A 57671-nucleotide genomic window follows, 5' to 3' on the forward strand; every position below is an offset into this window, starting at 1 on the left:
GAATTAAATACAAGAGTAAATCTAATGGCCCTTCGAACGCTTCTAAAATAAGCTCTAGTGCATCAGGCGGAATATACAAATCTTCAGGCTTTTCAACCATCGCCTCGCCATTGACAAAGGCCAAGGGCAGAGGTTGCTGCACAGGGTCATTGTGGCTTGTGCCACTTTTCCCGGCTGAAACCTCAGCTGAAAAGTTCTCTCCCATGTCAGAAGCGTTATCAGAGGACATCGTTTATTAACAACGACTAAACAAAAGGAGTCAAATCACCGCTACCTTCACGGATAATGGTATTGTCACCATCCGACATATCAATCACGGTCGTAGGCTGCTCACCTAAAAATCCACCATGGATAATTAATCCGACTTGTTTTTCGAGCTTATCGCGAATTTCATCAGGATCAGATTCAGCGACAATTGCATCAGGCAAAATTAACGTGGTCGACATCAATGGCTCGCCTAACTCTTCAAGTAAATCCAAGGCTATTTTATTATCCGGAACACGAATACCTATGGTACGACGCTTAGGGTTTTGCAATCGTTTAGGTACTTCTTTGGTGGCCTTTAAAATAAAGGTATAGGGTCCAGGCGTATTATTTTTGATCATCCTAAATGCAGTATTATCGACTCTGGCATATTCAGATAACTCTGACATATCCTTACACATTAAAGTAAAGTTATGGTCTTTGCCTATCTGTCTAATGCGACAAATCTGCTCTAAGGCCTTCTTATCATTCATGTGGCAACCAATTGAATAGCCCGAATCTGTAGGGTAAACAATCACTTCGCCTTGATGAATAAGTTCACATGCTTGCTTAATCAAACGAGCTTGGGGGTTATCTGGATGTATATAAAAAAACTGACTCATAATTTAACACCTATTCTACTATCCCAGCAGTACATTGAGTGGGGATGATTATTCGGGAAAACTTGCTTTATTACCAGTTAACGTCCAGTCATGCCATATTGGCACAAGTTGCTCTGGAAGCGAAAGGTTTCTGCCTAATTCAGTCCACCGGTTCGGATAATGAAAATCTGAACCACTAGACGCTTGTAACTCGTGTTCGGCCGCTAGACCAGCTAATAATTTTTTACGTTCAGGAGTTAAATGGGAATGGACCACTTCCATGCCATCGCCACCCGCCTGAGCAAACTCAGCCACCAAGCGTCTTAGCCACTTTGTGGTCATATCATAATGCCCTGGATGGGCCAACACGGCTTTTCCGCCTGCGTCATGTATCCAGTTAACTGCTTCTTCAATTGATATCCATTTAGGTTTTACATGGGCTTTTTTGCCTTTACCTAAATACTTTTTGAATACAGTATCAAAATCTTTAACCACATTACGTTGCACCAATACTCGAGCAAAGTGAGCTCGAGTCAGTTGTCCCACACCGGCTATCGTTTTAGCATCAGATAACACATTGTCAATGCCAACCTTGGCCAGTTTGTCTGACATCAATTGTGCCCGTCTATCACGCTCTTGGCTTTGTTGATCTAAACGTTGTAAAAATACTGGGTCATTGTGAGCCACATTCAGGCCTAGAATATGGATATCAAAATTATGCCAAGAAGTGGAAATTTCTACCCCAGGTAATATTTGCATGTCTCGCTTTTGCAAAGTTTGATACTGCAATGCTTCGTCAATGCCAAGTACTGTGTCATGGTCGGTAATAGCCAATACATTGACTTGCATGTTGTGCGCACGGTCAATTAACTCCTTAGGAGACAGCTTTCCATCGGAGTAATGTGTGTGGCTATGTAAGTCTATTTTCATGTATTGAGTAACTTTTATTTATAGTTAAGGCTAATTTGACTATTGACATAGAAGTGTTTTTGTTTTCTTCTATATGCACAGTAACGTTGTGAATACGCGCATTATACGCTGTCACAGCCTTATTTCATAAATAAAGTCATATTTAAAGAGCAATTAACATGAAAAATACACAAACACAGATTACTTGGTGGTGGCACAACCTGAACTAAACGGGCTGTGAGTGTTTGTATTTTTACAAATAAATTTTATAAAAAGCCCGTATAATGCGGGCTTTTTTACGTATAGCCAAAAGTAAATTACGTCCGCAAAGTACTCAACCATAAAAATAGTTAATGAGAAAAAAATGAGTTTAGCCCAACTAACAGAGCAAGTCGGTAAAGTAGAAACCTTAATCGTTCCGGCAAATTACGTCGCTGATCCTTTGCATGCTTATCAATATCTTTGTCAACAAAGTAGCCACAACTTACTGCTTGAATCTGCTGAGATAGATAGTAAAGACAATTTAAAAAGTTTGTTATTGGTGGACGCAGCAGTCAAGTTAGAATGTAACGGCCAGCAAGTAACCTGTCGTGCTTTGACGGGTAATGGCCATGCAGTCTTACCGTTATTTATTGAACATTGCCCTGCCGGAGTCGAGCACAGCTATGACCAAGCGATAGGCATGGTCACCCTGGTGTTTCCAGAAGCAGATAGTGCGTTAGACGAAGACAGTCGATTAAAAGCCCCCGCAGTATTTGATGCATTGCGACTGGTCACACAGAAAATAGCCACTATTCGCCAGCACCCTAACGCGGTATTTTTAGGCGGCGCTTTGGCTTACGATTTGTTAGCCAGTTTTGAAAAATTACCTGCGGTAGCCGACAGCGAAAACAGCTGCCCAGACTTTGTTTTCTATCTGGCCGAAACCTTAGTGGTCATAGACCATCAAACTCAAGAAACCGAGTTAATTGGTAGTGTATTTAGCGGTAAAGGAGTACGCGACAATTATTTTGAAGTAAGCCAACGCTTAGAACAAATTAAACATAAACTGCAAACCATCAAACCTCTGGCTGAACAGCCAAAAACCCCGATAAACGCCAGTAGTTTATCGGTAAATAAGTCTGATGAAGAATTTAAGCAAGATGTGATTGATCTGAAAGAACACATTTTAGCAGGCGACATTTTCCAGGTTGTGCCCTCACGCACCTTCAGCTTGCCTTGTCCTCATCCACACGATGCGTATCGCGCGTTAAAACAACAGAACCCCAGTCCTTATATGTTTTTTTTACAGGACGAGCATTTTTGTATGTTTGGCGCCTCGCCAGAGTCGGCTTTAAAATATACCAAACAAACCAATCAGGTAGAGATATACCCAATAGCAGGCACCCGACCTCGCGGTAAGCGAGCCGACGGCTCTATAGATGTCGATTTGGACAGTCGTTTAGAATTAAACCTACAAGAAGACAAAAAAGAACGCTCCGAACATATCATGCTAGTTGACTTAGCCCGTAACGATGTGGCGAAAGTGTCGCAATCCTAGCACGCGCTATGTCACAGACTTGCTTAAAGTGGACAGGTATTCACATGTGATGCATTTAGTATCTCGGGTGGTGGGCCAACTACGGGAAGATTTAGATGCACTCAATGCTTATCAAGCCTGCATGAACATGGGCACCTTAGTAGGCGCGCCTAAAGTCAGCGCTGCCACATTGATCCGAAACGTCGAACAACAACGTAGGGGAAGTTATGGAGGTGCGGTAGGTTATATCAATAATCAGGGTGACATGGACACCTGTATTGTTATTCGTTCTGCCTTTGTAAAAAATGGTACTGCCTATATACAAGCGGGAGCCGGTGTTGTGTATGACTCAGATCCACAATCTGAAGCCGATGAGACGCGGAGCAAAGCTCAAGCTGTTATTAGTTCAGTCATTAGCAGTTCACAGACAAACATGGGAGCAGAATAATGACCACAAGCATGCAACAAAATAATAGCCAAACCTGTGTGTTTTTATTAGATAACTTCGACTCATTCACCTACAACCTAGTGGATGAATTACGAAGCTTAGGCCTAGAACTGATTGTTTACCGTAACTCAGTACCAGCAGAATTGATTCTGCAAAAAATGCAAGAAAAAGCCAAAGAAACGAATAAACAAGTGATGTTAATGTTATCGCCATGTCCATGAGTAACCCAGCACAAGCAGGCTCCATGTTAAGCTTACTAGAACGAGTAAAAGGCAAGTTTCCGGTACTAGGCATTTGTTTAGGCCATCAGGCGATAGTTGAATCTTATGGCGGCGACATAATTCGTTCAAACGAAGTCATGCATGGTAAGTCTTCGTTAATCGAGCACTGTGGCGACAAAATGTTCAGTAATATGCCACACCCCTTACCGGTAGCTCGTTATCATTCGCTAATGGCGGCGAATATCCCGGCGCAGCTAAGCATACTTGCTCATTATCGTGATATTCCTATGTCGGTAGCACATTTACCAGATAAAATGCTTGGATTTCAATTTCACCCAGAGTCAATTTTGACCTCACAGGGCAGCCAATTGTTAATGCAAAGCATCCAATATTTAACCGAAAACCAGCAAGGGTAAGGCATAGGATTATGATCCATAACATTCTAGAGCAGTTATATCAGGGTAAAGACTTACAACAAACTGAAGTAACAGAAGCGTTTTCTCAGGTGGTGACAGGTCAAGTCGACGACATAATATTGTCATCTTTGTTAACCGCATTAAAAATTAAAGGTGAACGCCCAGCCGAAATAGCCGGCGCTGCAGCGGCTTTAATAAAAAATGCCGCCCCTTTTCCACGGCCTGATTACGAATTTGCCGATATTGTTGGCACGGGGGGCGATGGCCATAATACGATCAATATTTCATCTGCATCGGCCATTGTGGCAGCCAGTTGTGGTGTGAAAGTAGCCAAACATGGTAACCGCAGCGTGTCGAGTAAATCAGGCTCAGCCGACTTATTTAAAGCATTTGGCTTAGAACTCACTATGTCTGCAGAGACTGCCCGTGAATGCTTAGACCAAGCTAATTTGTGTTTTTTGTTTGCGCCTAATTATCACTCAGGTATTCGCCACGCCATGCCTGTGCGTACCACCTTAAAAACTCGCACCCTATTCAATTTACTTGGGCCACTAGCCAATCCTGCACACCCCACTCATTTGGTCATTGGGGTATATTCGCCAGCATTACTAAAACCTTTCGCTGAAACCTTGCAATTGTTAGGCTACCAGAAAGCCCTAGTAGTGCATGGCAGCGGTTTGGATGAGTTTGCTCTACATGGGGATAGCCAAGTTATTGAGGTAAATGGCAATACCTTGACAGAAATGACTTTGTCACCAGCAGATTTTGGCCTTGAAACTTATCCTTTAGAGGCCATTAAAGGTGGAGAGCCAGAAGAAAACAAACGCTTAATAGAAGAAGTATTGCAAGGTAATGGGCAAGCCGCTCATCAAGCCGCTGTCGCGATGAACACAGGCGCACTATTAAAACTGTGTGGAAAAACAGAAACTTATCAACAAGGTGCAGCAATGGCGATTGATGCAATGCAACAAAAACGACCTTTAGCCACCATGACAATGTCGGCAAATATCAGTCAAACAAGTAACGAATCAAAAATTTAGGGATCGACAAGTTCAATGGCAAATGTATTAGAAAAAATAGTCTTAGATAAACGCCAAGAAATAGCTCAGCGTAAAATTGACTTACCTTTGCAACATTTTGTAGAGCAACTAACTCCATCTGATAGAAGTTTTATGCGGCATTAGCCCAGCCTAATGCCGGTTTTATTCTAGAGTGTAAGAAGGCATCGCCTTCTAAAGGTTTAATTCGCGCAGACTTTAATTTAGACGAAATCATCCAAGCATATCTTCCCTTTGCCGCTTGTATTTCGGTATTAACCGACGAAAAATACTTTCAGGGTAAATTTGAATACCTAGAATACGTGCGTGAAAACGTCACGCAACCGGTAATCAATAAAGACTTTTTCATTGAAGCCTATCAAGTGCACTTGGCTCGCTATCACAATGCTGATGCTATTTTACTAATGTTGTCAGTACTTAGTGACGAAGAATATATTGAGCTGGCGACTTTAGCTCACCATTATCAGTTAGACGTATTAACCGAAGTCAGTAACGAACAAGAAGCCCATAGAGCGGTTGCTCTGAAAGCTAAAATTATTGGTATCAATAACCGCAATTTACGCGACTTGACCACTGACCTAGCCACTACCGAAAAGCTTGTGCCTTTGATTAAAGAGTTGGCAACACATGAACATGTGATCATCTCTGAATCTGGCATTTACCATCACCAAGATGTACGCAGATTAGCACCTTTAGTCGATGGCTTTTTAGTAGGCAGTTCGTTAATGGCTGAAGCCGACATTACGCAAGCGGCTAAAAAGTTAATTTATGGTACTGTCAAGGTATGTGGCACCACCAGCCTAAGCGGTGCCAAATTGGTCAAAGACAGTCCCGCTAGTTATGCTGGATTAATTTTTGCCGAAAAATCCAAACGCTTCGTGACCTTCGAGCAAGCTAAACAAATTACGTATGCGGTACCGTTTAACTATGTAGGCGTATTTGTTAACGCACCTATTGAGCAAGTCGTACAATATTCCAAAGAATTAGGCTTAGCTGCTGTCCAATTACACGGCCAAGAAGATCAAAAATATATAGATCTACTAGGTGTGCAACTAAATCAAAACTGTCAAATTTGGCTAGCCAAAGGGGTAAAGGAAACCTTGCCCACTTTAGACGAAAAAAATGTCGACTACTTTTTACTCGACTGCCAAGTAGGGGAGCATTCCGGTGGAACTGGCCAAACATTTAGTTGGCAATTGTTAGATCAAATAAGCGACAAATCTAGATTGATTTTAGCCGGAGGTCTTACTCCTGAAAATGTCAAAGAGGCAGCGAAACAGGGTCTAGCAATATTAGATCTAAATTCGGGCGTTGAAAGCTCTGCAGGGATCAAAGACAAAGAAAAGTTAAGCCAAGCTTTTGCCCAACTTAGGCAGTATTAATAATACTCGAGCTTCGAAAAGTAAAAGCTAACAGCAGCTTGTAGAACAGAATAGTTATTTAAAAGAATAGGTCAAAATATAATGAATAAATTAGACAGTAAATTTGGTGAGTACGGTGGTATGTATGTACCAGAGTTACTTATTCCAGCACTCGATCAACTAGAACAAGCATTTATCGACTCTCAAAACGATCCGGAATTTCAAGCCGAATTTATGGATTTGCTCAAAAATTATGCGGGGCGTCCAACGGCTATGACGTTAACCCGTAATTTGGTCAGTAATCCTAACGTCAAACTGTACCTTAAACGAGAAGACTTATTACACGGTGGTGCGCATAAAACGAATCAAGTTCTAGGCCAAGCTTTATTGACCAAACGTATGGGTAAGACCGATGTGATTGCCGAAACAGGCGCAGGGCAACATGGCGTAGCCACAGCCTTAGCTTGTGCTTTACTAGGTCTAAAAGCACGGATCTACATGGGTGCCAAAGATGTTGAGCGTCAAGCGCCTAACGTATTCAGAATGCGGTTAATGGGCGCTGAAGTGATCCCAGTAAACGCGGGCTCAGGCACCTTAAAAGACGCGGTGAATGAAGCACTACGTGACTGGTCCGCGAATTATGACAAAGCACACTATTTGTTGGGTACCGCTGCTGGTCCTCACCCTTTCCCTACTATCGTTCGTGAATTCCATCGTATGATAGGTGAAGAAACCAAAGCTCAAATTTTAGAAAAAGAAGGTCGCTTACCCGATGCTGTGGTCGCTTGTGTTGGCGGTGGATCAAATGCCATTGGTATGTTTGCTGACTTTATCGATGATCCGAGTGTACGCTTAGTAGGCGTAGAGCCAGCTGGTAAAGGTATTCACACAAAAGAACATGGCGCTGCAATTGGTAAAGGTACCACAGGTATTTTACACGGTACTTATAGCTATATTATGCAAGACGATGACGGTCAAATTGAAGAGTCTTACTCTGTATCGGCTGGTTTAGATTACCCTGCGGTCGGCCCTCAACATGCCTATTTGTCTGATATTGGCCGTGCTGAGTATGTGTCGGTTACCGATGAAGAAGCGCTCAATGCGTTTCAAATATTGTCTCGTAAAGAAGGGATCATCCCTGCCCTTGAGTCTTCACATGCTTTAGCCCATGGTTTGAACATGGCTGACGAAGCGGAAGACGGCAGCATAATTGTGGTGAATTTATCTGGTCGCGGCGACAAAGACTTAGCCCACGTACACAGTATCTTAGGAGACGCAAAATAATGACTGATTCTCTCGTTAAAGCAGACCGTTATGCCAATATGTTTGACAAGTTAAACGCTAAACAAGAAGGGGCATTTGTTCCTTTTGTGATGGTTGGCGATCCTGATATAGAAACTTCCGTGAGTATTATCAAAGCGTTAATTGAAGGCGGTGCGGATGCACTTGAATTAGGTTTTCCATATTCAGATCCTATTGCCGATGGCCCTACCATTCAACAAGCAGCTATTCGCGCCTTAAGTCATAACATTAAAACCAGCCAGTGTTTTGATGTGATCAAAAAAGTACGTCAAATCAACGCAGACATTCCTATTGGCTTATTGTTGTATAGCAATTTGGTACTTAAACGTGGCATCGAAAAATTCTATGCGGACGCCGCAGAAGCTGGGGTTGATTCAATATTGATTGCCGATGTGCCTTTACGTGAAGCAGATCGCTTTATTGCGGTGGCTAAGCAAACAGGCGTAAAACAAATACTCATCGCTCCTCCCAATGCCAGTGACGAAACATTAGCTGAAATAGGCCATAAGTCGCAAGGATATACCTACTTATTGGGTCGTGCAGGTGTGACGGGAGCAGAAACCGCTGTAACCATTCCTGCCGATGAATTAATTACCAAGTTGACCCAATATAAAGTAGCACCTCCTATTTTAGGTTTTGGTATATCCACGCCTAAACAAGTGGCTGACGCGATCCAAGCTGGGGCCGCTGGCGCGATTTCTGGCTCAGCAACTGTGAATATAGTGGCTGAAAATCTCGCCCAACCGCAAGTAATGTTTGAAAAATTAACCGCTTTTGTTAGTGAAATGAAACAAGCAACACGGTAGCTATTATCATGCACCTGTATAAGGTTATGTTACTTGCCTGCCTTAGCTGTTTATCAGCTAAGGCGTTGGCGAAAAATAGTTTTATCGACGATTTACACTACATTAAACAGTTTGATTCGCCCATAATTCTAAAATCAGCAGATCAACAAAGCCAAATTGTGTTATCGGCGCAGCACCAAGGCAGAGTATTAACCAGCACAGCCACAGGTGTTAACGGGCTAAGTAATGCTTGGCTAGACAAAAATGCCCTGCAACAACAAACAGGTAATGTAGGGGGAGGACCGAACTTGGATTGCTCCTATAGGTTCTAAATTTTCATTGTTTTACCCAGTTGGTAAAGCAATCAATAATGAAAACTGGCGAGTCCCACCGGCACTTAATGCCAAAAATTATGATGTAATATCTGCCAATCCTGAGACGGTTCATTTTCGAACTAACTTAGCCCTCGTTAATTATCAAAACAGCCACTTTTCAGTCCAGCTAGACAGAACTATCACCCTACTCAGTCCTCAGCAAATAAGTCGACAGTTAAGCATCGAACTACCCACATCAGTCAATCAGGTGGCTTATCGCTCGCATACAAGCTTAACTAATTTGGGAGAAGACTGGCGACCAGAAAAAGGCCTGATCACCCTTTGGTCTATGGCAATGTTACAAGGTACCGATGACAGTGTTTCCATGTTTGTCATTGCTCCTGAGCAAGGGCCCGTACAGAGTTACTTATACCCCTTATATGCAGACAGACTGATCAGCAGAAATCACTTAGTATTTTTTAAAACCGATGGAAAATACCGCAGCAAAATAGGTATTCCTGCTGATATTAGTGGCGACTTGATTTTATCCTATTCGCCCAGCTTAGCAAAATTGACAGTGCTCAAAATAACGATTGACCAAGATGGCAGATACCCTATATCTCTAGAAAAACTGTACACAAAACAGGCTAAAGGGGATGTCACTAATGCCTACAATCATGGCAATATGGATGGCAGTTTATTAGCCAAGTCGGCGTTTTATGAATTGGAAAGTGCCGCGCCCATGTTAGCGCTAAAAACCAACCAATCCGTCAGTCATACTCAACAGGTGTTTCATTTTGTTGGCAATAGCAAACAACTGGACGCGATCTCTCAGCAATTAGTTGGTATCAACGTTAGCGACACCAACACACTATTTAAATCTGAATAAGGAACAACTAAACAATGTGGTATGTCATTTACAGTGAAGATGTTGAAAACAGTTTACCAATGCGTAAAGAGGCACGACCTGCACATTTGGCAAGATTACAAGAATTAACTGACAAAGGCCGTTTGTTAGTAGCAGGCCCTTGCCCAGCTATTGATAGTGAAGATCCAGGCGAAGCTGGTTTCACTGGCTCGCTAGTAATAGCAGATTTTAACAGTCTACAACACGCCCAAGAGTGGGCCGATGCAGATCCATACATTGCTGCTGGCGTTTACAAAAAAGTCGTAGTCAAGCCCTATAAAAAGGTCCTTCCCTAACCTCTAAGGTAGTGAATCGATGACCATTACGGCATATGTAAAACAGTGACGGATTCAAAAACAGTCATTGGCACAACCCAAAGCGGCGCAACGAACGCCTTTTTGTGGCTAGAGTTAATCGCGCTATTTTTGCTTACCCCTGTTGTTTTGGCTTGGCATATCCATATCGCAATAAAACTCTGTTGTGTTGTAGTCGCGCTTACCTATTGTGTGGTGATAAGTCGTCGCCAAGGCTTATTTGTTCGAGCCAGTTTAATTGGTACAAAATGGCATTACTTTACTCAAGGTATGGCACTTCGCTTAATCGCGTTTATGGTCATATCAACCATGCTCATTGGCTATTTTTTACCGGAAGCACTATTTTCAGTAGTGCGAAAAAATCCGTTAATGTGGGTAGCTGTCAGCATATTTTATGCACTATTTTCAGTTTACCCACAAGAGTTTGTATACCGAGTGTTTTTCTTTAAGCGCTACCAAAATTTAGTGTCGAATCCCTATCTATTTACCTTTGTCAACGCTTGCTTGTTTAGCCTCGCCCATTCTTTTTAATGAATAACTTAGTGTTTGTATTAACCTTTGCTGGCGGTATTTTATTTGCCTTAAATTACAAAAAGAGTCAGTCTTTAGTTGCCGTGAGTATTGAACACAGCGCCTATGGACTATGGTTGTTTACTGTAGGCTTAGGTCAGCAACTAGCCTTTCCAAGTGGATAATTATGTATCAACCTAACATAGAAAACCTGATGCCAGCCATTGAATTAAGCGCCATGCGCGCCCAAGGAGCAGGTGGCCAGAACGTCAACAAAGTATCCAGTGCGATACATCTTAGATTCGATATTCGCTCGGCCGCTATCCCCGAATACGTCAAACAAAAGCTCCTATCAGGTGCAGACAAACGCGTTACCCAAGACGGTATTTTGATAATCAAAGCACAGAGCCATCGAACCCAAGAGATGAATAAACAAGATGCCTTAACACGCTTAAGTTTACTCTTACAAGAAGCCGGCAAACTCCAAAAAGCACGCCGTGCAACCAAACCCACCAAGAGCTCACAACAGAAACGGGTCGACAGTAAAGTTAAATCAGGCAGGACCAAAGCGTTACGTAAAAAAGTCGATTACTAAGCGCTATTCACCCAGCTAAAGTTAGATTCACAGTGGAAGCAAAAACGAACATTTTTAACAACCCGTATTGGGGTAACTCGGTAGATTCAAGTTAATCAAGATTCAATTCAGCTAAAGTTCAGTCTCAGATGAATAATATAAGTCTCACTTATTACAGGAGTGTTCTTATGAAACCTTTTATCACCGTTGCAGTTGCTTTATTGTTAATCTCCCCTTTTGCTAGTGCAAACTATCAGCCACCTCATTACAAAGCTAGAGTCGTAAATATCACGCCAGTGTATGAGTACATACTAGTAAACAGACATCATCCTCGTTCGACAGTCATAGTCAATAAGCGTCATAATTGTGCCGCGATAGGCTCTATTATTGGTGGCAGTCTGGGTCATATGGTGAGTGATAAGAAACACAAAATAGTGGGCACCATTGCGGGGGCAATAATGGGTGGCGCGATTGGCCACAAAATAGACAACACGAACAGACAGGACAGGTATACTGTTGTTAATCCACGCCAACCAACACTTAGCAAACAAAGAGTCTTGCGAGGTTACAAGGTGAGTTACAAGGTAAAAGGCAGGACTTACCAAACCTTTAGTAAAACAAAACCGAATAAATATATTCGCATTTATCACTAACAGAAAATGTCGTCCTCAATCAATTCATTGACTAGTTTAAGTACATTTAAGTCCTGTATTGATTGAGGTAAACTATCAAAATATTCACCGTCCATTAGAGCAAAATGTTGAAAATACCTACTTTTGTCAGACTGATTACCATTGGTTTATTTAGCTTAATCGTTAGCTCGACGAGTGTCGCAGTGGAGCAATCTAAAACAGACACAATAAATAAAACTCAAGCCGCGAAAAGAGCTCAGCAGAAAGTATCAGGCCGTGTATTAAAAGTCGATCAAAGTAAAAGCACATACCGCGTCAAAGTGCTGCAGAAATCTGGAAGAGTTGTATCTGTCGACGTCGATAAGAAGTCTGGGAAAGTGACTCAACAAGGAGCCAAAAAATAGTATGCGAATTTTAGTTGTCGAAGATGATAGCCGCCTATTAACGCAATTAGACGCACTACTGCAAGCCAATGGCTACAGTGTAGACTTAGCCGACGACGGTGAGAAAGCGTTATTTTTATTAGCAGAGCATCCTTATGACTTAGCCATAATTGATATTGGCTTGCCAATAATAGATGGCTTTGAAGTCATCCAAAAAGCCCGTAAAAATGACCTTACCTGCCCTATTCTAATTCTAACCGCCAGAGACAGATGGCAAGAGAAAGTAGAAGGGCTAGACGCAGGCGCCGATGACTATCTGACGAAGCCGTTTCATAACGAGGAACTATTAGCCCGCGTGAAAGCCCTGATCCGCAGAGCCGCAGGTAAAGCACATCCGGTCATTGAAAAAGGTCCGATTAGCCTCGATACTTTAAGTGAAGAAGTCAGCATTAATGGTGCCTACATTGAACTCACCGCATATGAATATAAAGTGCTAGAGTACCTTTTGCTTAACCCGCAAAAAGTGGTTTCTAAAACAGAGTTGACAGAACACATTTACGACCAAGATTTTGATTTAGACAGCAATGTCATCGAAGTATTTGTCGGTCGCCTTCGTAAAAAAATTGATCCCGATGGCAAGATAAACCCAATAGAAACTCTGCGTGGCCGAGGTTATCGAATAAACAGAGCACTTTGAAGAGATGCAAAACCTTTCGTTACGCCTAAGAACGTTTGCAGCTGCCTTGCTCACATTGCTGATATTTATTCCGTTGGCTGCCTTTACCTTAGAAAAAGCTTTTAACAGTAGTTTGACCCAATCAATGTTGCAGCAACTCAGAGTGCAAAGCTTAAGTTTAATTTCTGAATTTGAGTTTGAAAACGGCAAAGTTGTGATGCCTGAACAACTGTACAACGACCAATTTAATTTGCCCGACTCTGGCCTATATGCCTTTATCCAAAGTGAAAAAGGGATTTTGTGGCAATCGTTATCCACTTTACATTGGCAGACGGCACCCACACTTAGCCGCCCCAATACAGGGGATGAACTATTTATTGAGCACTTTGATTTTAACGATGACTATTTCATTTATGCCTACACCGCCGAATTTGACAATGTGGACGATTACCAAGCGGTCAGTTTTACTATTCTGCAAGACAAAGCAATATTTAACGCTGAAAAACAAAAGTTCGCCAACACCCTGTGGAAGTGGCTAGCCTTAATGGCTATTTTATTGTTATTGCTATTGTTGATAAGTCTCAATGCCGCATTATTACCCATAAGTAAATTAAACAGGCAAATAGTTCAAGCTGAAAAAGGTCAACTAAAACGCATAGATCAGACTTATCCACCGGAACTTGAAACCCTGAAAACCAGCATAAACCACCTACTTGATTCCGAAGAGCAGCAACGAAGTCGTTACAAAAATAGCTTAAGTGATTTGGCCCATAGCTTAAAAACGCCCTTGGCAGTACTTTCGGGAAACAGCCAATTACCGCACGACGCTAAAGAGCCTATCCAGCAAATTGATCAGCAAATACAAAGGCAACTCAAAAGGGCCGCAGCGGGCGCTTCCAGCGCATTTGAAAGTGCAGTAGAAATCAAACCATTAGTCGAAAAATTGCTTAACGCCATGGCTAAAGTATACCTAGACAAAAATATCACGCTTCACTTTGAACAGCATCAGCACAGCATTTATCTACAAGCAGACACCACGGACGTGATGGAGATATTAGGAAACCTAGTCGATAACGCTTGTAAAGCGGCCAAACAAAAAGTGTTAGTTAGCACCTTTTCCATGTCGAATAAAATTGCCATTAGTGTTGAAGACGATGGTGCCGGAATTCCCGCCGACCAACGACAAGCGCTACTCAAAAGGGGCACCCGATTAGACAGCTACAAAGAGGGACAAGGTATTGGTATGGCAGTGGTCTCTGATTTAGTCGCAGCTTATCAAGGAAAGCTTGAAATTGATAAGAGTGAGTTGGGCGGAGCAAGAATCACCATCAGTTTTACTGTACCAACGCCAATAAATAAATGTACGCGCAGTGGGAATGTCCCAGCAGATTTTGCAACACGTTAACGGTATTTGAAAGGGCGTTATCGAGAGGTTCGGCTTATCCAGGATCCAGCTTAGTTACCAATGTGAATTGATATAATTCAATGGAATTGGCATTACTAACGGTTCGCAAAAAATCAATTAAAAACGCTAAAATATAGTATTTTTCGCTAAATACAACAGGATAGATTTTAGTAGATCATTGAATTCAATAGGTATTTTAAATGGCATGGTTAGTGCTTTTAACATTAAAGTTGAATACACGTTATATAAATTGATAGGAACCATTATGGCCGTAATTCTGGAAGATCGCCCCATCGAAAAAGTTCGTGAAGAAGTAATTGATACCCTAATTTATAATTACAGCCACGGGATCATTTCAGACCAAGCTTTTGAACGCCGACTAGATCAAGCGATGGAAAGCTCAAACCATCAACAAATTGTCGACTTAGCCAGAGATTTAGAGCAGCCTAAAGACACACAATACTCGGCCGAAAAAGAGCGTCAGTTCAACGTTAATTATTCACCCTCTACCTCTGACGAAACCGACACCATAGTCAATGTGCTAGGAGGCTCAACGCGCAGTGGTCAATGGAGTGTGCCTAAAGAGGTACGCATCATTACTATTCTAGGAGGGGCAGATATAGACTTTACTGACGCAATTTTTACTACGCCCAACGTAAGAGTACGGATATTTTGTTTACTCGGCGGAAATGACTTTTCGGTGCCAGAAAACGTCAACGTAGTTTCTAAGGCCTTTTGCGTATTGGGCGGCATTGACAACACGGCACCTTCTATTGCGTCTCGTCAAGCTCCTACCATTATTATCGAAGGATTTGTACTTTTGGGTGGCGTCGACATCAAAGTAAAACGCACTATCAAAGAAAAGTTTGTCGCTTTCGCTAACCAAATGAAAAGCATGTTTAATGATAAAACATAAAGCACCCAAGTTTGCCTCAGGTGCAGGTCAAACTAATTCAAGAAACTGTGCCACAAGTTCCAAACTTGAGTTTGATCATCACTGACCAATTCGTCGTTGGCAAAGGCTTGGCTCAAACTTGTGTGCATTAACTGATCTAACTGGCTGACTTTTGTCATATGCTGCACTTGACTTTGCCCTGCCATGACCGCGAAATGTCCTTGCAAATAACTGGCAATAAACAGTTCTTGATCACTGCCGTGTTCTACAACTGAATCTAAGTGTTTCTCTACCTTGTCAATAAACAACGTTAACTCAGGCTGCTCAATGGTTTCTAACAAAATATCTCCTAATTCTTGGCTTGTGCAATTGGTATTAGACTCTTACCCAGAGCATATTATATTAATTCCGTTTTATGTGAAATCTGCAACCGGATACAAAACTTGGTCACGATATCCGGTCACAACCGTCATTAATCCGGCTAGATTTTGATCCATAATTTTGTCTCCAGAGTCGACAATCAACGGTCGGCCTTGTAAGCCTGTTAATTTACTTTTAGTCGCCACTAACACGATATTCTCCTTGCCAAGTGCCGTTAAAAATTCAGGACTTAATTGTTGATTACCACGACCTAAAATATGACCTTGACCGCCAATTAAGGTGATAACAAGCTTACAATTTTGGCCTCGAGTAATTTGCAACAATTGTTCTGCCGTCACATCCTTGGCAATAAGTTGTTGATCTAAAAGAATATCAACACCGAGCAAGGTATTTTCGAGTTGCAGCTCTTGCATAACATAGTCGACAGTTGAACCCGAGCCCATTACAAACAGGCATGTAGGATTGTCTTCCATCAATTCAACAACATGAGCGGCGATATCGGCCAGCACTAATTCATCGGACTCTTTGCCGCCCATTTTAACCCCTTGGATGTAGGCTAGTTCAGTGGGTACATGCATTTCGCCGTAGTATTTAGCGCTGACTTTCCCTTGACGAAATAACGCTTCATCAATATCCATTACATCGCCCGTGTTGACGCTAACAATTTCCCCCTTCAGTACCTTTTCTAATACTCTGCCTGTTGCTTGAGGCGTCACAGCAAACACGCCGGAATGGATCTTACAGCCAGCGGGTATGCCCAGCACCGGTATTGACTGAGCGATGATATTGCAAACATTTCTAGCGGTGCCATCACCGCCAACAAACAACACTAAGTCCACTGAATGCTCTATCAGAGCCTGTGCTGTAGACTCGGTATCATCACTTTCGGTTTGTAATTTCGAAGCATGATAAACCACGGTATAGTCGAACCCCATCTGTGCAATAAGATCTTCCCCCATTTCACCGGCGGCGATATAAAAATGAACAAGATGTTTAATTGGTAGAATAAGCTGTAACCCAAGGCGTGTTTTATCAAGAGCCTTTTTCTCAGCCCCTAGTGCCATCGCTCGCTCTCGAATGTCGCGGCCGTCACTACCTTTTAAGGCCAATGCCCCGCCAATGCCAGCATAAGGATTAATAATTAGACCTAGTTTAAACATTCGTTATCGACTCTCTCTTTTCAGTCAAGTCAAAGCTAGCGACTGACAACTCACTAGTTTGATAAAAGTCTCTCAGTACCTGAATAAAACAGCCTGCTCGTGCTGGAAAACCATTTCTTAGGTAAACCAGCGCTTGCTCACGCACCGCGATTTGAAATGCCTTTCTATCAACCGGCGCACCATTTAAGTTATCTGTACTCACTTGAAAAGGTTTATTTGCAGCACAACAAAATGCCCACTCAATAGCTTGAGGTTTAACTTCTACTTTCTCAAACTCCGCTTGTTCTGCTTCACTACGCCCATCAGGACAATACCAATAACCGTAATCTTCTAGCAAACGCCTTTCCTTACCGGCAATACACCAGTGGGCAATTTCATGTAAAGCGCTGGCAAAATAACCATGGGCGAAAATAATGCGATGTTTGCCGTGAGACGTCTCGGCTGGAATATAAATAGGTTCATCCTGCCCTTTCATGAGTAGCGTATTTTCAGTGTCGCCGAAGGCTTGATTAAAGAGGGATATCAAATCCTGATATTTGTGAAGTTGCGACATGTTACTACTCGAAATCGACCTTTGCCGAATATAAAAAACGGGCTTTTAAGACTTTATGGAACCAAACCCAATAATACCATGGCAGCTAGATACAATACCATTGCATCTTAAATTTTGGCTACTCAAAATACGCTCAGGCTCTGCTTACTAGGGTTTACACTCAGCTCGCTGTCACTGAAAATAACAGGGCCTAGGCGTTAATTTTCCCCTTAATTATGCGCCTTGCCATGCTCGTTTACACTACCGCTGATTGAATACATATTAGGACTCAATGACAAAAGACTATTGTGTTCGCTACGAGTTTACGCCAAGCTTAGGGCTATTATTATTTAACCTGAGTTGTGGATAAGAAGTATCGCTTAAGTTAAGCAATATCGATATCATTCAATGGCTTAATATATTTTTGTTTAAATAACCTCAGCTAAATGTTACTCGCTAACGAAATTTTTCGTGGATCGTGTATAACAAGGCGGGTTGTTGTATGTCATAACGTGTTATTGCTAAACAATCCAACACCGCTAGATACAAAAAGAGCGTTATCCTGATGTTCTGGCTTATCCAGGATTCAGGTTAATTACTATACATTACCGTGCCGTACGTGGAAAATAACAGTAAAAACATCAACTTGTATTACAGTATATATATCAGACAATCATGACTTGGCTTTACCCTAACCCGTTCATAAAAACATGGCGTATTGAGGCAAAACATATTGACCATTATCAGCACGTCAATAATGTTGCCTATGTCACACAACTAGAAACCACTTCATGGGCCCACTCCAACCAGTTGGGGCTAACTATCGAACAATATCAAGGGATCGATAGAGGGATGGTCATTAGCCAACACCAGATAAATTACCTAGCCGCGGCCCACTATGGCGACGTCATTGATTGTGCAACCTGGATCACCCAATGTGATAAAAAATTAAAACTCACTAGGCAATTTCAGTTTATTCGAACAGCCGATCAAAAGACCTTACTTACAGCGCAAACAGACTTTATTTGTATTGTCCTTTCGTCAGGAAAACCTACTCGCATGCCAGCGCTTTTTGCTGACACCTATAGCGCCGCCCTCACCTTGACGTCATGACATGAGCCAAAGCAGGTCTCTACCCATAGGGAGATTGCAGCCCACAAGCAGATTCGTTAAGGTTAATTGTAGGATCCTTAACGAAGATACGTAACCACCAATGAAAAAATGGCTAGTTGTACTGACTGCGCTCTGCGTTTGCTCGATCTCCCTCAATATTTATTTATTGAGGCAAGGCAATATTCAGCAAGAGCTTGAGTTAACCCCTCCCATAAAACGTACTGCTTCCCTCAGCGCTACCAACATCGCACCAGCATTGGCTAGCACAGAGCCACTTTCAAAGCCCAATCATCGAGTAAGCGCAGGAAACGCCCTGCAACAAATTACCCAACTCAACCGTGACGATACGCTAGCACAAGCAAATCAGTTATTCGCCGAAAAGCGCTATCACGAACTGAGCGCTTTACTAACCACATACTTAAAACTATATCCTCAAGATATGGACTTTTTACTGCTGGAAGCTAAGGTAAAAGTCGAAACCGGTTTACTTAGCGACGCGCTAGCTCACTATTACACTCTGCTACGTTACCCTATGACCGCAACACAACAGGCTGAAATTGAAAACATCATTTCTAATACTAGCAGCAACACTATTGAACAACTGCAAACAACATATTCTAGGGAAGTGTTAGCCAAGTTTGTTGAACCTTTATTACAAATTGATCCCGAAAATAGATTGTACATAGTGTCATTAGCAAGAGCCTATGCAGAGCAATTTCAAGGTATGTTAATGGAAAATATTCTGGCCAGTTTGCCCTTTGAAGATCCGTCAGCCATGGCTATAAGGCACATTCTAGACTCGCAACAAGACACCTCTGAACAGAACATAACGCAAAAAGAGAGTGTTTTACCTCCTGTTGCTGATTACAGAGAAATAGCCTTACAACAGGTTGGCGATCAATATGTGGTCAATGCAGAACTTTCAAACAATCACCTTCAATTGCTGATAGATACTGGCGCGTCAATCACCGCAATTTCTAAACAATATTTCGCTAGCTTATCGAGCAGATTTAAAAAAATCCCATTGGTCGCTTTAACATAAACACGGCCAACGGTACCGTACTCGCCCCCATGTACAGATTTAGTGAACTTAAAATTGAACATGCTGTTGTACAGAATATATCGGTTGTGGTGTTACCTATGAGTAACTTGCACCATGCTGATGGTTTATTGGGAATGAATTTTCTAAGAGAGTTTGACTTTAAGCTAGAGCAGGATCGTGCCGTATTGGCAATCGAATAATCCCCCAGCAGTCATGCTAACGCAGGGCCTAAAAATAACGTATTTCGATATATCTATCGCCCCAAATACTGATCAATCAAAGTAGACAATTTGTCTTGTAAATGGTCTTCAAAATCATCGAGTTCTTTGCCAAATACCCGTAGATACTTCTCAGCTTTATTATGATCAAGCTTTTTGTTGTTCGTTTTGTATTCGGTCTCATCTAAGGATTTATCATATCTGGGGGTTATTACCCAGCGCACAAAATCTGAGTCGAGTTTTGCTACGGCTTTTTTTGCATATTTGCAAAATCCCTCAATGTGTTCAACGCCATCAGGGCCCAAACAACCGGGCTCTACTCTAAATGTCACAGTGAGCTTTTTGTACAATGGTAGGGGTAGCTCTAAACTCATATTGTTCGAACCTTATGCCTTAAATTCAACACAGATTAAATAGTACTTAAAAGGCGCTAAAAAAGAAATGCAGTTGAGCATAAAAATGCCCTTTTGCCTATATAGGAAAAGATGACAGGTCTAATAAGGGGGCGAAACATTGTGGGTTAAAAAAATAGCCGTATTCCACAGCTTATACCAAGGTATTATCAACCCTATGGCCTGACAAAGAGTCAGGCCTTAAGGTTTTAGCCATATTACTTAGCTACTAACTACTTAGCCGCGCGAGCTTCTAACATGGCAACAGCTGGTAGAACTTTGCCTTCAACAAACTCTAAGAAAGCACCGCCACCTGTTGAGATATAAGAAACTTGGTCTTCTAATCCCCACTTATCGATTGCCGCTAATGTATCGCCGCCACCAGCAATTGAGAAGGCATCACTTTCAGCTATAGCTCGCGCCACTACCTCAGTACCTTTTGAGAAATTATCAAACTCAAATACACCACATGGGCCATTCCAAAGAATGGTTTTTGCGTTACGCAAAATCGCAGCAACGTTTTCAGCAGTTTGAGGGCCGTAATCCATAATTTCTTCATCGTCTTGTACATCACTTGCGGCTTTTACAACCGCAGGCTCTTGATCTGAGAAGTTTTTGCCTACACGCACATCCACGGTTTCTGGAATATCTAGCGACCCCATTAAACGTTTCGCTTCTGGGATCAAGTCTTTTTCATACAAAGATAAACCAACGTTATTGCCACGAGCAGCAACGAAAGTATTCGAAATACCGCCGCCTACCACCAATTGGTCAGCAATTTTAGAAAGGGCGTCTAGCACAGTTAACTTGGTCGATACTTTTGAACCACCAACAATCGCCACTAATGGACGCTCTGGGTTATTTAGGGCTTTGCCAAGAGCGGCCAATTCACCTGCCAATAAAGGACCCGCACAAGCGATAGGCGCATGTACACCCACACCATGAGTAGACGCTTGGGCACGGTGAGCTGTACCAAAGGCATCCATTACATATATGTCACATAAAGCAGCATATTGCTTAGCTAAGGTTTCATCATCTGCTTTTTCGCCTTTGTTAAAACGTACGTTTTCGAGTACCACAACTTCACCGGCATTCACATCTACGCCAGCTAAATAGTCTTTTTCTAAGCGTACCGTTAAATCTGTGTTTTCTTGCAAGTACTTCACAACCGGTAATAAAGAAAACTCTTCAGCATATTCGCCTTCAGTTGGGCGGCCTAAATGCGACATGACCATCACTTTTGCACCGGCAGCTACTGCGGCTTTAATAGTGGGTAAAGAGGCTCGAATACGGGCATCAGAAGTGACCACTCCGTCTTTAACGGGTACGTTTAAGTCTTCACGAATGAGTACTCTTTTTCCCGCTAATGCTAGATCTGACATATTGATAACAGACATAATTTATCCTTAATGATGATTTATAAAAGTTGATTAATTAATTTATTCGCTATGATAAGCACGATACATTGCGCGGCAGGTGTCTAACATTCTATTGGCAAACCCCCACTCGTTATCACACCAAACTAAAGTTTTTACTAATTGCCTATGACTCACTCGGGTTTGCGTCCCATCCACAATACAAGAATGCGGATCATGGTTAAAATCACAAGACACTAAAGGTATTTCAGTGTAATCAAGCAAACCATTTAAGCTGCCAAGTTTAGCGGCTTTGAGCGCTTGGTTAACACCAGCGATATTCGTTTCGGAATTTAACGTCACGCTTAAATCCATAGCAGTCACATTAATGGTCGGTACACGCACTGCTATGGCTTCAAATTTGCCAGCAAATTTCGGCAATATTCGTTCTATACCCGCTGCGAGTTTAGTATCTACCGGAATGATAGATTGGCTTGCGGCCCGAGTACGGCGCAAATCTGGATGATAAGCATCGATGACTTGCTGGTCATGCATAGACGAATGGATGGTTGTTATCGTGCCGCTATTGACCCCGAAAGCCTGATCCAAGGTTTGAATAATCGGCACAATACAATTAGTTGTGCATGAGCCATTAGATACTATTTTGTGCTGACTAGTCAAAATGTGCTCATTGATACCATAAATAATAGTCGCATCTACATCTGGACTAGCGGGCTCAGCAAACAATACCTGTTTTGCTCCCTGCTCTACATGTACTTGCCCCCATTTACGCTCACCAAACACCCCAGTACATTCCAGCACTATATCGACATTATATTTTTGCCAATTTATATTTTTTATTTCTGACTGGTGTAATAAAGCGATATCGTCTTCATCGACATTTAAATACTGCTCGTGTGAATTCAGTACTCTTAAACTAACCGAAGATGCAAATCGACCATGAGAAGTATCGTATTTTAAAAGATGGGCCATACCTTCAGGGGAAGCTACTTCGTTTATTGCCACCACTTTTATAATGTGATTCTGACCGCTTTCATAAAGCGCGCGCAGGACGTTTCTGCCAATACGACCAAAACCATTTATTGCAATACGAATCATGTCATCCTAATTGTGATTTACAAAGGTTAGTTAAACAGAAAAAAATAGGGCGCTAAAAAGCGCCCTATTCTATCGTTTCTTGAGGTTAACCGAAAGCATGCAGCTTCGGAAAAACTCAATTATATTTCGCTGAATTATAAACCTTTGGCTGCTTCAACGACTGCATCAGCAGTAATACCGAAGTGTTTAAGTAACTCGCCACCCGGTGCAGACTCACCGAATGTAGTCATACCCACTACCGCGCCATTAAAGCCAACATATTTGTACCAGTAGTCAACATGAGCCGCTTCAACTGCTACACGCTTAGTAATAGCCGCAGGCAATACTGCTTCTTTGTACCCTGCATCTTGTCTATCAAATACAGAAGTAGAAGGCATAGATACAACCCGTGCGGCAATACCTTGAGAGGCTAGTTGCTCCGCTGCTTCTACACTTATTCCTACTTCAGAACCTGTGGCGATAATGATCACGTCTGGGGTGCCAGCAGTATCTTTTAAGATATAACCACCACGAGCAATGTCTTTAAGTTGCGCCGCATCACGGGCTTGAGCTGGTAAACCTTGGCGACTGAAAACTAACGAAGAAGGACCTTCTTTGCGCTCTAATGCAAATTTCCAAGCGGTAGCTGTCTCAGCGGCATCACATGGGCGCCACGTGTCCATATTTGGCGTTAGACGTAAATTTGCCACTTGCTCGATAGGCTGGTGAGTAGGCCCATCTTCACCTTGACCAATAGAGTCGTGTGTATACACCTGAATATTTGGGATCCCCATCAAAGCAGACATTCTTAGAGCATTTCGAGCATACTCCATGAACATTAAGAAAGTCGCACCGTAAGGACGGAATCCACCGTGCAAGCCGATACCGTTCATAATGGCAGTCATACCAAACTCACGAACACCGTAATAAACGTAGTTACCGCTGGCATCGTCAGCCGTTAAACCTTTAGCACCAGACCATAAAGTTAAATTAGAACCAGCCAAGTCAGCTGAACCGCCTAATACTTCCGGTAAAATGCTAGCGAAGGCTTCGATAGAGTTTTGTGAGGCTTTACGGCTAGCAATGTTCTCTGACTTATCTTGACACTGTTGGATGAAGGCATCGGCCTTAGCAGAGAAATCCGCCGGCAAATCACCTGCTATACGACGTTTGTATTCGGCAGCTAATTCAGGGAAAGCTGCAGCATAAGCATCAAATTTAGCATTCCACTCTTGCTCTTTAGCTGAACCCGCTTCTTTAGCATCCCATCCAGCATACACGTCTGCTGGTATGTCAAATGGAGCATGTGGCCATTTCAAAAACTCACGCGCCGCAGCAATTTCTTCGTCGCCTAAAGGTGCACCGTGACAATCATGGCTACCTGACTTATTAGGTGAACCAAAGCCAATGATTGTTTTGCAACAAATCATAGTAGGTTTATCAGTTACCGATTTTGCTTCAGCAATCGCTGCAGCAATTGCATCAGCATTATGACCGTCGACATCAGCAATAACATGCCAACCATACGCTTCAAAACGAGCAGGAGTATTGTCGGTAAACCAACCTTCTACTTCACCGTCGATAGAAATACCGTTATCATCCCAAAAAGCGATTAGCTTACCTAAACCTAGCGTTCCTGCTAATGAACACGCTTCGTGAGACACACCTTCCATCAAACACCCATCGCCTAAAAAGCTATAAGTGTAGTGATCAACTATGTCATGACCTGGTTTGTTAAACTGCGCGGCTAAGGTTTTTTCCGCTATAGCCATACCAACAGCGTTGGCAATACCTTGTCCTAAAGGACCTGTTGTGGTTTCAACACCAGCGGTGTAGCCATACTCTGGATGACCAGGCGTTTTTGAATGCAATTGTCTAAACTGCGCCAATTCTTCGATGGGTAGTGCGTAACCCGATAAATGTAACAACGAATAAATCAGCATTGAACCATGACCATTTGATAAAACAAAACGGTCACGGTTAGCCCAATCTGGATTCGTTGGGTTATGGTTTAAAAAGTCACTCCATAAAACTTGAGCGATGTCGGCCATACCCATAGGTGCACCTGGGTGACCTGATTTGGCTTTTTGAACGGCATCCATACTTAATGCTCGAATGGCGTTGGCGAGTTCTTGACGTGAAGGCATGTTGTCTCCTGACTGATTCATAGGATATGGAAACTGCATTTATATAAGAATAAATACAATTTCCAAAAATAGTCCGTTATTCTGTATTAGCCAACGGTTAACTGCAATGCTAAAACGTTTATGAAAGGCCTTTTTTATATGACTTTTATTCACACCTTAGTCGATTTAAGTCGCTTCGAGTTTATTTGGAATATAGCCATTTAGACGTCTAGAAGTAAAGACTGGTATTTTTTCCAAAAGTTGCTAGAATAATGTTTTGGTAACATTTCAATCAAAGTTTTTTAAAGAGGCAAGCACATGACAGCACATCTTTTTACTTCTGAATCTGTATCCGAAGGGCATCCGGATAAAATAGCCGATCAAATATCTGATGCGGTACTAGACGCCATTTTAGCCCAAGATCCTCGAGCCCGTGTAGCTTGCGAAACTTTCGTAAAAACAGGAATGGTACTGGTAGGTGGCGAAGTCACCACTTCTGCTTGGGTCGACATTGAAGAAATTACTCGCAAAACGGTGCGAGAAATTGGTTACGTACATTCCGACATGGGCTTCGATGCCGACTCATGTGCTATTTTAAATGCGATTGGTAAACAATCTCCTGATATCAACCAAGGCGTAGATCGTAACTCCCCTGAAGAGCAAGGTGCCGGTGACCAAGGATTAATGTTTGGGTATGCGAGCAACGAAACCGACGTGTTAATGCCTGCACCAATCACTTATTCTCACAGATTGGTCAAGCGTCAAGCTGAAGTCCGTAAAAATGGCACTTTAGATTGGTTACGTCCGGATGCTAAGAGTCAGGTGACTTTTATTTATGAAGACGGCAAGCCAATTGGTGTAGACGCCATAGTATTATCAACCCAACATTGCGATTCAATTGGCACCGCCGATTTACGTGAAGCGGTGATGGAAGAAATTATTAAACCTGTTATGCCAGAAAAATGGCTAACCTCAAAAACCAAGTTTTTTATTAACCCTACTGGCCGCTTTGTAATTGGTGGACCAATGGGCGACTGCGGATTAACTGGTCGTAAAATTATTGTAGATACCTATGGCGGCATGGCTCGTCATGGTGGCGGTGCATTTTCTGGTAAAGATCCATCTAAAGTAGATAGATCTGCAGCTTACGCTGGACGATATGTCGCGAAAAATATTGTTGCCGCCGGTTTAGCAGATAAATGTGAAATACAAGTATCTTATGCCATAGGTGTGGCTGAACCAACGTCTATTAATGTAGATACCTTTGGCACCAGCAAAGTATCAGAAGCAAAGCTCATTGAGTTAGTTCGCAACAACTTTGAATTAAGACCTTACGGCTTAATACAAATGTTAGATCTTGAACGTCCAATTTATCAACCTACAGCGGCCTATGGTCACTTTGGTCGTGATGAATTTCCATGGGAAAAAACAGATTTAGCAGAGCAACTAAAAGCCAGTATTTAATCACCACAGATGGATCAAGCAAAAGCCTCACGTCAAACCTGAGGCTTTTTCATTTGTATTTGGTGATTTTATCGTTAACTAACCTTAACCCTTTAGACTCATCAAGGTATGATCCTCCTTCATTAGATAATTGAGAATACACATGCATAACCCTATTCCACTATTTATTATCCTCTTCACTATGCTATTAACTGCTTGTGCTAAGTCGCCTTTAGGTCGCAATCAATTAAAGATATATTCTAGCTCCCAACTAAGCGGTATGGGTGAACAGGCCTTTGATAGCATGAAAACGGAACAAAAAGTCTCCACCAAACAAGTCTCTAATCAGTACGTACAGTGTGTGGCAGACGCCATAACTAAGCATGTGCCTAAGTCTGTGTTCAGCGGTCAATGGGAATTAGTCGTGTTTGATGAGCCTCAAGTTAACGCCTTTGCTCTACCAGGTGGAAAAATTGGCGTATACGCTGGTTTGTTAGAAGTCACCGAAAATCAAGATCAACTAGCGGCGGTAATTGGTCATGAAATAGGCCATGTAATAGCTGATCATGGAAATGAAAGAATGTCGAGCAACACACTCATTAGTATCGGAATGGAAGCCACCAACAAACTACTGCAAACTAAACAAGTGGCCAGTAGTAACATGATAATGGCTGGATTGGGCTTAGGTTTACAAGTGGGATTTCAGTTGCCGTTTGGCAGAACACACGAAACCGAAGCGGACTTGATTGGCTTGCAGCTAATGTCTAAATCCGGATTTAGACCTGAACAATCAATGAAATTATGGGAAAATATGGACAACGCCAGTGGTGGCAATCGCCAACCTGAATTTATGTCTACCCACCCATCCCCTTCCACCCGTATAAAAACATTAAGCGACAATATGCCAAAGGCGCAACAACTATATAAAGCAGCCTCTGATAGACCAAACTGTTAAAAAATTAGCGCATAGCTATCTACGCTGAATTCCAGCTATCCTTTGGTTATCGAATAGCTATGTGCACTTCTATTTCATTTTGATTTGGATAATATTCAAAATCTGTCGAGTATAGCCTTTCATGCTCGACCTGTTGACTAGAAAAATAGTTCCATACCTCAGTCCAAGCATCAATGGCAATTTGCGGCATAGTGCCTTGATGGTGAAAAACTAAGTATTTTGCAGCAGGAATGGTCACAGTTTCTAACTTCATTCCTGTTGGCAATGATCGACCATCAAAGCCCGCCAACACGGTAAATTTGCCGGCATGATCAGACTCATAATCGAAATAGACGCCGTATACTCTTTCACCATGCTTATAATCAACAGGCACCATTTCATCAAATGCTTGCCATAGTGGAGCAATTTTTCCGTTAACTGACATTTCAGTGATGTTGTCTGTTCTGACGCTCAAACCATTTATCGTTTTTGCGGCTACCGATTTTATCTGCATACATTTATTTCCTGTCATGGCTGTCCAATATCATCTGCTTAGCACCGTATGGAAGGCCATTTAAAAACGATCTGAAATTTTCATCATAGATCACACCTTCCTTACCCTTCTAACTCAATTATTGCTGGCCCGTGAGTCAGCGCCTACTAGGTTTTGAGCGGTGTATGATGTGGTAAGAATAAGCATGTACGATCAAACCTCACTATTTTTTATAGTATTACTAAAATACAGATCCCACTGCAATCCTGCTTCTAAAAATTTAGCTTACATTTTATTTACGCCCAAAAAAATGCCGCTAAACAGCGGCATTTTTGCAGAAAAGAATTTACGCCTTAGCGTCATCTTTATGAACATGTACATCCATTTGTGGGAATGGAATAGAAATACCTTCTTGATCAAAACGAAGTTTAACCGCTTCATTAAAATCAAACTTAACCGCCCAGAAATCGGCTGTTTTAGTCCAAGGTCTAACCACAAAGTTAACACTACTGTCAGCTAGTTCTGCCACAGCAATAGTGACTGCTGGCTCTTTAAGAATACGTTCGTCAGCATCAGCAATTTCTCTTAATACTTGTTTAGCTTTTTTCAGATCTGCGTCGTATCCAATACCAACAACCATATCTACACGACGTGTTTCTTTAGCAGAGTAGTTTGTGATATTGCCACCGTAGATAGCACCATTTGGAATGATTACTTCTTTATTATCACCCGTGGTCATAATAGTAGTAAATATGCTGATACTCTTAACCACACCAGCTGCACCACCCGCTTCTACAAAGTCACCCGCTTTAAAAGGTTTGAATACAAGTAGCATTACGCCCGCGGCAAAGTTCTGTAAAGAACCTTGTAGAGATAAACCAATGGCTAAGCCTGCCGCACCTAATATAGCTACAAGAGAAGTTGTATCTACACCTAATTGATCTAGAGCAGCAACGATTACAAATAACATCAATAGCGCGTTGACAATAGCTTTTAGAAAATCAACCAGCATGTCATCGTATTTAGAACGGGCTAACAACTTTCCTAAAACATTGACGATAACACCAACAATCATTTTACCAACAATATAAATGACCAAAGCCATTAAAATATTGATCCCCCATGGAATGACATAGGTATCTACTAATTGTGATATTTTATCTGCATCAAAATCGAACATTTTACTCTCCATTATATTAAAGTTCCGCGTGCATATTACTACAGCATTTAAACGACTTACACTAACTAAATTATAAATATGAAACAATTAGACTTTAGTGCGAAAATCATCTTTCGATAATAAATTTGTCATACTAAGCTGCTACTTTTTTAGCCTTCATATACCAAAGTTGCATTATCCTCTACTTGAGTATAAAAATATTAGTGTTAACATGCTTGGTGACCTTGCATGGGTCACCTAATATTTTTAAAGGAATTGAAAATGTTATTAGTTTATTTTTTAATCATTACAGTTGTTTTACTTTTCTCTTTTTCGTTATCAAAGGATACAGGGAAGAACACAAAACATGCTCGTAAAGGGACTAACGCCATAGTCCAAAAGCAAACTACACACAATCATATTTTAACGAGGAAAGTTAACGAAGCGAGTTAACTTGAATTTAAGTAAAGCGGACTACAACCGCCGCTTTACTTACTACCTTCCATGCATCACATTTTCTAACAAAAGCATAAAAACAATAGCCCAAAAGTTAAATTCCACTTTTTAAACATCTTTCCTATTGGTACCATCCTCAAAAAATGTAGAGTTGTAACTATGCGTATAAGCAGGATCTATTACCCAGAAACGTTAAGTGTTGATACGCACATCACCTTAACCGACGACGCCAGCAATCACTTAATTAACGTATTACGGGCAAAAGTTGACCAAGCTATTGTATTATTCAATGGTGATGGAAATGAATATAGTGCCCATATATCTGAAATCACTAAGCGTAAAGCCAAAGTGTGCGTTGACTCAAAAATATCCATCAGTATTGAATCACCGCTGCAAATACACCTAGGGCAAGGCATTTCCCGAGGCGACAGAATGGAGTGGGTCATTCAAAAGTCAGTAGAATTAGGCGTCACCGATATTACACCACTTATTACCGAGCGCTGTGGGGTCAAGCTTAACCAACAGAGGTGGCTAAAAAACATGAGCAATGGCAAAAACTAGTTATTTCGGCTTGTGAACAATGTGGGCGAAATGTGCTGCCAAATTTGCATCAACCCAGTTTACTAACAGATTGGATACAACAATCAACTAATCAAATTAGACTAACTCTGCACCCTCGCGCAGAACAAGCATTTCGACATGTGGCGATGCCACCCGCAGGCGTTAGATTACTGATTGGCCCTGAAGGTGGATTTTCAGATCAAGAACTTTACCAAACCGAACAAAATGGTTTTCAATCTATTCAATTGGGCCCAAGGGTTTTGCGCACCGAAACAGCGGCGATTACAGCCATTTCAGCCATACAGGCTATTCATGGCGATCTGTAATTTACGGCAATAAAAAGGGACCGCAGTCCCTTTTAAGATTGGATGAATTTAAGCACTAGCAACTAGTGTAAAATTCGAGTCTTTATGGTGCCATCAATTTTTTGCAATTGAGCGAAAGCTTCATCTGCACGATCGGTTTCCACGTCCATTACCACGTAACCAATATTTTCATTCGTTTGTAAATACTGAGCAGCAATATTGATATCATTTTCAGTGAAAGCTTGGTTAATTTGAGTCAAGACACCCGGTACGTTCTTATGAATATGCAATAAACGCGAACGATTGCCTGTAGGTTCAGGCAACGATACTTCAGGGAAATTAACAGCTGACAAGGTTGAACCATTGTCACTGTATTTAGCCAACTTACCCGCCACTTCTATCCCAATATTTTCTTGCGCTTCTTGCGTACTACCACCCACATGAGGTGTTAAAATGACATTATCGAATTCTGTTAAAGGAGATTCGAATAAGTCAGCATTTGATTTTGGCTCAACTGGGAAAACATCAATAGCAGCGCCTGATAACTTACCATTTCTCATCGCAGAAGCTAACGCATCAATATCAATCACGGTTCCACGGGCAGCATTCATTAAAATGGCGCCATCTTTCATCATATCTAACTCTTTGGCGCCAATCATGTTTTTGGTGCCCGCTGTTTCTGGTACGTGTAAGCTGACCACATCTGACGTATTTAATAGCTGTTCTAATGTTTTGACTTGAGTCGAATTACCTAAAACCAGCTTACTCTCTACATCATAAAACTGCACTCGCATGCCTAAATGTTCAGCCAAAATACTCAACTGGGTGCCAATATGCCCATAGCCGATGATGCCTAATGTCTTGCCTCTAGCTTCAAATGATCCAACAGCACTTTTATCCCAAATACCTTTATGAGCTTTAGCATTTCTTTCAGGAACACCACGTAACAACAAAATTAGCTGTCCAAGCACTAGTTCAGCAACGGAACGAGTATTTGAGAAAGGAGCGTTAAAAACAGGGATACCACGCTTTTGCGTTGCCGATAAATCAACTTGGTTAGTACCAATACAAAAACAACCCACTGCAACCAGTTTATTAGCGGCATTAATAACTTTTTCATTCAACTGCGTTCTTGAACGGATACCAATAAAATGAACATCTTTGATTTTTTCAATTAGTTCATCTTCGGGGAGTGAGGTTTTAAGGTATTCAATGTTCTCATATCCATTTGCATGCAATGTATCTAAAGTGCTTTGATGCAACCCTTCAAGTAACAATATTTTGATTTTTTCTTTCGGCAACGACACTTTGCTCATGAGCTCTTCCACGTGACAGGTTAATGTAAAAACTTGAGACAGACATCTGGACGTCTATTTGCTGTAGAAAATAGCAGAAATCTGTTCATTTTGCTACATATTTAAAGATAAAATATCCTGTCAATTATCAACGAACTGTTGATCGTTTCCGTAAATAATAAATACTTGTTAAGCGCACAACACACCGAATATCAACAGAATTTATGCATGGCCAACGCAAAATAATTAAGAGCAGTCAACGAGAAGATTACCCCTTGCAAAATTCACAATGAGCCGAACAAGTACATACTCTGCGTTGCTATAATTCAAAAGAGTAATGGCTTGTTTTTTTAATAACGAGTTATTTATTCAACACACAGATTCAAACGTCTGGATCTTGTGTTTTAAATTCTCGCTAAGCGTACATTTATTTATTAAAGTTGCTATTAGCTAGGCAAAAGAGAAATACAAAAAAGAGGCCTTGGTTAAATCAAGTTAACCTTTACCTTTGTTACTGTTTTTATTTCGTCCGGGCTTATTTTTCTTAACTGTCTCATTGTGCAGCTGATTATGAGGTTGATCGCTACTGAATCGCGTCAATCCTTTTTGTGCTCTTGCGGCATTTGCATGTCTACCTTTAGCATGGGCTTTATTAACCGAACGTTTTGCATATTCTTTTTGCTCTTTTCCGCGAAGTTCGTTGCGACTTTCAGCAGGAACTAAACATTTAGGGCCATTACCAATTAAGTAAGCTTTACCCATTTCGGTTAATGCTTTACGGAGCATTGGCCAGTTTGCCGGATCGTGATAGCGTAAAAACGCGCGATGTAAACGTCGATGAATTTCACCCTTAGGCACCTCTACCACTTCGCTTTTGTGGGTGACTTTATGTATCGGATTTTTATTGGTGTGATACATGGTCGTAGCATTAGCCATTGGAGATGGATAAAAATTTTGCACCTGATCGAGTTTAAAGTTCCGCTCTTTTAGCCACAAGGCCAAGTTCAACATGTCTTCGTCTTTTGTACCCGGATGGGCAGATATAAAATACGGGATCAAAAACTGCTCTTTGCCCGCTTCTTTCGTATATTTATCAAATAGTTCTTTAAACCTATCGTAAGTGCCCATACTCTAGCTTCATCATTTTATCTAGAGGGGCTTTTTCCGTATGTTCTGGGGCAATTTTTAAATAACCGCCCACGTGATGGGTCACCAGCTCTTTTACATATTCGGGATCTTCAATAGCCAAGTCATAACGTACACCTGAGGCTATCAGTACTTTTTTAACGCCATCCACCTCGCGGGCTTTTCGGTATAAGTGAGTAGTAGGAGATTGATCGGTATCTAAGTGACCACATATTTCTGGCCATACACATGACAATCGACGGCAAGCTTGCTCGGCTTTGGGACTTTTACAACGCAATTTATACATATTGGCTGTCGGCCCACCAAGGTCGGAAATAACGCCGGTAAACCCGGGAACTTTATCGCGAATTTGCTCGATTTCTCGAATAATCGATTCTTCAGAACGACTCTGGATAACCCTGCCCTCATGTTCGGTAATCGAACAAAAAGTACAACCACCAAAACAACCACGCATGATATTCACTGAGGTTTTAATCATATCGTAGGCTGGGATTTTTGCCTTGCCGTAACTTGGGTGTGGCACCCGAGCATAAGGTAAATCAAACACCGCATCCATTTCTTCAGTCTCTAGCGGAAATGCCGGAGGATTAATCCACACGATTCGATCACCATGACGTTGCGCTAAGGCTCGAGCACAATCAGGGTTAGTTTCCTTATGCAGAATTCTTGACGTATGGGCGTAATGTGTTTTTTCGGCGCGTACCATATCGTATGGCGGTAACAACACATAGGTTTTGTCCCAAGGTTTACGCCTTTCCGTTTTTGAAGTAAATGGTTGTATGACAACTGGTTTAGCTTTCTGCGCATCGATAGCCGCTTGCTTTTCTGCTTCAGAAGAAACTGCGCATTTGTCTTCGATGTTTTCATAAGGACTAACAATAGGATCAATTTTCCCAATCTCATCGACGCGAGTTGAGTCTACACCTTGCCAACCGGGTAGTGGTTCTTTACGGATCACCGCTGTTCCGCGGATATCTTGCATCTGCTCTATACTTTCACCTGCAGCGAACCGATGGGCCATTTCAATTAGCGGCCGCTCAGCATTACCAAACATCAACATATCGGCTTTAGAGTCAAATAACACACTGCGTCGCACTTTATCAGACCAATAATCGTAATGGGCGATACGCCGCAAACTTGCTTCAATACCGCCAATGACTACCGGCTTTTTATAGGCTTCTTTACAACGTTGAGTATAAACCGTCACAGCACGATCTGGACGTTTGCCTCCTTCGTTATTTGCTGTGTATGCATCATCGTGACGAAGCTTGCGATCAGCAGTATAACGATTGATCATAGAATCCATATTGCCTGCGGTCACACCAAAAAATAAATTTGGCTCACCCAACTGCATAAAGTCATCTTTAGAGTGCCAATTGGGCTGTGAAATAATTCCAACTCTAAAGCCTTGTGCTTCTAGAGTTCGACCTATTACTGCCATACCAAAACTCGGATGATCAATATAGGCGTCACCGGTAACGATGATTATATCGCAACTGTCCCAACCGAGTTGATCCATTTCTTTGCGAGACATCGGTAAAAATGGCGCAGGGTCAAAGCACTCCGCCCAATATTTGGGAAAAGAAAATAAACCTCGTTCCGCTTTCATACGCGGAATAGTTTTGGCTCGAGAGGCGGGCTGGATTGTTGGCATGGATTGTCTCAAAAAAAGCGATACGAAAAAACCCAGTAATTATACCAGAAATTCTGCAACTGATGAGTTAAGAATTTAATCACATTATTAGTGCGTAATTTATTGGGCTTTTACCAACTAAGTGCATAGATACTCAGCTACTTTACTTACAAACGACGACAGTTTTTTACTAACAACCAACTGCCTAGCAACTAATGACTGTTTGGAATATTACTTGCTTATTATCAAGTAAGCTAAAGCCCACTTTGTAAGAACCTTTTAATGACAGCACCAATACGCATTTTATTTACGTTTCTAGGGCTAAAATTAGGCTTTGTCTCCCTAGGCATAATATGTAGCTTAGGTTTAACCCTGTTAGTATTGCCTGAAGTAATTAGCTCCATTTTCCTCCGTATTGCCATAGGCCTGTTACTAGTTTGGCTAATAGTAACCGTTTATTTTTGCGTTAAACAAGATATAGCGGCACTACAGTCCGCCATGATGGGGCATGACCCTAGCGGAAAAAGCATCCAAACAGATGTGGCAAATGTTATATTTTTAAGCTCTGTTTTGGACAATTTGACCTCGCTATATAGAGAATCGGGCCGGTCAAGGAACGCGTTGACTGAACAACTATCTGAGATCCACTATTCCTCAGAACAAGTGAGTCATTCTTCACAAGCACTAGCAGAAAACGTAGAAAAGCAATCCGCCTCAACGCACCTTAGTGCTGTTGCTATCGAGCAAATGAGCACCTCTTTACTGGAAGTCACAGACAAAATAGACACTCTTGCCGAGGCCGCCACCAATACGAGCACTCTGGCAGACAACGGCCGGCAACAACTGTCTGTTTTGACCCAAGAGATAGCCACAGTAAAAAATGAAGCAGCCGATACCTTAAGAGCAATAAATGAATTAAATCAAAACACTGAGCAAGTATTCTCTCTTTCCAGTGCCATAGAAAAAATAGCAGAACAAACGAATTTATTGGCCCTTAATGCATCCATAGAAGCAGCAAGAGCGGGAGAGAAAGGCCGAGGGTTTGCAGTGGTGGCAGACGAAGTCAGAAACTTAGCGGGCGTGAGTAAACAAACCGCAACCGATATTATAAACAGCATTGAAGATGTAAAAATCAAAAGTGCGAGTGTTAGCAGCAACATGTCCAAAGTATTTCAATTATCAGAAAGCTGTGCTGCAAAATCTGACGACGCGAATCAAATTTTACATGAGATACACAGCAAATCTGCCTACGTACAACAACAAGTAACTATTGTCTCTGGCAATACACAGCAGCAAAGAGTCGCTACCAAAGACATTTCCAAACATCTTGCAGAAATGGTAGAAATCGCCCAGCAAAATGCAGAAATCGCCAAGCAAACCAATCAACTTGCAAGCCACTTACGCACAATAACCAGTAGTTCACAGGATAGTAACCTATGATGGACACGGCTTTTTCACTACTTGCGGCCTTCGTTTTAGCCGCTGCAATGACTATATATATTACTCACTCAAAGAAAAATAAATGGCGTCATCAGCAAACCGTCATTGAACACCTGTTGCAACTGAAAACAGTCATCGCTTTTACCCAAAAACATAGGGGCATGTGTGCTGCGTATATTCAAGGGGATGGCAAAGCTCTTAGCACCTTAACCAGCATTAATAGTACGCTAGAGCCTATTATCGACAAATTAGACGGTGACCCATTTATGGCTCAGCAAGGTCGGTGGATGGGATATCTAGATCATTGGCGTAGACTAAGCAAGCAATGCACACAATTGGATTTAGCCACTAGTTTTACCCAGCACACCAACTTGATCACAAACTTATTGTATTTGTTCGAAGATATTGCAGAGCAGAGAAGTTTCGATAAAAAATCATTTAAAGGCACGTTTGCCAGTGCAGCCCTTTGGCAAGACTTACCTTTTACCGCTGAGTTTATAGGTCAATCTAGAGCAGTAGGTGTAGCTATCGTTGCTCGTGGTGTTTGCACCCAAGTAGACAAAGTAAAGCTGGGGTACTTAGATACTAAAATAGCGCAATTATCAACAAAGGTATTTAATTACTTAGAACGAAACGGCTGCCAACAAACACAGTTAATTAATCTTGCAAAAATTAGCTGCCATAACTTTACGAGCCTGCTGCAAAAGAACTCCTTACGGTAAGCACAGTAGAAATAACTACTGAGCAATACTTCACCGCCGCGAGTCACGCAATGGATGCGATCAATAGATTGTTGGATGCTGAATTACTTGCCTTACAAGAGCAAATTAAACATTCATACTAGGCTCATTGAATATTCAATATTCGTACAAGCCCGTCTCGCTCATGAACTAATAAGTCACTTAAATGATAGGCTGCCAAACTTTGTATAAACGCTTGCGTGGCTTCAACAAAGATACTTTTCAACTTACATGCAGGTAATATTCGACAAGGCGGAGAATGACACTCTACCACTTGCATTGAGCTTTCTAATAACTGCACGACAGTAGCAATGTTAATTTGTTCAGCTGATTGAATTAAAAAAATCCCCCTCCCTTACCTCGTTGCGTTTGAATAATATTGGCCTTCCCTAGCTGATGTACTATTTTATTGAGGTTGTTTCGAGAAATCCCATAAACTTGGCTAATTTCATCAATGCTCGCCTTTTTCCCTTCTGGCAATAGCGCCAAATAAATAAGAGTTCTCAATCCATAATCGGTATATCGGGTTAATTGCATTTATGTTGCCTTGAGTTATCTGTAGTACTGATGATTGACACGAATATATGATACATATAATATGCACCTTATGAAACATGCATATAATATGTATGTTAATTCAGTATGATGAAAAACCAATGAATATCTCAGATCCAACCATTGAACAAAATATTCCTGCAATTTGGCGCCAGCCTTCAGACCATTATTTTTGGTTGGGGCTATTTTTGCGATTTACAGTATGAGTCTTTGGGCGTTATTTCTACATGGCAATGTGCTGATATCGCCCTATGGAGGTATGCACTTTTGGCATGCCCACGAAATGCTTTTGGTTTTGTTGCCGCCATCATAGCCGGCTTTTTATTAACGGCGGTGCAAAACTGGACCGGCTTACGAGCAACTCATGGTAAATCATTAATGTTACTCGTTGTAGTATGGTTCACAGGCAGGTTGCTGATGCTAAGCAATTTAACTTCACTGCAGTGGTTAACCGCTTTAGTGGATATGAGCTTTTTATTACTGTGCGCCATCTTAATGGCCAAGCTGGTGATTAACGTAAATCAATACCGAAACTTAATATTTGTACCATTACTATTGTTAATTATGACGGGCAATGCCCTCACTCATTTATCAGTGGTACTGCAAACCCCTGAGTATTATCGCTGGGGAATGTACAGCACCGTTATGACTATCACCTTATTGATCAGTATTATTGCAGGCCGAATATTGCCCATGTTTACTGCCAATGGCACTAATACTAAAAGAGTACACAATCTAGCATGGTTAGAAACCCTCACCCTTGGTTCAACACTTACTCTAACCATATTACAGTTAGCCAATTTACCAAGTGATTTACCGCAAGGCGTTGCCGCTGGTATATTTGCATTAGCGGCCCTAGCCCACTCAATTAGGGGCGCTGCGATGGCGCCCTCAGGTAACATTCTCCACCCCTTTAGTATGGTCGTTACACGCAGCCTATTGGTTTATACCTGTCAGTTTTACTCTATTTACACTGCATTATTTGGGAATAAATATATCATCCTCAACGGCTTTACATGGGTTAACCGCAGGCGCCATTAGCTCAATCATATTAGCCATGATCGCAAGAATTGCTTTAGGACATTCTGGTCGAGCACTTATCCCTCATACAGCAATGAAATATGCGTTTGCTTTTATCATCTTGGCAGGAATAAGCCGAGTATGTGCGCAACACTTACAAATTTACAGTACCTTCAATGTATACATACTGGCAGCTGGGACTTGGATATTAGCTTATACAATTTACCTGATATGTTACTGGAGAGTTTTAACGAGCCCCCGACCAGATGGACGACCAGGCTAAAGTAGAAGCTAGCTGCACAACTTACAAATCAACCTCAAAAGCCGACCACGCCTGCCTGCCCTTATCAGGGATCTAGCCGTTACCTTTACAAATAAAGACCTAGTAGAAATTCATCACACAGCCCACCCTTAAAATCGTAATCATGGGTGTCTCAATTGCAATCATGGGTGTCTTAATTGGAGCTCCCATAAAATCTTAATCATGGGTGTCTTAATTGGAGCTTTTAATTGGAGCTTCCTGCCTGCCCTTAGCAGGGATCCAGCCGTTACCTTTTACAAATAAAGACCTAGTAGAAATTCATCACACAGCCCACCCTTAAAATCGTAATCATGGGTGTCTCAATTGCAGCTACAGCGTATGGGTGGCAAAATGTAGAATAACGCTGGTTGCACTTATCGAGTTGCGGTTCGAAGTCGTCAGGGATGACGCTAAGCAAAGCGAATAAAATAAACCTTGCGCATCATCCACTAACGATAACGGTTAGTGCTGTACTAACCTTGTGTCGTCGAGACTGGCGACGGAAGTGAACTATTCACTGCTTCAACGGTTTCTAGTGACGGATACCCATCTGCGATTAATCCCGCCGAAGTTTGAAATGCCCTACGCCTTTACGAGTCGCCGGACCTAAAATACCGTCAGCCACCCCAACTTCAAAGCCCAACTTGTTTAACTTATTTTGAAAGGCTTTCATTTCATCAATCGTGTATTTAGGTAAATCAGGTAGAGCTTTAGATAACCCCTTTTGACCACTGATCCTATCTGCTAAATGGCCAACTGCAATACCGTAATACTCCGAGTTGTTCCAACGTAATATCACATCAAAGTTAGCGTAAACTAAAAATGCCGACCCGGTATGCCCAGCAGGAATGAGTAAAGAGGCTTTTAAATCATCTTGCCCAATTTTTGAGCCATTTACTTTTTTGACGCCTTGTTCATTCCAAAAGACAGAGGTTTTGGATTGGCTTTGCCTGCTAGCTGGAAATCAAAATCATCATCTAATATCACTTCTCTGCCCCATCTATAGCCTGGTTGCCAACCTAAGTTTTGAAGAAAGTTGGCAGCAGATGCTAAAGCATCTTTTTCGTTGTTCCACAAATCAACTTTACCGTCTCCATCTCCATCTTTAGCATATTTCATATAGGCTGTAGGCATAAACTGCGTATGGCCCATTGCTCCTGCCCAAGAACCAATCATGTCGCTTTCATTTAACTCTTCACGCTCTAACAGCAACAGGGCTTGTACTAATTCACCAGAAAAATATTCGCTTCGTCTTTGGTCACAGGCCAATGTCGCCAGTGCACGCAAAATGGGGATTTTACCTTTATAACTACCAAAGTTGGTTTCTAACCCCCAAAAGGCAATCAAATACTGTGCAGGTACGCCATATTGTTGAGTGAGTTTACTCAGAAAAGCTTGATGCAGCTTGAGCTTTTCACGACCTTTATTAACCCGCCAATCGGTAACTCGTTTCGAAAAGTAACCGGTAAAGGTTTGCACAAATTCAGGTTGGTTGCGGTCATAATCTAAGATTTTTTCTAGAGGTTGAACCTTGGCCAAAATATTATTCGACGTAGCTTCAGACACCCCAGCGTTCAAAGCTTGGGCTTGTAATCTGGCGATACATTGTGGAAAACTCTGCTGCAAAGTTGCTTGTGCATTGCCTACAACAGGAAATACACTTAAACCCAATAAAATAATTACATTCTTATACATAGAAAATGAAGACAATTTACTTACTCAAAAAAATTAACAACTAAGCTAATGCTAACGAACTGACCAGAAATTGATAGTGTATTCTTTGCGCTAAACATGCAATTATTCAAAAAAGGTTAACACCTGTAGTTTGAATAACTTGACGCTAATCTAAATTGGACAATAACAAATGTCACCTCCGTACATAATATTAGTGCTCTATGGCTTACTTTCAGTACTACTGAGTTGGCCATATTCGGTTGTGGCTGCAGCAGAAAATAATAATACTATTACCGTAGATATGGGAATTTACCAAGGCATATACTTAAAATATCCGCAACATTTAGACAAGAACCTATGCCAAACAGCTCGCCAATTTGCTACTGAACAGATTGATCGCCCCCTCGCTGAAGTAACCATAATTTGTGAAGCTGTCTCTGCCTCAGGCTACACACTAAATATAATTGCTCATCCAGTACCAAATGATCAGAAAAGCACTCAGCTCTGCTAGAGCAAGGTAAGTTAGATACCTTGTTAACCAGTCTGTGGCCTTTTCAATTTAAAGACGCCAACGTACAAGCAACCCCGCCATCCATTCAAAAAGGTGAGTTTGAAAAAGGGCTATATGTGAGTGAAGAAAACAAAACTTTATTGGATCAACCTGCCACCGCCATCGACCTAAGCACATTAACTGGGTTAGTTGTACGAGATTGGCAACATGATGTGTCTATTATCAACACCCTGACACCTAATGTCATCAAACTCGAAGACAACGACCCAATATTCAAGCTGTTGCAGGCTAAGCGAGCTGATTTTTATTTGTCAGAATTTGTCAATAATGAAAACTTACAAGAGTGCGAGCTGCGCTTATGCAATGTCCCTCTAAAAGGGATTAAAGTGAAATTATATGATACGCGGCATTTTGTTATTTCAAAAACATCAAAAAATGGCCGTTATTATGCAAAAATTCTTATCTCTGGTATGCAAAAATTAAGAGCCCAAGGACGAATTCGCGCACTATATGAGCAGATGGGATTTATCAACAGCCAAGTCAAAGACTGGATAGTCATTAATAGTGATTAACTAACAGCAATTTTCGCTGATAAATGACCTGTTTTAGCGCGCAAACTTCTCTAGCCACACTTCATTGGCCATCATGTTATTCGCATCGCTAATGTGATTTAGCCAGGTTTTGCCAATTAAATGATCGTATTCATGCAAAAATATTCGGGCTAAGAACCCTTGATAGCGTACCTGTTTAGTCTCCCCTTCACGAGATAAATAACTGACTTCAACCCAGTCGGCACGTTCAATCCGTCCCCGTAAATCCAGGCACAGACAAGCACCCTTCCCACTCCCATACAGTATGAGTGCTCATAGCTTTAATACATGGGTTAATCAGTACTTCTGGTTGCATATCTGGTGCATCCGGATATCTGGGGTTTGGCCGCGAAGCAATAATCATAATCGCGCGGGGATCAAACACTTGAGGGGCCGCAATACCTATACCATTGGCCGCTAACATCGTACTGAGCAGTGCGTCAATAAACGCATTTAACTCACTGGATCCAGCGCCACTAAACGCCTCAGGCAACACTTGCTGGGCAGGCGTTTTTAAAACCTCTTCCCCCACTTGGGCGATCTTCATCAATAACTTCTCACTTATCTTCCAATGTGCTCTACGTTAGGTATTCATTGCCACTTAATGCCTGCGTCTCGAGGCTAAATACAGCCTTAATTCACCAACTGCAACTGAGCAAATTCTCCATACAGTGCGTTAGTTTCTAACAGTTCTTGATGACTGCCAATAGCGACAACTTGTCCTTTATCCATTACTACAATTTTATCTGCATTAATCACAGTGGCAAGCCGATGAGCAATAATCAAAGTGGTTTTGCCTTTCATTAATTCATCCAGTGCAAGTTTTACATGTTGCTCATTTGCTGCATCTAAAGAACTGGTGGCTTCGTCTAATAATAAAATGGGACGATCTGCCAAAATAGCCCGTGCTATAGCCACTCTTTGTTTTTGTCCACCTGACAACCGCACGCCCCGCTCACCTAAGTTGGTATCGTAGCCCTGTGGTAAGTCCATAATAAAATCGTAGGCTCTGGCGGCTTTGGCTGCTCGGTCTATATCAGCTTGACTGGCGTTAGGCCGGCCGTAACAAATATTGTCTCGTACCGAAGCGGCAAAAATCACCGACTCTTGGGGTACTAAAGCAAATTGCTCCCGAAGATTTTCTACTTTCAGTGTGCGAATATCTTTATCTTCGACCTTTATATCACCGCTCGTCACATCGTAAAAACGCAACAATAGTTGAAATAACGTAGACTTGCCTGCTCCGCTAGGACCAACCAAAGCAATTCGCTCACCACTATTGATACTTAAATTTAGATCCTTGATCACTGCTATTTCCGGAGATTCAGGGTAAGCAAAACTAACGTTATGCAGCGTTATATTGCCTTTAACCTCGGTGGATATCATCTGTGGATTAGGCGGGGACTGAATACTGGTTTGCGTATTGAGCAATTCCATCAAACGCTCACTGGCGCCTGCCGCTTTTTGCACCTCTCCAATAACCTCACTGATAGTCGCCACCGAACCACCAGCCATTACCGCATAAAACATAAAGGCAGTCAGTTCTCCCGCACTCAATTCACTGGTTAAAACTAACTGCGCTCCTAACCACGCCACAATTGTCACCGCACTTACGCTTATGGCAATGATACAAGCCACCAACAACGCTCGATATTTAATTCGTTGATGGGCTGCTGACATCACATTTTCTATGCGCTCAGCAAAACTTTGTTCATCGATCCGCTCGTGGGAGTAAGCTTGCACTGTGTGAATTTCGTGCAGGGTTTCATCCACATAAGCCCCTACGTCGGCCACTCTATCTTGGCTATTTTTTGAGAATACTCTCACCCTCGCACCAAAAAACCGAATAGGCAATAACACTATCGGCACCGCGATCAACACGTACAACGTCAAAATAGTGCTAGAAAACAGCATCAGTACTAACGCGCCAATAAAGGTAACTGAAGAGCGCAACGCCATAGACAAGCCCATTCCTACCACTGACTGCAGTAACGTAGTGTCAGCGGTAAAGCGAGATATCACCTCACCTGTACGAGTTTTAGCAAAAAAGGCTGGCGATAAAGTTAATAAGTGAGCGTAGACTTTTTGCCGGATATCAGCACTGACCCGTTCGCCGAGCCAGATCATCCAATAAAAACGAAAGTAAGTGGCAATACTACCAATTAGCGCTATGGCCAATACCGACAACACCATTTGCTCCAATTTATCACCATTACTAGCAATAAAACCTTGGTCTACCGCAAATTTAATGCCCTGACCTAATAGCAGCCATGCCCCGGCGCTAACCAAAAGAGCCGTCATGGCAATAGCCACTTTACCTTTATAAGGGCGAAGTTGGCCGAACAGCCATTTCATTAAACTACTGGTTTTTACTGATTGCACAATCATCTCTCTACATTAATTTAGGCTCTATTTTAAGCTCAGCTACTAATAGATATGGGAAATACTAAAATGGGGATTAAAACTAGCATAACGATAGATCATGACAATAAATAGGTATCGAAATGTTACAAGCAAAGCGTCAATCGTGTTCGGTGTTCAATATGGCCAAAATCAATACAAAAAAGCACAATACCAAGTTGAACAAAGGTATTTGTAAATTGGATGGCATGGTATAAATTAAACACACGGCGGGTATCCAAATCAGCCAGTTGGTTAATACTGTGGTAGGTATTTGCACTTTAATGAGTTGCCCTAAAAGAGGCCGCGTTTTGGCCCAATTAAACTGTTGGTCTTTCCACAAGTGAGCCAGAGTAAGCGCTGGGCAAGTAAATATCATACTAAACACAAATTGATCAAAAATGGTTTTTTTCGCTATCGTTTGCCAATCTGCACTATTGCCAAATAGGTGCGACTGAAAAATATATAACTCATTGACTAACCATCCTAAACTGCCCCAAACAACAACGTAAAACAGCAACTGCTGTAACGGCAAAAAATGAATACGGCCCTTAACCCACAAGTAAGTAAAAGGTACTACCCCCCCAAAAATAGCCGTAGATAGCACCGCATAACTTGCTCCATTTTTAGCCTTTAAATCTGCGAAAAATTGAAATACGCTAGCGGATGCAGGCCAATAGAAATAGCTAAAGCCAATAAATAAGGCAAAACACTGTAAACAAATTGCGGGTACAAAATTAACTTTTAGTGCCCTTTTTATATTCAGGGTCAGAAGAGAACGTGCTGGTGTCATTATTTTCCTAAGGGATACTTAGCATTGAGATAAGGCTAACTGGGTTTGTTGCTGCATGTAGCAATTAATTTTAGAATGAGAAGGGCTCCAGCCGAGTAAGAAGCGCTGAAAATCTGCCCACGCAAAGGCATATAAATACCGCCATTCTGCCTCAAGTTTAGCAAAATCTAAAACCACTTGATATTCAGACATTGCTTGCTCCAGTTGCGAAAAATACTCGTCGACAAGTATTGACGCGTTATGAGCTAGATCTTTAGCAGATAAACAACTGCCTAAAAAGTACGCTAAATCTTTAACTCCAACACCTTTACCCACATACTGAAAATCAACAGCAGCGATAGGGCTACGAATTGACTCATCTGCAAAACAAAAATTTGCTAGTTTAGCGTCGCCGTGCACAAGGGTTTGATACAGCCCTTTGTTCAACGTGGCATCGATTCTACTCGCCTCTGCTTTTAATACACCATCAGCCATTGCTGCCAGTTCATCTTGCCTATAGTCGCTAAATGCCAATATGTACCAACGGGCCACAGGTCATCAGCAGTAATATTTAAAAACTTGCCATGAAAAAAGGCTAACCACTTAATCACGGACTTAACTTCATTTAGATTTAACTCAGTCTTACGCTGTGAAAAACCAATTTGATCGACATCCTGTAAAACCATCAGCTTGCGTAATTGAGTATTGTTCTGCTCAAAAGAACTCGCAATCAAGCTTGGCACCTTACAAGAATCATCGCACTGCTTGGCATAATGTTGGTAAAAGCTAGCCTCAACTCGATACGATTTTAACTTTCGTTGATGGCTAGTTTCGCTATTCCACCCCGAGGATGGTTCATTTTTGTCGGCGGGTTAATATACTTAACAATTACATTGGTGTTTAACTTTGGACTAAAGTAGCGAGCAATTTCTCCGTACCCACTCCATAAAGTTTGTACCGTTTCCAATTTTCTCAGATGCTTATCGGCTAACAAATTTTGAACATTCTCTAACAAGGTCATAACCGATTTTCAGAATAGTGGAAACAGCTTGAAGTTTACCCATTTGTCCGCCTATTTGCCAAATTAACATTGAATATGATGCTATCAATCAGTAGCATGCTCGCCGTTCAAACAATCACTGAAGGCTAATTTATGACAAGTTACACAGGCAACATTCGAAAAATGCAAGTGAGCGCCAACTCAGACAACCTTGCTCAATATGTGTTGCCCGTAGGTCAGGATAAAATTCAAATGAATGCGTTGATTGGTCAAACCATTTCTATGCAATACACTGGGCAAATACACTGTGTGCATTGCGCGACCTTAACCAAGAAGAGTTTTAATCAGGGATATTGTTATCGTTGTCTGACTAAACTTGCTCAGTGTGACACTTGTATCATCAAACCTGAACTTTGCCATTACGATGCTGGCACTTGCCGCGAGCCTAAATGGGGTGAAGCAAATTGTTTGTCAGACCATTTTGTATATTTAGCCAACACCGGCACGATCAAAGTGGGGATCACTCGGCACGTGACAGACGGCGTATCGAGTCGTTGGATTGATCAAGGAGCCACTCAGGCCATTGCCATTATGCGGGTACAAAACCGTTTAACCAGTGGCCTAGTCGAAACGGCATTTAAGTCATTTATCGCCGACAAAACCAATTGGCGCACTATGTTAAAGAGCGCTCCAGAGCAAACTGATCTAGCAGCACTTAAAGAAAGTCTTTTGGAACAGGTAGAAAACGACCTAGACGAAATTATCGAAGAATATGGTTTTCAAGCCATCGAAATCACTGACTCGCCAGCCATTGATATTCACTATCCTGTGCAGCAATATCCAGAAAAAGTGAAATCGATAAATCTAGATAAAGACGGCGAATTCAGCGGTACGCTGTTAGGCATTAAAGGACAATATTTAATGTTAGATGGTGATCGCGTGATTAACATGCGTAAGTATTCGGGCTACGAACTAGCAGTGACGACTGCGTAAAATAAGCTTAGTCTTAAGGTCTGGCGGTAAAGGGCGTACAGCTGTAAAAGACCAATAAAATTCTTCTAGTTGTCATAATTGTCCCCCTATTCATATGTTTATACTTTATAGAAAATAAGTAATAACATAGATTTAGGGAGTGTTTTTTGGACAACGTAAGCAAACAAATTATTTGTATTAACTGGGGAAACAAATATGGTGCAGATTACATTAACCGACTATATGCCATGGTCGCTCGTAATATCACTCCCCCTTTCACTTTTACTTGCTTTACCGATAATCCGCAAGGTATTCGCCAAGATGTAAGAGCAGAGCCATTACCTTACTTAAGCTTTGAATTACCAAAAACCCAAAAAGGAATTTGGCCCAAATGTCGACTGTGGAATAAGACACTCGCCGACCTATCTGGCCCGGTCCTATTTTTAGATTTAGATGTAGTGATCACTGGAAACTTAGATTGCTTTTTTAGTTTTGGTAAACCAGATGACGTCATTCTTGCCCGCAACCCTAGCAACCCATTAGAAAAACTCGGACAAACATCTATCTACCGTTTTCCCGTGGGTAAGCTGGTTCCCCTATTAGATGAATTTGCTAAAGCGCCGTTAGACGTTGCTGAAACCTATAAATACGAACAAAGGTACGTCACCCGCAATGCCCCTGGTGGCGTTAAGTTTTGGCCTAAACCTTGGGTACTGCATTTTCGTCACCACTGCCGTCCAACTTTCCCACTGAATTATGTTACTCAAGCCAAATGTCCTGCTAGCAGTAAGGTCGTCATTTTCCCGGGAGACTTAAATCCCACTGATGCGATTCAAGGGCGTTATCATTCAGACGAGCCCATTAGAACTCGTCGAGAACACTTGCAATTGCTTTGGAAAAAAGGTCGCAACCGCTCCATTCCTGCCCATTTAAGACACTATATATTACCTACTGATTGGGTGGCCAATTTATGGAAAGAGTAAATATAAGTCGCCTTCACTGAGTATTCATATAACTGCCATATTAACTTCATGCCCGGATATTATTTTGTCCACAAGTTAAGTTCTAGAGAATATCCATGCCACAAGCAGTCAATATAATTTGTATGAAGTGGGGAACTAAATACCACGCTAACTATGTCAACACCTTGTATTCAATGGTTAGCCGCCACCTAAGCTTACCATTTAGGTTTGTATGCTTAACCGATGACAACACTAATTTGCGTGCCGAAATTGAAAGTTTGCCAATTCCCCAACTAGACATCCCCAATGGGCCAGAACGTGGCTGGGATAAATTAGTCACCTTTAGCGATCCACTTTACGACCTCAAGGGACAGGCGTTGTTTCTTGATTTAGATGTGGTGATTGTGGATAACATTGATTGTTTCTTTGCACACAACGCAGAGTTTCCAATCATTAAAGACTGGGTTAAAAAAGACGTCACCGGCAACTCGTCAGTGTACCGCTTTACAATTGGTAAACATCCTGAAATTTTAGAGAACTTTCGTCAAAATCATCACACAATTCGCCAGCAAGTGCGTAATGAGCAAGAATATTTATCTCAGTTTATGGCGAAACAAGGACAACTTAGTTATTGGCCCGAACACTGGTGCAAGAGTTTTAAGTATAATTGTATTCATAAAGGTCTAAACGCATGGTTTAAAGTCCCCAACAAGCCTGCCGATTGCAAAATCGTAGTATTTCACGGCAATCCAAATCCACCAGACGCTATTTTTGGCCAAGGGGGAAATGGTATCGAAAAGTATTGCCCACACCTTGGGTGGCAGAACATTGGCAATAACCTAAGGAAACGACTGTGCGTAAATACTTATATAACTTTCTAATCCGCTTAATCTTACCTTTGTTATTTTTGCGCTTATGGCTAAAAGGTAAAAAAACGGCTGATTATAGAGAAAGATGGTTGGAAAGATTAGGATACTTCAAAACGCGGCAAGACTACCGTAACGGCATATGTTTTCACTGTGTATCGGTAGGCGAAGCATTGGCTGCAGGGCCACTGATAAAGCAAATCCAGCAACAGTATCCTTACCTTGCGATTACCGTCACTTCGACTACTCCAACCGGCTCTGAACAAATCCGAGCCATATTCGGGGATAGCGTGTATCAAGTTTACTTACCTTTTGATACGCCAGGCGGTAAAGCGCTTTTTACGCCAACTACAACCCCGTTTAATCGTATTGGTCGAAACCGAGTTATGGCCAAATTTACTACACTTTGCCCATCAATTCAGTGTAAAAACCCTACTCGCTAACGCTAGGTTATCAGTTAAATCTGCTGCGGGTTACCGTAAGTTATCCCCAATATCTCGGCAAATGATGCATAAAATCACCCATATCGCAGCACATAACCTTCAAGATGCAAAACGTTTTATCGAGCTAGGATTACAGACGGAAAAATTATCTGTCACCGGCAGTATTAAATTCGATATCAATATTGACCATCAGTTACAGCAAAAAACTCAAGCGCTTAAAGCTGCTTGGCTGCCACCAGTCAACGGCATACAACGGCCAGTATGGGTAGCTGGCAGCACTCATGCTGGCGAAGAAGAATTAATTCTCGACGTATATCGTAAAGTTCAAACTATTTACCCCACTTTGCTATTGGTGTTAGTTCCCAGACATCAGAATCGTTTTGATAGCGTTGCAAGATTGATTGAGAAGCAACGATTTCAATTTGTTCGGCGAAGCGCCTTATCTTTAAGCACGCAACCTGAAGTAAACGCCCAAACACAAATTGTACTTGGCGATACGATGGGCGAACTTATACTATTTTGGTCGATTGCCAGCGTTGCTTTTGTAGGAGGCTCGCTGGTTGATAATGGAGGGCACAATCCATTAGAGCCGAGTTTGTTCAATATCCCGGTTATTAGTGGCCAGCATGTGCGCAATTTTAAACACATTTACCAATCTCTTGCCGATAGACAAGGCGTGGTGATGGTGTCGGACCAAGACCAATTAACTGCCACCCTATTGAAACTGCTCAGTGAACAGAGCTTTTGCCAACAATTAGGTAATAATGCAGCACAAGTCCTCAGTGAAAATCGTGGGGCGACAAGTAAGCTCAACCTACAAATCAACCAACTACTCGCGACATAACATAAATAACCTGAATCCTAGATAAGCCCCCCGCTCGATTACACTCTTTTTGTGTCTAGCGGCGTTGGATTGCCTAGCAATAACACGTTATTACGTACGACAATCCGCCTTGCTATACACGAAAAATTTCGTCACCGAGTAAGCCATTAAGTAAAGTAATGTGAATGAATAACTTTAAGCTGGAATGAATGCGGATCGATTCCGTTCAATTATTCATTCAATTCGGCGTTTATATCAAATCTTTGAAAAATCGCTCACCACGGGGCAAGTAATAATTGTTAGCATCTAACGACACAAGCACCTTCAGCGCTTTACCTTGAATTTCTTGCTCTGGAACAAAACCGATGTACCGTGAGTCTGAGCTGTTGTTCCGATTGTCTCCTAACACCAAGTAATGTCCGGCCGGCACCCTTACTTCAGCAAAATTATTAGCCGCATTTGGTATGGGGACAAATTGTACTAAATGTGCGGTGCCGCTCAGTGATTCAAAGGCCTTATAGGTGTTTTCGGTGAACTCGTATTGACTTTCAATGCCGTTAATCACTAAGCGGTTATTATGCATTGCCACAGTGTCACCTGACTCGCCTATCAAACGTTTAACTAAACGTGTATCGGCCTTTTGGGAGTTAAACACGACTATATCCCCACGCTTTGGTTGGCCAGTTTGCATGATGGCGATATCGGTAAAGGGTAACTCCAAGCGATAGGCTAATTTGTCTACCAATATCCTGTCGCCTTCAACAATAGTTGGCTGCATTGAGCCGGTGGGCACTAAGTACCAATCAGCAAAACTGCTACGCGATGTAAACAGTACTAATGCAAAAACGATAAAAGTCCAATTCTGTTTAACAAAACTACGCAAATTTAACGTCACGCTATTCTCCTTTTTGTAATATACCATCTATCTTGGGCGCTACACGTGTGTTGGCTAGATGGGTAAAGCCCAACTTAAATTGTTGAATTCGTTGCTCGATGGCGGTCTTGACCAAGAACATGTATCCCCAATAAAGTTAAGTGTTGACGACAACATTATCTTAAAACTATTTATCCTCAGACAATCAATCCACTTAATAGTTATTATTTTGAATGTAAGAGATTGTAACCAGAATATTTTGCGCATTTTTAGTACTATTTTTCAATTAGATACCGGCGAATTGCTGGTTTGTTAGACAAATTAATAGATTTAATTTAAAAATTACTTCATAATTTTTACACAAACACACAACCTTCAAGCAATATTTGCTTAACAACTAAATAACAAGCGGACCAAGGATAGGATAATTGTTGAACAATTTCATACTTTCAAAATTTGTCGCGCCATTAATTGAACTTTGTTCAGATTCTAATTTTTGGCGGCTGTATAAAGGTATGCTTAACCAACATATCCATCCAAATTTAGAATCTGCCGATGAGTCTCCGGCCAGACTAAATAATTTATTTCACTCTTTATTTACTATCCCCTATTGGCAACCTATTTTAGCATCAAGCAACATCAAGCCAGACATCATTGACAATAAAAATGCCTTTCAGTATTTAGCTTTGTTACCTATAACCTTCAAATCTACCTACAACAAAAATTTTCCAGATAGAATCACCTCAGCCCGGCATAAAAGCAGCTGGCAATTTCTTTCTTCCGCTGGCACCAATGATCGTATGACTGTTGTCACCGATTTTGTAAAGAGAGATTTTTTACGAGCATCTGAACACCTGACAATTAAACTTTCTCAAGGGCAACCATTTGGTCGTCGCACTGTGGATATACCGCCATCGGCGTGTAATGTAGTCTGTGGTCTAGCCGATGATGGGCCTGAACCGTTATTTAAATACCTATTCTGGCTAATCAAAAACAAACGCAGTTTCAATAGTGCGGCTATCAGTGACTTAAGAGGTCGAGTTGAGCGGCAGATTTTCTTGAAGCGAAAAACTCTATTGCCAATCGAGTCCAATGATTGGGCACATACTTGTATTCAGTTAGACAAATACCTAGAACAAATAACCCTAGAAAAAATTAATGTCATCAGAGGCTACCCGCATTTTTTGTACTGGTTAGCTAAGCGGGCTGCGCAAAAGAACATGCGTTTTCCTCATGTTGATGTATTGATCCCCTACGGTGGACTCGCGGGTGAATCCTTAGTTACCTATATTTGTAGCGTATTCGATGCTGATTTTGTCAACGCATATGGAACCGGCGAAGTGGGCTCTATAGGTATTTCAGCTAAAAATACTCATGAAATTGATGTTTATCAAAGTGTGGTTCACGTAGAAATAATCGATGAACAAGGTCACCCTGTCCCTAAAGGCCAACACAGGCAATATAGTCGTGACTGACTTAACCAATCAAGTGATGCCAATTGTTCGCTACAGTATTGGTGATATAGGCTATTTTACGCCTGAGCAAACACAGACCACTAAACAGAAATTACTTGTGCTGGGCAGAAAAGTAGAATCATTTCACTTAGAAAGCGGAAAATATGTCTATGCGAGGCAAATGCAAAATCTATTTTTTGCTATCGATGAAATCATTAATTTTAAAATAGAACGGCTGACAGCTAAGCTGTACAAAATTCAAGTGGTACTTTGCGAGCCGTCAGAATTAACAGGGCTTGCTGAACAACTGCAAGACATATTAGAGCTTAGAACGCCCCCAAAATTGAATATTGTTGAATTTATATGTCCTGAAAGCAGCGGTAAATATTTAGCCATTAAAGACTCTTACAACAAAGCCAAAACACACTAAAACAACACATATAAAGGATTATAAATGACACTGCAAAATGATGACTTAATCCAACAATTTCCCATTTTAAAACGAGACATGGGTGAACAGAGTAGACTTATTTATCTAGACAGCGCTGCTACCTCACTTAAGCCCCAATGTGTAGTAGATGCAGTAACCTCTGTGCTAACCAAACACACCGCAAACATTCATCGTTCGGTCCACTTTTTAGGGGATGAAGCAACGGAATTGTATGAAACATCTCGCGAAATTACCGCCATGTTTCTTAATGCCGACGCGAGTAACATAGTATTTTTACGCAACACAACAGAGGCGCTAAACCTAGTCGCTCGGTGTTTTGCCAGAAAGGGCCGCGTGATAACAAGTTATGCTGAACATCATTCTAATTATTTACCATGGGAAGATAAGGTACATAGATTACAAATTGATAGCGACGGTCAGGTCGACTTAGAGGAATTGGAAACAGAGCTAAGCAAAAACGACGTGTCGTTAGTCAGCTTATCGCAAATATCTAACGTCACGGGTAATGTGCTCGACATAAAAAAATCTGTGAGCTGGCCCACACCTATAATGCAAAAGTGCTGGTTGATGCGGCCCAATCAGCCCCACACATGGCTATAGACGTACAACAGTTAAACGTGGACTTCCTGGCATTTAGTGGCCACAAACTGGGCGCTCCCACTGGCGCAGGGGTGTTGTATGGCAAGATAGAATTGCTCGAGCAAATGGATATGTTTCATAAAGGGGGTCGACAGTAGAAAGTGTTAACACCGACTTAGTACAATTGAAGAATGCGCCCTGGAAATTTGAGGCAGGCACGCCTGCCATTGAATCTGTTGTAGGTTTATCAGCCGCCCTAGAGTTTTTGATGGACACTGGCATGGATAGAGTCAATGATATTTTCAGCCACCTATCTACCTATACTTACAAGAAATTAATAGAGAATTTCCCTCAAGAAAATCTAATAAGTCAAAAAGGCGAAACGAAAAATGGCCCATTCAGCTTGTGTTTTCCTAGGATATCCCCTCATATCATTGCCCGGGGTCTTAGTGACAGGTATAACATCTGTGCGCGCTCAGGGTTTCATTGTGCTCAGCCACTGCATCAACTGATAGGAAAACCAGCGTCACTAAGAATTAGCTTTTGGTTATATAACTCCGAACAGGATATTGACGAGGCTATTTATGGTATTAAGCAAATCGTTGACTTAGTGAAAACAACATAATGATTGATGGGGTTGAATTATACCTCTTCGCCTTCGTATTTATCGGCTAAGGTGTCCAATTCAGAGCATGTATAATCAAATCCTTTACCATCAAATAGGTAAGTGACTTTCACTGAATCTGAGCCGTTAAATAGTTTGGCTTTCACGTCAGCTACCGACCAGTGTTTTAGTTCGTTCAAAAAACGGTTAGCAACCTGCGCCGATTTAAAACGATAGCTAATTTCTGTTTGCATCATTGAGTCGGGGCTCCTTTACACTTGATACCTGTAAATATAGGTGCGAAAGTTTGTTCTATTTTAAACCATAGTCAAGAATAATTTGTGCTGACATACAACACAAGCCGTTACTAGATAAGTCTGAGCACTACTATCCTTGAGCCTAGCAAGCATACCAATCCATATTGATAAGTGACCTATTTGTATGCATCCAACGGTTTTGAACAAGGCATCGCTATGCAGCAATGGTTGCTCAAACTCGAAAGAGCATTGACTTCTTTTTGTAACAAGTAATTTAATTAAGCGTTTTGATTGAGTGCATGTAAATGCTCGCTAGGTGACGACTTATCATTACGTACTGGTTTAAAGTAACTTGAGCTCAGGTTAAGTACCATTATTTACCGAAAGGCTAAAAACTTGGATAGCAATAAACACACTTGCATAGCAAAATCCGCCTAGGGGCCCCCTTTACCTTTAGATGACTATCCCGTCGTACCAACATAGGTCACTGAAGAGAGCTTCTCTGATAATTATAATTAGCGCAACGAATTGAAAACACTAAGAATAAAAAACGGGAAACTTTCTAACCTTGCCATTTAGAATATCTAACACCTGTCTTTGGCATTGACTTGGCTAACGCCAAAAAAAAGTTTCATTAAAATCCAATCTTTTAAAAGCATAACAGGCAGTTTTTTATATATAAATGGAATTGATCTTAGTAAATACCAGCTGTAACTTAAGCTTTCGTCCCAATAAAGAAAGAAGGTAAATATATTTGAATTTTATGCACCTTGACGGGTTTAAACTACATTAAACGCCCCAAGTTCTATAATGAAACGTAAGTAAAATGTAAATTGAAAGAAGGAATACCTATGAAAGTAAATATTTCAGGTCACCATGTAGAAGTCAGTAACGGCGTTAAAGAACATGTAGAGCAAAAATTAGCGAAACTCGCTAGTCATTTCCCCTCTCTTATCTCAATAGATAGCATTATTACCAAAGAGCATGGCGAGTATCAGGTTGAATTAGTTACAAATTATGAAAACACACGTATCGCCACATCTGGCAATGACAAAGTTATGTATCCTGCCATAGCCAAAGCAGCCAAAAAACTTGATGCAGCCCTAAGCCACCGTAAAGGACAAGTAAAAGGCGATTTACACAAAAAACCTGAAACCGATGCACCAGAAATAGCAGTAGATATAATCCAAGGTATGGAACTTCGGTAACGAATTTCTCCGATAGCTTCTGCGGAAGCTATCGATTTTATCGCTGTTTCATAGCCAACGATAAACACTTATAACGCCATCCAGTACAGCTAAACCGTTTTTATTTTTCTGATTCTTCATCCTCTTCAAATGCCCCTTCTTCACTGGCTAACATTAACGCTATCCAATGGGTTTCTTGGCTCGACTCCAGAGCAATTTTAACAATCATCGTTAATGGGACGGACAATAACATGCCCACTGTACCAAGTAACCACCCCCAGAAGATTAACGATAAAAAGACGACCAGCGTTGATAAACCTAGGCCACGGCCCATGTATTTAGGTTCAACCACATTGCCCATTACCATATTTGACACTACAAAACCTAATGCAGTTAACCCCGCTGTTGGCATGCCTAGTTGAACCGATGCGAGTAAAACAGCGGGCACCGCCGCAATAATCGAGCCGATATTTGGAATATAATTTAATAAAAAAGCCAACACCGACCACAATAAGAAATGATCCACGCCTAAGAAATACAACCAAATACCAATGATCAACCCGGTGCCTAAACTGACTAACGTTTTTATGGCTAAATAATTCTTCACTGAAACTAAGAACTTGTCGATTTGCGCCATTTTCATACTAGGGTCATCTAACGCGATATGAATTTTCTTTGGGATCGACTCTGCTTCAAATAACATGAAAACCACTATCAACAAAATCAATAAGAAGTTGGTTAACACACCACCTAAACTAGATAACACATTTGTCGCCATATTCATGGCTGCACCGGGATCTAAATAAGACAATAACTGTTCTTTATTTACACTGATATTAAATCTATCTAACTGACCAATTACCCACGAAAATTGTGCTACAAGCTGTTCTCGATACTTGGGTAAATTCTGACTGAACTCGTTCATCGATTGACCGACCAATCCGGCTAAGATCAAGCCAAATAAGACAATCAACAAAATCACCAATATTACAGCCAAAGCACGTGGTAATTTATATTGATTAGCCAAGGTGATAATTGGACTACAAGCCATGGCAATAAAAACCGATAATAAAAATGGCACAACAATCGCACTAGCGGCCTTGATCCCCGCCAGAATGATCACGATTGAGGCCAACACTAATAGAGCTTTCACCGACGCTTGAAATTTGATTTGCATAATACAATTCTGAATGAATACCTTGTGCGCAAACTAACAGATCTGTGTCGTGTTTTATAGCGCTGAATGGAAAGAAACACTAAGCAATTGCATGACGCTCAAATCCACCACTGTGTTCTGTTATGTATTGTCGTCTTCCGCTTTAGGTGTCCGTTGTAGAAGCTAAGATAGGCGATTGCTCGACACGCTCAGGCAGTGGCGTTTTGCTGATTCGAAATGTTTATCTTATCTTGCACTACACAATAGACTACAATCCCACAAGACTTTTTATCTTTTTATTTTACAAGGATTGCAGTTGAATATACTTATCACAGGGGGATCTGGGCTTATTGGCTCTAATCTTATACCTTTACTCAGACCATCTGATGTTGCAGTTTATACACGGAATGTAGCCATGGCAGAAAAAGTGCTCGGTTATAAAATACACTTTATTTCAAATTTAGATTTATTAGAAAACCTAAATGCGTTTGATGTGGTGATCAATCTAGCTGGAGAACCCATAGCCGACAAAAAGTGGAGCGCAGAACAAAAAGATATCATTCAGCAAAGTCGTTGGTCTGTAACCGAAAAAATAGTGACATTGATTAAAGCCAGTGAACAACCACCAGAAGTATTCATTAGTGGCTCAGCTATTGGCTACTACGGCCGTCAAGATGATACAGTAATTGATGAGTCCTTCACTGCTGTACATGACGAATTCAGTCATCGATTATGTGAACGCTGGGAAAATATTGCCAGACAAGCTGGCTCAACCAACACCAGAGTTTGTATTTTGCGCACCGGTATCGTTATCAGCAAACGAGGTGGCGCATTAAATAAAATGTTAACCCCGTTTAAACTTGGATTAGGTGGCCCAGTAGGGAATGGGCAGCAATACATGTCCTGGATCCACCTCGAAGATATGCTGCACGGAATAGTACACCTTATCAATACGCCAAGTTGCGAGGGATTTATAATTTTACCGCCCCGACCCCAGTAACCAACGCAGAATTCAGCAAACAACTGGCTGCTGAGCTACATCGCCCCTGTATGTTTAAAATGCCAGCAAGCGTATTGAAAATGTTGATGGGAGAGATGTCTGATTTATTGATTTATGGACAACGAGTGGTTCCCAAAAGACTAATTGAAAGTGGCTATCAATTTATCTATCCAGAGTTATCGCAAGTATTTAACTGCGTACGTAAAAAACGTTAAAGCCTAAAAGAAGGACAGATATATAACCTCTGCCCTTCTCATATTTTCACTACTCATAATGCAACGAGCACGCTGCTTGTTTAGGCTCTATTCTACTATTAAACCATTTGCCTTAGTAAATGACTGGTATTTAACGACAATAATCGCCAGCAACCTAGCGCCCCTAAAATACCAACAACAATAGCTCCTGCCACAGGAGCTATGCCCCAATATAGCCAATGCCAACCAGCTTGCATTTGAAAGACTTGGGTTTGCAACATATACAACGTTAGTTCGTTAGCCAAAGCCGCCATAAGACCAGCGACTACACCAATAATGACAAACTCAAATACTACACTCGCGCGTATTAACCTTCCCTTAGCCCCCAAGGTACGTAATATGGCCAGCTCTTGCTGTCGCTCATCCATACTGGCCTGCACTTGAGCAATCAATACCAAAGAACCAGCTGCCAGTACCAATACTAAAATGAACTCTACCGCTAATGATACCTGCTCTACTATTGAGCGTAA

At 41.6% G+C, this 57671-nt stretch carries 50 protein-coding genes and 14 pseudogenes (2 of these 64 cut by a window edge); 39 read left to right on the forward strand and 25 right to left on the reverse strand.

Going from position 1 to position 57671, the window contains the following annotated elements; translation table 11 throughout:
* The 3 genes in view from RS130_RS19980 to RS130_RS19990 are tightly spaced (at most 48 nt apart) and all read right to left on the reverse strand, a layout consistent with a single transcriptional unit that may run on beyond the window.
* A protein-coding gene (locus RS130_RS19980) for a segregation and condensation protein A (RefSeq protein ID WP_316028105.1) crosses the window boundary here: on the reverse strand, positions 1 to 205 show its 5' end (the start). The gene continues 671 nt to the left of window position 1, outside the view; only the first 205 of its 876 coding nucleotides appear in the window; it begins with the start codon at positions 203 to 205; its stop codon lies beyond the left edge, outside the window.
* A gap of 40 nt (positions 206 to 245) precedes the next feature.
* The gene (locus RS130_RS19985; protein ID WP_316027382.1) at positions 246 to 866 is read right to left on the reverse strand and encodes an L-threonylcarbamoyladenylate synthase; all 621 of its coding nucleotides are present in this window, start codon (positions 864 to 866) and stop codon (positions 246 to 248) included.
* Positions 867 to 914: 48 nt separating this feature from the next.
* A complete protein-coding gene (locus tag RS130_RS19990; RefSeq protein WP_316027383.1) occupies positions 915 to 1775 on the reverse strand; it encodes a PHP domain-containing protein in 861 nt (286 codons plus the stop codon).
* Between the two features lie 343 nt (positions 1776 to 2118).
* Here RS130_RS19990 and RS130_RS19995 point away from each other — a divergent pair.
* From RS130_RS19995 to RS130_RS20075, 17 genes and pseudogenes are all read left to right on the forward strand, one after another.
* A pseudogene (locus RS130_RS19995) lies at positions 2119 to 3721 on the forward strand (anthranilate synthase component 1).
* Positions 3721 to 4358 (forward strand): annotated as a pseudogene (locus RS130_RS20000) (aminodeoxychorismate/anthranilate synthase component II). Before RS130_RS19995 ends, RS130_RS20000 begins: the two co-directional pseudogenes overlap by 1 nt.
* Positions 4359 to 4369: 11 nt before the next feature.
* Complete coding sequence (trpD, locus tag RS130_RS20005) at positions 4370 to 5398, forward strand: anthranilate phosphoribosyltransferase (RefSeq protein ID WP_316027384.1); 1029 nt, start codon at positions 4370 to 4372, stop codon at positions 5396 to 5398.
* A gap of 15 nt (positions 5399 to 5413) precedes the next feature.
* Positions 5414 to 6798 (forward strand): annotated as a pseudogene (gene trpCF, locus RS130_RS20010) (bifunctional indole-3-glycerol-phosphate synthase TrpC/phosphoribosylanthranilate isomerase TrpF).
* 81 nt (positions 6799 to 6879) lie between these two features.
* Positions 6880 to 8061 (forward strand): tryptophan synthase subunit beta, encoded by a 1182-nt coding sequence (gene trpB / locus RS130_RS20015; protein WP_316027385.1) that lies wholly within the window; start codon positions 6880 to 6882, stop codon positions 8059 to 8061.
* Complete coding sequence (gene trpA, locus RS130_RS20020) at positions 8061 to 8885, forward strand: tryptophan synthase subunit alpha (RefSeq protein WP_316027386.1); 825 nt, start codon at positions 8061 to 8063, stop codon at positions 8883 to 8885. Before trpB ends, trpA begins: the two co-directional genes overlap by 1 nt.
* Before the next feature lie 8 nt (positions 8886 to 8893).
* On the forward strand, positions 8894 to 9196 hold the full coding sequence (locus RS130_RS20025) for a DUF6786 family protein (protein WP_316027387.1): 303 nt from the start codon (positions 8894 to 8896) through the stop codon (positions 9194 to 9196).
* Between the two features lie 7 nt (positions 9197 to 9203).
* Positions 9204 to 10067: a DUF6786 family protein gene (locus RS130_RS20030; protein WP_316027388.1), complete on the forward strand. Its 864-nt coding sequence runs from the start codon at positions 9204 to 9206 to the stop codon at positions 10065 to 10067.
* Positions 10068 to 10081: 14 nt separating this feature from the next.
* A complete protein-coding gene (locus RS130_RS20035; protein ID WP_316027389.1) occupies positions 10082 to 10381 on the forward strand; it encodes a YciI family protein in 300 nt (99 codons plus the stop codon).
* A gap of 45 nt (positions 10382 to 10426) precedes the next feature.
* Entirely contained in the window at positions 10427 to 10930 is a 504-nt protein-coding gene (locus RS130_RS20040) for a hypothetical protein (RefSeq protein ID WP_316027390.1), read from the forward strand.
* Entirely contained in the window at positions 10930 to 11094 is a 165-nt protein-coding gene (locus RS130_RS20045; RefSeq protein WP_316027391.1) for a hypothetical protein, read from the forward strand. The genes RS130_RS20040 and RS130_RS20045 overlap by 1 nt, the downstream gene beginning before the upstream one ends.
* Positions 11095 to 11096: 2 nt before the next feature.
* Positions 11097 to 11504, forward strand: coding sequence for an alternative ribosome rescue aminoacyl-tRNA hydrolase ArfB (gene arfB, locus RS130_RS20050; RefSeq protein ID WP_316027392.1), 408 nt, complete (start codon positions 11097 to 11099; stop codon positions 11502 to 11504).
* A gap of 167 nt (positions 11505 to 11671) precedes the next feature.
* Positions 11672 to 12136: a glycine zipper 2TM domain-containing protein gene (locus RS130_RS20055; protein WP_316027393.1), complete on the forward strand. Its 465-nt coding sequence runs from the start codon at positions 11672 to 11674 to the stop codon at positions 12134 to 12136.
* Positions 12137 to 12240: 104 nt separating this feature from the next.
* Positions 12241 to 12519: a PepSY domain-containing protein gene (locus tag RS130_RS20060; RefSeq protein ID WP_428982814.1), complete on the forward strand. Its 279-nt coding sequence runs from the start codon at positions 12241 to 12243 to the stop codon at positions 12517 to 12519.
* A gap of 1 nt (position 12520) precedes the next feature.
* On the forward strand, positions 12521 to 13195 hold the full coding sequence (locus RS130_RS20065; RefSeq protein WP_316027394.1) for a response regulator transcription factor: 675 nt from the start codon (positions 12521 to 12523) through the stop codon (positions 13193 to 13195).
* 4 nt (positions 13196 to 13199) lie between these two features.
* Positions 13200 to 14579 (forward strand): ATP-binding protein, encoded by a 1380-nt coding sequence (locus RS130_RS20070; RefSeq protein WP_316027395.1) that lies wholly within the window; start codon positions 13200 to 13202, stop codon positions 14577 to 14579.
* A 265-nt stretch (positions 14580 to 14844) separates the two neighbouring features.
* Positions 14845 to 15495, forward strand: coding sequence for a DUF1707 and DUF2154 domain-containing protein (locus tag RS130_RS20075; RefSeq protein WP_316027396.1), 651 nt, complete (start codon positions 14845 to 14847; stop codon positions 15493 to 15495).
* A 32-nt stretch (positions 15496 to 15527) separates the two neighbouring features.
* Here RS130_RS20075 and RS130_RS20080 read toward each other — a convergent pair whose 3' ends face one another.
* The 3 genes from RS130_RS20080 to RS130_RS20090 form a co-directional block, all read right to left on the reverse strand.
* On the reverse strand, positions 15528 to 15815 hold the full coding sequence (locus RS130_RS20080; RefSeq protein ID WP_316027397.1) for a YfcL family protein: 288 nt from the start codon (positions 15813 to 15815) through the stop codon (positions 15528 to 15530).
* Between the two features lie 72 nt (positions 15816 to 15887).
* Positions 15888 to 17015, reverse strand: coding sequence for an ATP-NAD kinase family protein (locus RS130_RS20085; RefSeq protein WP_316027398.1), 1128 nt, complete (start codon positions 17013 to 17015; stop codon positions 15888 to 15890).
* Positions 17008 to 17568: an elongation factor P hydroxylase gene (locus tag RS130_RS20090; RefSeq protein WP_316027399.1), complete on the reverse strand. Its 561-nt coding sequence runs from the start codon at positions 17566 to 17568 to the stop codon at positions 17008 to 17010. The genes RS130_RS20085 and RS130_RS20090 overlap by 8 nt, the downstream gene beginning before the upstream one ends.
* Before the next feature lie 654 nt (positions 17569 to 18222).
* Here RS130_RS20090 and RS130_RS20095 point away from each other — a divergent pair.
* The 3 genes from RS130_RS20095 to RS130_RS20105 all read left to right on the forward strand — a co-directional run bounded on the left by RS130_RS20095 (position 18223) and on the right by RS130_RS20105 (position 19902).
* Positions 18223 to 18660, forward strand: coding sequence for an acyl-CoA thioesterase (locus RS130_RS20095; RefSeq protein ID WP_316027400.1), 438 nt, complete (start codon positions 18223 to 18225; stop codon positions 18658 to 18660).
* Positions 18661 to 18760: 100 nt separating this feature from the next.
* The gene (locus tag RS130_RS20100) at positions 18761 to 19702 is read left to right on the forward strand and encodes a hypothetical protein (protein WP_316027401.1); all 942 of its coding nucleotides are present in this window, start codon (positions 18761 to 18763) and stop codon (positions 19700 to 19702) included.
* Positions 19703 to 19731: 29 nt separating this feature from the next.
* Complete coding sequence (locus tag RS130_RS20105; protein ID WP_316027402.1) at positions 19732 to 19902, forward strand: hypothetical protein; 171 nt, start codon at positions 19732 to 19734, stop codon at positions 19900 to 19902.
* 53 nt (positions 19903 to 19955) lie between these two features.
* On the opposite strand, the gene RS130_RS20110 is transcribed toward RS130_RS20105, so the two are convergent.
* The 4 genes from RS130_RS20110 to tkt all read right to left on the reverse strand — a co-directional run bounded on the left by RS130_RS20110 (position 19956) and on the right by tkt (position 24912).
* Complete coding sequence (locus RS130_RS20110) at positions 19956 to 20294, reverse strand: hypothetical protein (protein ID WP_316027403.1); 339 nt, start codon at positions 20292 to 20294, stop codon at positions 19956 to 19958.
* A 251-nt stretch (positions 20295 to 20545) separates the two neighbouring features.
* A complete protein-coding gene (locus RS130_RS20115) occupies positions 20546 to 21709 on the reverse strand; it encodes a phosphoglycerate kinase (protein ID WP_316027404.1) in 1164 nt (387 codons plus the stop codon).
* A gap of 42 nt (positions 21710 to 21751) precedes the next feature.
* Positions 21752 to 22786, reverse strand: a complete 1035-nt coding sequence (gene epd / locus RS130_RS20120; protein ID WP_316027405.1) for an erythrose-4-phosphate dehydrogenase — start codon at positions 22784 to 22786, stop codon at positions 21752 to 21754.
* A gap of 134 nt (positions 22787 to 22920) precedes the next feature.
* On the reverse strand, positions 22921 to 24912 hold the full coding sequence (gene tkt / locus RS130_RS20125) for a transketolase (RefSeq protein ID WP_316027406.1): 1992 nt from the start codon (positions 24910 to 24912) through the stop codon (positions 22921 to 22923).
* Between the two features lie 297 nt (positions 24913 to 25209).
* Here tkt and metK point away from each other — a divergent pair, with 297 nt between their 5' ends.
* Together metK and RS130_RS20135 are read left to right on the forward strand one after the other, a co-directional pair.
* Positions 25210 to 26355, forward strand: a complete 1146-nt coding sequence (gene metK, locus RS130_RS20130; RefSeq protein ID WP_316027407.1) for a methionine adenosyltransferase — start codon at positions 25210 to 25212, stop codon at positions 26353 to 26355.
* 142 nt (positions 26356 to 26497) lie between these two features.
* Positions 26498 to 27289, forward strand: a complete 792-nt coding sequence (locus tag RS130_RS20135; protein WP_316027408.1) for a M48 family metallopeptidase — start codon at positions 26498 to 26500, stop codon at positions 27287 to 27289.
* Positions 27290 to 27335: 46 nt separating this feature from the next.
* Here RS130_RS20135 and RS130_RS20140 read toward each other — a convergent pair whose 3' ends face one another.
* Positions 27336 to 27782, reverse strand: coding sequence for a GyrI-like domain-containing protein (locus RS130_RS20140; RefSeq protein WP_316027409.1), 447 nt, complete (start codon positions 27780 to 27782; stop codon positions 27336 to 27338).
* A 325-nt stretch (positions 27783 to 28107) separates the two neighbouring features.
* On the reverse strand, positions 28108 to 28941 hold the full coding sequence (locus RS130_RS20145) for a mechanosensitive ion channel family protein (RefSeq protein ID WP_316027410.1): 834 nt from the start codon (positions 28939 to 28941) through the stop codon (positions 28108 to 28110).
* A 594-nt stretch (positions 28942 to 29535) separates the two neighbouring features.
* Here RS130_RS20145 and RS130_RS20150 point away from each other — a divergent pair.
* A pseudogene (locus RS130_RS20150) lies at positions 29536 to 30263 on the forward strand (16S rRNA (uracil(1498)-N(3))-methyltransferase).
* A 62-nt stretch (positions 30264 to 30325) separates the two neighbouring features.
* On the opposite strand, the gene serA reads toward RS130_RS20150, so the two are convergent.
* Together serA and RS130_RS20160 are read right to left on the reverse strand one after the other, a co-directional pair.
* A complete protein-coding gene (gene serA / locus RS130_RS20155; RefSeq protein ID WP_316027411.1) occupies positions 30326 to 31558 on the reverse strand; it encodes a phosphoglycerate dehydrogenase in 1233 nt (410 codons plus the stop codon).
* Between the two features lie 474 nt (positions 31559 to 32032).
* A pseudogene (locus tag RS130_RS20160) lies at positions 32033 to 34337 on the reverse strand (YgiQ family radical SAM protein).
* A 261-nt stretch (positions 34338 to 34598) separates the two neighbouring features.
* On the opposite strand from RS130_RS20160, the gene RS130_RS20165 reads away from it, so the two are divergent.
* On the forward strand, positions 34599 to 35756 hold the full coding sequence (locus RS130_RS20165; RefSeq protein WP_316027412.1) for a methyl-accepting chemotaxis protein: 1158 nt from the start codon (positions 34599 to 34601) through the stop codon (positions 35754 to 35756).
* Complete coding sequence (locus RS130_RS20170; protein ID WP_316027413.1) at positions 35753 to 36478, forward strand: hypothetical protein; 726 nt, start codon at positions 35753 to 35755, stop codon at positions 36476 to 36478. Before RS130_RS20165 ends, RS130_RS20170 begins: the two co-directional genes overlap by 4 nt.
* A 124-nt stretch (positions 36479 to 36602) precedes the next feature.
* Here RS130_RS20170 and RS130_RS23980 read toward each other — a convergent pair.
* Positions 36603 to 37033 (reverse strand): annotated as a pseudogene (locus RS130_RS23980) (Rrf2 family transcriptional regulator).
* A gap of 351 nt (positions 37034 to 37384) precedes the next feature.
* Here RS130_RS23980 and RS130_RS23985 point away from each other — a divergent pair.
* Together RS130_RS23985 and RS130_RS23990 are read left to right on the forward strand one after the other, a co-directional pair.
* Positions 37385 to 37864, forward strand: a pseudogene (locus RS130_RS23985) (NnrS family protein); the annotation flags it as partial.
* Positions 37865 to 37928: 64 nt separating this feature from the next.
* Positions 37929 to 38354 carry an NnrS family protein gene (locus RS130_RS23990; protein WP_428982878.1) on the forward strand — a complete coding sequence of 142 codons (426 nt, stop codon included), beginning with the start codon at positions 37929 to 37931 and terminating at the stop codon, positions 38352 to 38354.
* Positions 38355 to 38845: 491 nt separating this feature from the next.
* On the opposite strand, the pseudogene RS130_RS20190 reads toward RS130_RS23990, so the two are convergent.
* Positions 38846 to 40067 (reverse strand): annotated as a pseudogene (locus tag RS130_RS20190) (lytic murein transglycosylase).
* Between the two features lie 169 nt (positions 40068 to 40236).
* Between RS130_RS20190 and RS130_RS20195 the strand changes: the two are divergent.
* Complete coding sequence (locus RS130_RS20195; RefSeq protein ID WP_316027417.1) at positions 40237 to 40557, forward strand: hypothetical protein; 321 nt, start codon at positions 40237 to 40239, stop codon at positions 40555 to 40557.
* Between the two features lie 20 nt (positions 40558 to 40577).
* Positions 40578 to 41129, forward strand: coding sequence for a hypothetical protein (locus RS130_RS20200; protein ID WP_316027418.1), 552 nt, complete (start codon positions 40578 to 40580; stop codon positions 41127 to 41129).
* Between the two features lie 33 nt (positions 41130 to 41162).
* On the opposite strand, the pseudogene RS130_RS20205 reads toward RS130_RS20200, so the two are convergent.
* The 5 genes and pseudogenes from RS130_RS20205 to RS130_RS20225 form a co-directional block, all read right to left on the reverse strand.
* Positions 41163 to 41694: pseudogene (locus RS130_RS20205) on the reverse strand (peptide deformylase).
* 86 nt (positions 41695 to 41780) lie between these two features.
* The gene (locus RS130_RS20210) at positions 41781 to 43529 is read right to left on the reverse strand and encodes an ABC transporter transmembrane domain-containing protein (protein ID WP_316027419.1); all 1749 of its coding nucleotides are present in this window, start codon (positions 43527 to 43529) and stop codon (positions 41781 to 41783) included.
* A 139-nt stretch (positions 43530 to 43668) separates the two neighbouring features.
* Positions 43669 to 44340 (reverse strand): hypothetical protein, encoded by a 672-nt coding sequence (locus RS130_RS20215; RefSeq protein WP_316027420.1) that lies wholly within the window; start codon positions 44338 to 44340, stop codon positions 43669 to 43671.
* A gap of 18 nt (positions 44341 to 44358) precedes the next feature.
* Complete coding sequence (locus tag RS130_RS20220; RefSeq protein WP_316027421.1) at positions 44359 to 44853, reverse strand: oxidoreductase family protein; 495 nt, start codon at positions 44851 to 44853, stop codon at positions 44359 to 44361.
* Positions 44796 to 45086, reverse strand: a pseudogene (locus RS130_RS20225) (hypothetical protein); the annotation flags it as partial. The pseudogene RS130_RS20225 and the gene RS130_RS20220, both read right to left, overlap by 58 nt.
* Positions 45087 to 45472: 386 nt before the next feature.
* On the opposite strand from RS130_RS20225, the gene RS130_RS20230 reads away from it, so the two are divergent.
* The 5 genes and pseudogenes from RS130_RS20230 (at position 45473) to RS130_RS23615 (ending at position 49406) form a co-directional block, all read left to right on the forward strand.
* Complete coding sequence (locus RS130_RS20230) at positions 45473 to 46312, forward strand: DUF2797 domain-containing protein (RefSeq protein ID WP_316027422.1); 840 nt, start codon at positions 45473 to 45475, stop codon at positions 46310 to 46312.
* A 146-nt stretch (positions 46313 to 46458) separates the two neighbouring features.
* Positions 46459 to 47274, forward strand: a complete 816-nt coding sequence (locus tag RS130_RS20235; RefSeq protein ID WP_316027423.1) for a glycosyl transferase — start codon at positions 46459 to 46461, stop codon at positions 47272 to 47274.
* Between the two features lie 122 nt (positions 47275 to 47396).
* Positions 47397 to 48134: a glycosyltransferase gene (locus RS130_RS20240; RefSeq protein ID WP_316027424.1), complete on the forward strand. Its 738-nt coding sequence runs from the start codon at positions 47397 to 47399 to the stop codon at positions 48132 to 48134.
* A pseudogene (locus RS130_RS23610) lies at positions 48107 to 48680 on the forward strand (3-deoxy-D-manno-octulosonic acid transferase); the annotation flags it as partial. The gene RS130_RS20240 and the pseudogene RS130_RS23610, both read left to right, overlap by 28 nt.
* Before the next feature lie 234 nt (positions 48681 to 48914).
* Complete coding sequence (locus RS130_RS23615; RefSeq protein WP_346433349.1) at positions 48915 to 49406, forward strand: 3-deoxy-D-manno-octulosonic acid transferase; 492 nt, start codon at positions 48915 to 48917, stop codon at positions 49404 to 49406.
* A 229-nt stretch (positions 49407 to 49635) separates the two neighbouring features.
* Here RS130_RS23615 and lepB read toward each other — a convergent pair whose 3' ends face one another.
* A complete protein-coding gene (gene lepB, locus RS130_RS20250; RefSeq protein WP_316027425.1) occupies positions 49636 to 50280 on the reverse strand; it encodes a signal peptidase I in 645 nt (214 codons plus the stop codon).
* Positions 50281 to 50690: 410 nt separating this feature from the next.
* Here lepB and RS130_RS20255 point away from each other — a divergent pair, with 410 nt between their 5' ends.
* The 3 genes and pseudogenes from RS130_RS20255 to RS130_RS20265 all read left to right on the forward strand — a co-directional run bounded on the left by RS130_RS20255 (position 50691) and on the right by RS130_RS20265 (position 53368).
* Positions 50691 to 51734 carry a phenylacetate--CoA ligase family protein gene (locus RS130_RS20255; RefSeq protein ID WP_316027426.1) on the forward strand — a complete coding sequence of 348 codons (1044 nt, stop codon included), beginning with the start codon at positions 50691 to 50693 and terminating at the stop codon, positions 51732 to 51734.
* A complete protein-coding gene (locus RS130_RS20260; RefSeq protein ID WP_316027427.1) occupies positions 51727 to 52143 on the forward strand; it encodes a phenylacetate--CoA ligase family protein in 417 nt (138 codons plus the stop codon). Before RS130_RS20255 ends, RS130_RS20260 begins: the two co-directional genes overlap by 8 nt.
* Positions 52144 to 52221: 78 nt before the next feature.
* Positions 52222 to 53368: pseudogene (locus tag RS130_RS20265) on the forward strand (aminotransferase class V-fold PLP-dependent enzyme).
* A gap of 17 nt (positions 53369 to 53385) precedes the next feature.
* Here RS130_RS20265 and RS130_RS20270 read toward each other — a convergent pair.
* Complete coding sequence (locus RS130_RS20270) at positions 53386 to 53601, reverse strand: hypothetical protein (protein WP_316028107.1); 216 nt, start codon at positions 53599 to 53601, stop codon at positions 53386 to 53388.
* A gap of 854 nt (positions 53602 to 54455) precedes the next feature.
* On the opposite strand from RS130_RS20270, the gene hpf reads away from it, so the two are divergent.
* On the forward strand, positions 54456 to 54812 hold the full coding sequence (gene hpf / locus RS130_RS20275; protein ID WP_316027428.1) for a ribosome hibernation-promoting factor, HPF/YfiA family: 357 nt from the start codon (positions 54456 to 54458) through the stop codon (positions 54810 to 54812).
* Between the two features lie 100 nt (positions 54813 to 54912).
* On the opposite strand, the gene RS130_RS20280 is transcribed toward hpf, so the two are convergent.
* The gene (locus RS130_RS20280) at positions 54913 to 55968 is read right to left on the reverse strand and encodes an AI-2E family transporter (protein ID WP_316027429.1); all 1056 of its coding nucleotides are present in this window, start codon (positions 55966 to 55968) and stop codon (positions 54913 to 54915) included.
* Between the two features lie 295 nt (positions 55969 to 56263).
* Here RS130_RS20280 and RS130_RS20285 point away from each other — a divergent pair.
* A pseudogene (locus RS130_RS20285) lies at positions 56264 to 57162 on the forward strand (TIGR01777 family oxidoreductase).
* A gap of 98 nt (positions 57163 to 57260) precedes the next feature.
* Here the strand turns inward: RS130_RS20285 and RS130_RS20290 are convergent.
* Positions 57261 to 57671: pseudogene (locus tag RS130_RS20290) on the reverse strand (ABC transporter permease); it runs 2120 nt beyond the window's last position.

This window comes from Paraglaciecola aquimarina, from assembly GCF_032464635.1.
GTDB lineage: Bacteria > Pseudomonadota > Gammaproteobacteria > Enterobacterales > Alteromonadaceae > Paraglaciecola > Paraglaciecola aquimarina.

Coding starts and splice junctions, on each gene's coding strand:
- RS130_RS20280 (WP_316027429.1), bottom strand. CDS start 55,968: ATGCAAATCAAATTTCAAGCGTCGGTGAAAGCTCTATTAGTGTTGGCC.
- RS130_RS20085 (WP_316027398.1), bottom strand. CDS start 17,015: ATGTTTAAACTAGGTCTAATTATTAATCCTTATGCTGGCATTGGCGGG.
- RS130_RS20035 (WP_316027389.1), top strand. CDS start 10,082: ATGTGGTATGTCATTTACAGTGAAGATGTTGAAAACAGTTTACCAATG.
- serA (WP_316027411.1), bottom strand. CDS start 31,558: ATGAGCAAAGTGTCGTTGCCGAAAGAAAAAATCAAAATATTGTTACTT.
- RS130_RS20240 (WP_316027424.1), top strand. CDS start 47,397: ATGAAGTGGGGAACTAAATACCACGCTAACTATGTCAACACCTTGTAT.
- RS130_RS20115 (WP_316027404.1), bottom strand. CDS start 21,709: ATGTCTGTTATCAATATGTCAGATCTAGCATTAGCGGGAAAAAGAGTA.
- RS130_RS20145 (WP_316027410.1), bottom strand. CDS start 28,941: ATGTTCGATTTTGATGCAGATAAAATATCACAATTAGTAGATACCTAT.
- RS130_RS20195 (WP_316027417.1), top strand. CDS start 40,237: ATGTCACCTCCGTACATAATATTAGTGCTCTATGGCTTACTTTCAGTA.
- RS130_RS20095 (WP_316027400.1), top strand. CDS start 18,223: ATGACTTGGCTTTACCCTAACCCGTTCATAAAAACATGGCGTATTGAG.
- RS130_RS20100 (WP_316027401.1), top strand. CDS start 18,761: ATGAAAAAATGGCTAGTTGTACTGACTGCGCTCTGCGTTTGCTCGATC.
- RS130_RS20070 (WP_316027395.1), top strand. CDS start 13,200: ATGCAAAACCTTTCGTTACGCCTAAGAACGTTTGCAGCTGCCTTGCTC.
- RS130_RS20090 (WP_316027399.1), bottom strand. CDS start 17,568: ATGTCGCAACTTCACAAATATCAGGATTTGATATCCCTCTTTAATCAA.
- RS130_RS20170 (WP_316027413.1), top strand. CDS start 35,753: ATGATGGACACGGCTTTTTCACTACTTGCGGCCTTCGTTTTAGCCGCT.
- metK (WP_316027407.1), top strand. CDS start 25,210: ATGACAGCACATCTTTTTACTTCTGAATCTGTATCCGAAGGGCATCCG.
- RS130_RS20060 (WP_428982814.1), top strand. CDS start 12,241: ATGTTGAAAATACCTACTTTTGTCAGACTGATTACCATTGGTTTATTT.
- RS130_RS20065 (WP_316027394.1), top strand. CDS start 12,521: ATGCGAATTTTAGTTGTCGAAGATGATAGCCGCCTATTAACGCAATTA.
- trpB (WP_316027385.1), top strand. CDS start 6,880: ATGAATAAATTAGACAGTAAATTTGGTGAGTACGGTGGTATGTATGTA.
- RS130_RS20270 (WP_316028107.1), bottom strand. CDS start 53,601: ATGCAAACAGAAATTAGCTATCGTTTTAAATCGGCGCAGGTTGCTAAC.
- RS130_RS20165 (WP_316027412.1), top strand. CDS start 34,599: ATGACAGCACCAATACGCATTTTATTTACGTTTCTAGGGCTAAAATTA.
- RS130_RS19990 (WP_316027383.1), bottom strand. CDS start 1,775: ATGAAAATAGACTTACATAGCCACACACATTACTCCGATGGAAAGCTG.
- trpD (WP_316027384.1), top strand. CDS start 4,370: ATGATCCATAACATTCTAGAGCAGTTATATCAGGGTAAAGACTTACAA.
- RS130_RS20140 (WP_316027409.1), bottom strand. CDS start 27,782: ATGCAGATAAAATCGGTAGCCGCAAAAACGATAAATGGTTTGAGCGTC.
- trpA (WP_316027386.1), top strand. CDS start 8,061: ATGACTGATTCTCTCGTTAAAGCAGACCGTTATGCCAATATGTTTGAC.
- RS130_RS19985 (WP_316027382.1), bottom strand. CDS start 866: ATGAGTCAGTTTTTTTATATACATCCAGATAACCCCCAAGCTCGTTTG.
- RS130_RS20110 (WP_316027403.1), bottom strand. CDS start 20,294: ATGAGTTTAGAGCTACCCCTACCATTGTACAAAAAGCTCACTGTGACA.
- hpf (WP_316027428.1), top strand. CDS start 54,456: ATGAAAGTAAATATTTCAGGTCACCATGTAGAAGTCAGTAACGGCGTT.
- RS130_RS20105 (WP_316027402.1), top strand. CDS start 19,732: ATGTACAGATTTAGTGAACTTAAAATTGAACATGCTGTTGTACAGAAT.
- epd (WP_316027405.1), bottom strand. CDS start 22,786: ATGATTCGTATTGCAATAAATGGTTTTGGTCGTATTGGCAGAAACGTC.
- RS130_RS20230 (WP_316027422.1), top strand. CDS start 45,473: ATGACAAGTTACACAGGCAACATTCGAAAAATGCAAGTGAGCGCCAAC.
- RS130_RS20025 (WP_316027387.1), top strand. CDS start 8,894: ATGCACCTGTATAAGGTTATGTTACTTGCCTGCCTTAGCTGTTTATCA.
- RS130_RS20215 (WP_316027420.1), bottom strand. CDS start 44,340: ATGACACCAGCACGTTCTCTTCTGACCCTGAATATAAAAAGGGCACTA.
- RS130_RS20075 (WP_316027396.1), top strand. CDS start 14,845: ATGGCCGTAATTCTGGAAGATCGCCCCATCGAAAAAGTTCGTGAAGAA.
- RS130_RS20135 (WP_316027408.1), top strand. CDS start 26,498: ATGCATAACCCTATTCCACTATTTATTATCCTCTTCACTATGCTATTA.
- RS130_RS20055 (WP_316027393.1), top strand. CDS start 11,672: ATGAAACCTTTTATCACCGTTGCAGTTGCTTTATTGTTAATCTCCCCT.
- RS130_RS20045 (WP_316027391.1), top strand. CDS start 10,930: ATGAATAACTTAGTGTTTGTATTAACCTTTGCTGGCGGTATTTTATTT.
- arfB (WP_316027392.1), top strand. CDS start 11,097: ATGTATCAACCTAACATAGAAAACCTGATGCCAGCCATTGAATTAAGC.
- tkt (WP_316027406.1), bottom strand. CDS start 24,912: ATGCCTTCACGTCAAGAACTCGCCAACGCCATTCGAGCATTAAGTATG.